Origin of the sequence: Synechococcus sp. H60.2 (assembly GCF_047462315.1) — a bacterium.
Classification (GTDB): Bacteria; Cyanobacteriota; Cyanobacteriia; order Thermostichales; family Thermostichaceae; genus Thermostichus.
This window is the reverse complement of the sequence record NZ_JANSIZ010000013.1, coordinates 1-48,101: the sequence shown is the minus strand read 5'-3', so window position 1 is coordinate 48,101 and position 48,101 is coordinate 1. Positions and strand designations below refer to the sequence as shown.

At 61.7% G+C, this 48,101-nt stretch carries 38 protein-coding genes and 2 tRNA genes; 14 read left to right on the top strand and 26 right to left on the bottom strand.

Annotation, left to right across the window (positions count from 1 at the left end):
• The first annotated feature begins 121 nt into the window (after positions 1–121).
• A complete protein-coding gene (locus NW845_RS03600; RefSeq protein ID WP_414376879.1) occupies positions 122–745 on the top strand; it encodes an OmpA family protein in 624 nt (207 codons plus the stop codon).
• A gap of 104 nt (positions 746–849) precedes the next feature.
• On the top strand, positions 850–1,320 hold the full coding sequence (locus tag NW845_RS03595) for an ATP-binding protein (protein ID WP_414364843.1): 471 nt from the start codon (positions 850–852) through the stop codon (positions 1,318–1,320).
• 5 nt (positions 1,321–1,325) lie between these two features.
• Here NW845_RS03595 and NW845_RS03590 read toward each other — a convergent pair whose 3' ends face one another.
• Positions 1,326–2,456 carry a geranylgeranyl reductase family protein gene (locus NW845_RS03590; protein ID WP_414376877.1) on the bottom strand — a complete coding sequence of 377 codons (1,131 nt, stop codon included), beginning with the start codon at positions 2,454–2,456 and terminating at the stop codon, positions 1,326–1,328.
• Between the two features lie 401 nt (positions 2,457–2,857).
• Positions 2,858–4,210 carry a UDP-N-acetylglucosamine 1-carboxyvinyltransferase gene (gene murA, locus NW845_RS03585; protein WP_414364855.1) on the bottom strand — a complete coding sequence of 451 codons (1,353 nt, stop codon included), beginning with the start codon at positions 4,208–4,210 and terminating at the stop codon, positions 2,858–2,860.
• Positions 4,211–4,648: 438 nt separating this feature from the next.
• Between murA and NW845_RS03580 the strand changes: the two genes are divergently transcribed.
• The 4 genes from NW845_RS03580 (at position 4,649) to NW845_RS03565 (ending at position 8,100) form a co-directional block, all read left to right on the top strand.
• Positions 4,649–5,329 (top strand): DUF3386 domain-containing protein, encoded by a 681-nt coding sequence (locus NW845_RS03580; protein WP_414370894.1) that lies wholly within the window; start codon positions 4,649–4,651, stop codon positions 5,327–5,329.
• Positions 5,330–5,381: 52 nt separating this feature from the next.
• Positions 5,382–6,674: a GNAT family N-acetyltransferase gene (locus NW845_RS03575; RefSeq protein ID WP_414370896.1), complete on the top strand. Its 1,293-nt coding sequence runs from the start codon at positions 5,382–5,384 to the stop codon at positions 6,672–6,674.
• Positions 6,675–6,697: 23 nt separating this feature from the next.
• On the top strand, positions 6,698–7,303 hold the full coding sequence (locus tag NW845_RS03570; protein WP_414376875.1) for an Npun_F5749 family FMN-dependent PPOX-type flavoprotein: 606 nt from the start codon (positions 6,698–6,700) through the stop codon (positions 7,301–7,303).
• Between the two features lie 227 nt (positions 7,304–7,530).
• Complete coding sequence (locus NW845_RS03565) at positions 7,531–8,100, top strand: hypothetical protein (RefSeq protein ID WP_414376873.1); 570 nt, start codon at positions 7,531–7,533, stop codon at positions 8,098–8,100.
• A gap of 188 nt (positions 8,101–8,288) precedes the next feature.
• Here the strand turns inward: NW845_RS03565 and mraY are convergent, their stop codons facing one another.
• The 5 genes from mraY to NW845_RS03540 form a co-directional block, all read right to left on the bottom strand.
• Positions 8,289–9,311, bottom strand: coding sequence for a phospho-N-acetylmuramoyl-pentapeptide-transferase (gene mraY / locus NW845_RS03560; RefSeq protein ID WP_414364857.1), 1,023 nt, complete (start codon positions 9,309–9,311; stop codon positions 8,289–8,291).
• A gap of 158 nt (positions 9,312–9,469) precedes the next feature.
• Positions 9,470–11,845: a phosphoketolase gene (locus NW845_RS03555; RefSeq protein WP_414376871.1), complete on the bottom strand. Its 2,376-nt coding sequence runs from the start codon at positions 11,843–11,845 to the stop codon at positions 9,470–9,472.
• A gap of 338 nt (positions 11,846–12,183) precedes the next feature.
• Positions 12,184–13,299, bottom strand: a complete 1,116-nt coding sequence (locus NW845_RS03550; protein ID WP_414376869.1) for a pentapeptide repeat-containing protein — start codon at positions 13,297–13,299, stop codon at positions 12,184–12,186.
• A 22-nt stretch (positions 13,300–13,321) separates the two neighbouring features.
• A complete protein-coding gene (locus NW845_RS03545; RefSeq protein WP_414376867.1) occupies positions 13,322–13,696 on the bottom strand; it encodes a DUF1257 domain-containing protein in 375 nt (124 codons plus the stop codon).
• Positions 13,697–13,815: 119 nt separating this feature from the next.
• Positions 13,816–14,952, bottom strand: a complete 1,137-nt coding sequence (locus NW845_RS03540) for an AI-2E family transporter (protein WP_414376865.1) — start codon at positions 14,950–14,952, stop codon at positions 13,816–13,818.
• 77 nt (positions 14,953–15,029) lie between these two features.
• Between NW845_RS03540 and xseA the strand changes: the two genes are divergently transcribed.
• The 4 genes from xseA to NW845_RS03520 all read left to right on the top strand — a co-directional run bounded on the left by xseA (position 15,030) and on the right by NW845_RS03520 (position 20,467).
• Positions 15,030–16,316 carry an exodeoxyribonuclease VII large subunit gene (xseA, locus tag NW845_RS03535; protein WP_414376863.1) on the top strand — a complete coding sequence of 429 codons (1,287 nt, stop codon included), beginning with the start codon at positions 15,030–15,032 and terminating at the stop codon, positions 16,314–16,316.
• Entirely contained in the window at positions 16,297–16,533 is a 237-nt protein-coding gene (gene xseB, locus NW845_RS03530) for an exodeoxyribonuclease VII small subunit (protein ID WP_414366634.1), read from the top strand. Before xseA ends, xseB begins: the two co-directional genes overlap by 20 nt.
• A 144-nt stretch (positions 16,534–16,677) precedes the next feature.
• The gene (folD, locus tag NW845_RS03525; RefSeq protein ID WP_414376862.1) at positions 16,678–17,547 is read left to right on the top strand and encodes a bifunctional methylenetetrahydrofolate dehydrogenase/methenyltetrahydrofolate cyclohydrolase FolD; all 870 of its coding nucleotides are present in this window, start codon (positions 16,678–16,680) and stop codon (positions 17,545–17,547) included.
• A gap of 334 nt (positions 17,548–17,881) precedes the next feature.
• A complete protein-coding gene (locus NW845_RS03520; protein ID WP_414376861.1) occupies positions 17,882–20,467 on the top strand; it encodes a DUF3536 domain-containing protein in 2,586 nt (861 codons plus the stop codon).
• Positions 20,468–20,480: 13 nt separating this feature from the next.
• On the opposite strand, the gene NW845_RS03515 is transcribed toward NW845_RS03520, so the two are convergent.
• Positions 20,481–20,554: transfer RNA gene (locus NW845_RS03515), tRNA-Pro, on the bottom strand.
• A gap of 132 nt (positions 20,555–20,686) precedes the next feature.
• Here NW845_RS03515 and NW845_RS03510 point away from each other — a divergent pair.
• A complete protein-coding gene (locus tag NW845_RS03510; protein ID WP_414364481.1) occupies positions 20,687–21,148 on the top strand; it encodes an HHL1-like protein in 462 nt (153 codons plus the stop codon).
• On the opposite strand, the gene NW845_RS03505 is transcribed toward NW845_RS03510, so the two are convergent.
• From NW845_RS03505 to NW845_RS03480, 6 genes are all read right to left on the bottom strand, one after another.
• Positions 21,145–22,056, bottom strand: coding sequence for an alpha/beta fold hydrolase (locus tag NW845_RS03505; protein ID WP_414376859.1), 912 nt, complete (start codon positions 22,054–22,056; stop codon positions 21,145–21,147). The genes NW845_RS03510 and NW845_RS03505 overlap by 4 nt on opposite strands.
• Positions 22,057–22,173: 117 nt before the next feature.
• Positions 22,174–23,805 carry an alpha-D-glucose phosphate-specific phosphoglucomutase gene (locus tag NW845_RS03500; RefSeq protein WP_414376858.1) on the bottom strand — a complete coding sequence of 544 codons (1,632 nt, stop codon included), beginning with the start codon at positions 23,803–23,805 and terminating at the stop codon, positions 22,174–22,176.
• A gap of 125 nt (positions 23,806–23,930) precedes the next feature.
• Complete coding sequence (locus tag NW845_RS03495; protein ID WP_414376856.1) at positions 23,931–28,655, bottom strand: alpha-2-macroglobulin family protein; 4,725 nt, start codon at positions 28,653–28,655, stop codon at positions 23,931–23,933.
• A gap of 50 nt (positions 28,656–28,705) precedes the next feature.
• A complete protein-coding gene (locus tag NW845_RS03490) occupies positions 28,706–29,932 on the bottom strand; it encodes a type II secretion system F family protein (RefSeq protein ID WP_414376854.1) in 1,227 nt (408 codons plus the stop codon).
• 171 nt (positions 29,933–30,103) lie between these two features.
• Positions 30,104–31,246 (bottom strand): type IV pilus twitching motility protein PilT, encoded by a 1,143-nt coding sequence (locus tag NW845_RS03485; RefSeq protein ID WP_414364470.1) that lies wholly within the window; start codon positions 31,244–31,246, stop codon positions 30,104–30,106.
• A 160-nt stretch (positions 31,247–31,406) separates the two neighbouring features.
• Complete coding sequence (locus tag NW845_RS03480; protein ID WP_414376852.1) at positions 31,407–33,461, bottom strand: GspE/PulE family protein; 2,055 nt, start codon at positions 33,459–33,461, stop codon at positions 31,407–31,409.
• A gap of 178 nt (positions 33,462–33,639) precedes the next feature.
• Between NW845_RS03480 and NW845_RS03475 the strand changes: the two genes are divergently transcribed.
• Together NW845_RS03475 and NW845_RS03470 are read left to right on the top strand one after the other, a co-directional pair.
• Positions 33,640–34,689 carry a dipeptide epimerase gene (locus NW845_RS03475; protein ID WP_414376850.1) on the top strand — a complete coding sequence of 350 codons (1,050 nt, stop codon included), beginning with the start codon at positions 33,640–33,642 and terminating at the stop codon, positions 34,687–34,689.
• A 14-nt stretch (positions 34,690–34,703) separates the two neighbouring features.
• Positions 34,704–35,756, top strand: coding sequence for a DUF1611 domain-containing protein (locus NW845_RS03470; protein WP_414364465.1), 1,053 nt, complete (start codon positions 34,704–34,706; stop codon positions 35,754–35,756).
• 22 nt (positions 35,757–35,778) lie between these two features.
• Here the strand turns inward: NW845_RS03470 and lpxB are convergent, their stop codons facing one another.
• From lpxB to NW845_RS03445, 5 genes are all read right to left on the bottom strand, one after another.
• The gene (gene lpxB, locus NW845_RS03465) at positions 35,779–36,984 is read right to left on the bottom strand and encodes a lipid-A-disaccharide synthase (protein ID WP_414376848.1); all 1,206 of its coding nucleotides are present in this window, start codon (positions 36,982–36,984) and stop codon (positions 35,779–35,781) included.
• A complete protein-coding gene (gene lpxA / locus NW845_RS03460) occupies positions 36,981–37,892 on the bottom strand; it encodes an acyl-ACP--UDP-N-acetylglucosamine O-acyltransferase (protein WP_414364462.1) in 912 nt (303 codons plus the stop codon). The genes lpxB and lpxA overlap by 4 nt, the downstream gene beginning before the upstream one ends.
• A gap of 272 nt (positions 37,893–38,164) precedes the next feature.
• A complete protein-coding gene (gene fabZ / locus NW845_RS03455) occupies positions 38,165–38,665 on the bottom strand; it encodes a 3-hydroxyacyl-ACP dehydratase FabZ (protein WP_414364460.1) in 501 nt (166 codons plus the stop codon).
• 133 nt (positions 38,666–38,798) lie between these two features.
• Entirely contained in the window at positions 38,799–39,716 is a 918-nt protein-coding gene (gene lpxC / locus NW845_RS03450) for a UDP-3-O-acyl-N-acetylglucosamine deacetylase (RefSeq protein WP_414364458.1), read from the bottom strand.
• A gap of 14 nt (positions 39,717–39,730) precedes the next feature.
• Entirely contained in the window at positions 39,731–40,291 is a 561-nt protein-coding gene (locus tag NW845_RS03445) for a hypothetical protein (protein WP_414364456.1), read from the bottom strand.
• A gap of 70 nt (positions 40,292–40,361) precedes the next feature.
• Between NW845_RS03445 and NW845_RS03440 the strand changes: the two genes are divergently transcribed.
• On the top strand, positions 40,362–41,168 hold the full coding sequence (locus NW845_RS03440; RefSeq protein ID WP_414376846.1) for an RNA methyltransferase: 807 nt from the start codon (positions 40,362–40,364) through the stop codon (positions 41,166–41,168).
• Positions 41,169–41,384: 216 nt separating this feature from the next.
• On the opposite strand, the gene NW845_RS03435 is transcribed toward NW845_RS03440, so the two are convergent.
• The 7 genes from NW845_RS03435 to NW845_RS03405 form a co-directional block, all read right to left on the bottom strand.
• Entirely contained in the window at positions 41,385–42,248 is an 864-nt protein-coding gene (locus tag NW845_RS03435; protein WP_414364452.1) for a hypothetical protein, read from the bottom strand.
• 551 nt (positions 42,249–42,799) lie between these two features.
• Positions 42,800–42,884 (bottom strand) — tRNA-Ser (locus NW845_RS03430).
• A 69-nt stretch (positions 42,885–42,953) separates the two neighbouring features.
• Positions 42,954–43,382 (bottom strand): DUF2358 domain-containing protein, encoded by a 429-nt coding sequence (locus NW845_RS03425; RefSeq protein WP_414376844.1) that lies wholly within the window; start codon positions 43,380–43,382, stop codon positions 42,954–42,956.
• Complete coding sequence (locus NW845_RS03420) at positions 43,379–44,176, bottom strand: MBL fold metallo-hydrolase (protein ID WP_414376842.1); 798 nt, start codon at positions 44,174–44,176, stop codon at positions 43,379–43,381. The genes NW845_RS03425 and NW845_RS03420 overlap by 4 nt, the downstream gene beginning before the upstream one ends.
• A 4-nt stretch (positions 44,177–44,180) precedes the next feature.
• Positions 44,181–45,521 carry a TldD/PmbA family protein gene (locus NW845_RS03415; protein WP_414376840.1) on the bottom strand — a complete coding sequence of 447 codons (1,341 nt, stop codon included), beginning with the start codon at positions 45,519–45,521 and terminating at the stop codon, positions 44,181–44,183.
• Positions 45,522–45,534: 13 nt separating this feature from the next.
• A complete protein-coding gene (locus NW845_RS03410) occupies positions 45,535–46,443 on the bottom strand; it encodes a DUF4351 domain-containing protein (RefSeq protein ID WP_414376838.1) in 909 nt (302 codons plus the stop codon).
• Between the two features lie 15 nt (positions 46,444–46,458).
• On the bottom strand, positions 46,459–47,919 hold the full coding sequence (locus NW845_RS03405; protein ID WP_414376836.1) for a TldD/PmbA family protein: 1,461 nt from the start codon (positions 47,917–47,919) through the stop codon (positions 46,459–46,461).
• Positions 47,920–48,101: the final 182 nt, after the last annotated feature.

Sequence of the window (48,101 nt, the reverse complement as noted above, 5' to 3'; positions counted from 1 at the left end):
CCCCCCCCCCCCCCCCCCCCCGATTTGATTAATGAAACCGGGACCACCGAGAACTACACAGAGTCGATCGGCGGCAGCGTCAGATGTCTATAAGCGACAGCCCCAGGCCAGGCCCGCAGCGGTGAGCCCGACAGCCGATGCAGCTTCACCAAGTGGGAATCCAAATCACGAGGGCCTCACGGAGCTGGAAAGGGAGATTCGAGAACTCCGCCAGCAGGTGATCCAGCTTTTGATCCGAATTGAAGAACTGGAGTCGCGGCTGCAACGGCTGTCTTCCCAAGCAGTGGCCCCTGAGCCGAGGTGGGAATCGGCCACCGCTGCCGAGATCGCCCCGGAGGGAGTGAGCGTCCCCGCCCCCAGCGCAACGCCGACCCCTACCTCTTTTCAGGTGGGAACTCGAACCATCAGCCTGCCGGGCGATCTGCTCTTCGACTTCGACAAGGCCGAGATTCGGCCTGAGGCGGCCTCGCTGCTGGCCCAGGTGGCGAAATCCTTGGAAGCCATGCCCGGCGCCCGCGTTCAAGTGAACGGTCACACCGACAACATTGGATCCCTAAACTACAACCTGGCTCTTTCCCTGCGCCGCGCCAACGCTGTTAAAGACTACCTAGCTAACCTGTTGCCGGAAGGCCATCCCATCAGTTGGACAACCTCTGGCTTTGGCCCCACCCTGCCGGTGGCCGATAACGACACAGAAGCCGGACGGCAGCGGAACCGCCGTGTGGATTTGATCATCGCTCCCTAGCTTCCCCCCCAAAATGGGGGATGACATGTTCTGGCAGGGCTCTGGTCTAGAATCTGGTAGGGCCAAATGGCTTCAGGTTCAATCCCTATCGTTGAGTTTCGATTTTGAACGCAGCAGGGATTCCGTCGGGGGAAAAGCAGACCTTTGCGCTGAGAGTAGACACAACCCTGGATGCTCTCGGCCAGGTTTTGACGTGGTTTGAGTCTTTCCGCAACGCCGGCATCCCGGGCCCCATCTGGTTGGAATGCCAGTTGGCCTTGGCGGAGGGCTTTACCAACGCCGTTCGCCATGCCCACCGCGCTTTGCCTCCCAGTACACCCATTGATATCGAGCTGGTTCTGATGCCCCAGGGGCTGGAGCTGCGCATCTGGGATCAAGGGCAGGAGTTCGACTTGGAGGGCTTTGCCCAAAACCTGGCAGCCAACAGGCTCCCCAACGCCGAGTCTGAGGGAGGACGGGGCATTTTGCTAATGAAGGCTCTCTCCACCCACTTGAGCTACACTCGCCAGGCGGATGGCCGCAACTGCCTGCTAATCAGCAGGCGCTTCGACGATCCCGCCCCTGTCTCCCAATGACCGGCCTAGGCTAACAGGCCAGCGCTCAACTTGCGAATGGCCGAGCTGGCCACATCGCTGTAGCGCAGCTCACCGGCTAAGATTTGGCCCATGCGCCGAGTGGCTCCCGGTCGCTTGACGCCTACCCTGTAGCCTACACCCGGAAAGCGGTAGAACAGCGCCGCGATCCGCTTGGCCCAACGCATCTCTGAGCCCCACTCCTGCTGCACGCGGGCGGAGTAGGTCGCCAGGGCTTCCGTATCTCCTGCCAGGGCTTGGTCGATGGCCTGCGCTGCCAGCATGCCGGTGAGGAGGGAGGGGCGGATCCCTTCGGCGGTAAACGGATCGACAACACAGGCGGCATCTCCCACCAAGAGGGCATTTTGGCTGTGCAGGGGTTGATCTCCCTCCCAGAGACAGATGGGATGGCCAAACTGCCTGACCGATTTCAAGTCCACACCAAAGCTTTGGGCGTACTCGGCGGCGATGTCCCGCAAGTTTTGTTTTTCGCCACCCCGAAAGGTGCCCGCCCCGATCGAGTAGCCATCGGCTTTGGGGAAGTTCCAAATGTAGCCGTTGCTCACGGCGCCAAAGTCGAAGTGGGCGGCTGCGGTTTGCGGCTCTGAGACGGGCACTTCTGCTTCCAGGGCGGCAGCCAGGCGGCGCTGCCGGTGTTGAAAGCCCAGCCACTTGGCCATCGAGCCTTTTGCCCCATCGGCCCCGATCACATACCGACCCCAGACCGGGCCGGTGGCTGTCATCACCTGCCAGCGGTCGCTCTGCCACTCAATACCGGAGACAGGACATTCCGTCTGAAGCGCTGCCCCCTGCTTTTGCGCCTGCTGAATCAAGTAATGGTCGAAGACCTCCCGCCGCACCATCCATACCGGCTCTTTCAGATCCAGGTCGACCACAACCGGATCCCCGCCCCGCCAGGTGTAGCGAATTTGCCGGATCTTCAGCGAAATGGCGGGGCTGAAATCGAAGTCAAACCAGGCCGCCACCATGGGAGAAACGCCGCCGCCACAGGGTTTGTAGCGGGGCCAAGGATCCTTCTCCAAAACCAACACTGAGCGCCCCCGCTTGGCCAGGTGATAGGCGGCCGAGCCGCCGGCAGGGCCAGCGCCGACGATGACACAGTCGTACACTTGGGACATGGCTCTCGATCCGTGAACGACTCCCGACACTCCCCTGCGTTGAGTCAACACAATATGGCTTATGCCACGCTGCGCGAACCGATAGAGTGCGGGCTTCACGCTTCCCAGACTTGTTGGTACAGAGGTCTCAGCGTGCGGCCACCGTGCGACCCACGGCGGGAAACTCTCCAGAGATTGAACTTGTTCTCCTCACTTGTAGCACGAACAGCTTTCATCCCGACACGGATTGGCTCTTGAGTAATTACAGTGCGGGTCTTCCCGCCGATTAAGCTAACCCCTTCTCCCTAGAATTTGGGCTGTCAGCTCCTAGCCTACCGCATCCTTTTTCCCTCCAGAAAACCAAGGGGATGACGCTTGGGGCCAGCGGATCCCCCCAACAGCGTAGGCTCAAGCCCTATTGCTCAAATGGGCCAATTTTGCGATGGGATCCCCTTTCCATCGGCTTGCTCAGGCTGAGGGGTGAGCGGGATCCCTGCCGGGTGGTTACAGCGATACACCTTGGCCCCGACATTGCGCAGCTTTTCATCGATGGCTTCGTAGCCGCGGTCGATGTAGTGGAGGCCGTGGATGGTAGAGCAGCCCTCAGCCGCCAGGCCGGCCAACACTAGAGCTGCCCCCGCCCGCAAGTCCGTAGCCACCACCGGCGCTCCCGACAGCGACGGCACTCCTCGGATGAGGGCGACCCGGTTCTTGAGGCGAATGTCTGCCCCCATGCGATTGAGCTCGGGGATGTGGTGCATCCGGTTTTCAAACACCGTCTCCTCGATGGTGCAACTGCCCTCGCTCAGGGCGGCCAAGGCCATGATCGGCGCCTGCACATCAGTGGGAAAACCCGGATAGGGCAAGGTCTGGATATCGGTTGCCTGGCAGAGCCAGCCCGAACTGAGTCGCGCCGGGGCAATGCGCAGCCGGTTGGGGCCTTCTTCCTCCACCCGCAGCCCCATGTCACGCAACTTGGCGATCACCGCCCGCAGATGATCCGGAATAACAGGGCCAACTGTGAGTTCGGAGCCGGTGATGGCCCCGGCAATGAGGTAGGTGCTGGCCTCGATGCGGTCGGGAATGACCGTGTACTCGGTGCCGTGCAGGCGCGGTACCCCTACCACCACAACCGTGTTAGTGCCTACACCGCGAATGCGGGCCCCCATTGCCTGACAGAAACGGGCCAAATCCGCCACTTCTGGCTCTTGGGCGGCATTTTCGATGACCGTCTCCCCATCCGCCAGCGTAGCGGCCATCATCAGAGTTTCAGTGGCGCCGACGCTGGGATAGTCCAGGTAGATGCGGGTTCCCACCAGCTTGCGGGCATAGGCATGAACCACGCCGTGCTCGATTTGAACCGTTGCCCCCAACGCTTGCAGGCCCCGCACATGCAGATCCACCGGACGGGAGCCGATGGCACAGCCGCCGGGCAGAGGAACTCTAGCCACTCCCAGCCGCGCCAACAGTGGCCCGATGATGAAAAAACTGGCCCGTAACTGGCTGACCAATTCATAGGGAGCTTGGGAAGTTTTGAGGGAGCTGGCATCCAGGTCGAGGGTATTGCCCACATGGGACACCTTAACCCCTAGGGTGGTCAGGATCTGCCCCATGCGTTCAATGTCCAGCAGGCGTGGCACGTTGTGAATTCGGCAAGCTGCAGGAGCCAAAAGGGATCCGGCCATGAGAGCCAAAGCCGAGTTTTTCGCGCCGCCGATGGGAATGTGGCCGCTCAAGGTCTGCTTGCCGACAATTTTCAGCACCGGCCCCATCATCTCCGGCGGGGCTGCCACTCTGGTCTGGGCCGGCGACAGGTTAGGCGCTAGGGATTCCGTCCTACCGACGCGATCGTCAAAAAAATCTCTCAATCTTCCTCCTCACCCACAAAAAGATAGAAAAGTTCTTTCCAGAGAATACTCTGGGGATCAAAGCAGCAACTAAGCTTGCAGGCCAAAACTTGGCGTGAGGCAGGAAGAGAAGCTCGAGTGGCTGTGCCTCTATCCTACAGCGGCGGATGGGGGATCAGCTATGCCAGCTCTTTGCGATGCGAAAACCCCTGTCTTAGCGCTGTGTGGAAGCAGGCTATAGCCGGTAGGGAGTATGTCAACAAATGCAGGTTCTTGCCGCAGGCGGCTGGGGGAGTAGCCTGGCAGCAAGGGGCAGTATGATGGATGGCTATGAGAAGCGCTTGCCAGTAAGACAGGAGACACCCGATGACCGCGACCCAAGTTTCTGCCGAAGAGTTGTTTCGGGCCGCCTACGAAAATCGCTACACCTGGGATCCCGACTTTCCGGGCTACAGCGCCGAAGTCACCTACTGGGATGGGGAGCGTACTTTTGTGGGGCAGGTGCGAGTGGGGGCAGACCTGAAAGCGACGGTTACGGGCGTGGAGGATGAGGAAGCCCGGAAAGCTATTCACAATCAACTTTGGGAGATTGCCATTCACCGGGTGCGCCGCAGCTTTGCCGAGACCCACGGGAACAATACTTTCCGCTATGGCCAGATCCTACCCGATGGCAGTGTGGAGATCCTGGTGGGTGGCAAAGCCGAAGGGGATCGCTACCACGTGCGCGACAACCAGGTAACCATGGTGCATCGGCATATTCATGGAGTAGTGGTGACCATCCACACCTTCAGCAGCCACGACACCGGCGAAGGCTACCTCTCCCACCGCTACGACTCTGTCTATCACGACGCCAAGACTGGCGAGCAAAAGGGTGGGCGCAGCCAATTTGAAGATCTCTACACCAAGGTGGGCAAGTACTACATTCTCTCGGAGCGGCGCATTCAAACAGAGACGGAAGCTGGCGTTGTTGAGAAGTGCTTTAGCTTCAGCAACTTTGCCTTGCTGGATGCTAGCGGCCAAGCGACTACAAAAAGCCCAACACCCTGAATTTTTGTGGCAGCAACGACCTCCGGAAGAGGGATCCTGAGCTATGCTTTGAATGTTCTCCCGCCCACACTTTGGCATGGACAACCCTGCGGCAAAGCCCAACCCGGATTCCAAAGCTCCTAGGGAGGCTCCCGAACTGATTCTCCGCCCCGCTCAACTGGGCGATCTGGAGGCGGTGGAGGAGATTTTGGCGCAAGCTTTTGATGAAGAGTACAGCAGCCGCTCGGTGGACATTCGTCGCCAAGTGCGGCGGTTACGGCAGTGGTATGGCCCCCTGAAAACCTTGAGCCTGTTTCCCAACCGTTTTCAGCACATGTTTACGGTGCATGTGGCGGAGCTGGAAGGCAAAATCCAGGGGGTCATTCAAGTTTCTCCCTTTAACCATTCCCGCAGCACCTGGCGGGTGGATCACATTGCTGTGGTGCCCTCTGCGCGGCGGCAGGGGGTGGGATCCCGGCTGCTCAAGCACTGCCTGGAGCACTTTCGCGAGGCTCGCACCTGGATCTTGGAGGTGAACATCCACAACAAGGAGGCGATGGCCCTCTACCGACACAATGGCTTCCAACCACTGGTTCAGATTACCTACTGGTCGATTCCACCCGAGATCCTTGCCGCTCTCAGCCAGCACGAGCCCAAGCTGCCCAACTTGGTGCCGGTGACCAACCGCGATGCCTACGCCATCTACCAACTGGATACGGGATCCATGCCGGCCACTGTGCGCCAGGTGTACGACCGCGACGTGAGCGATTTTCGCACCAGCCCACTGGAGTGGCTTTTGGAACGGGCCAAGTGTGCCATCAGCCAAACGGAACGGGTGGAGATGTGTGTCTATGAGCCCGAGCGGAAAACCGCCATTGGCTATTTCAACCTGAAGTTGGATCGGACGGGGCAGCAGCCGCATGTGGCCAAGCTCACGGTTCACCCCGCTTACACCTGGCTCTATCCTGAGCTCATGGCCAAGATGGCCCAGCTCACCCAAGCCTATCCCCCGCAGGCTTTGGCCTTGGCCTCCACCGATTACCAGCCGGAACGGGAGGAATTTTTGCTCAAGCTGGGAGCCCAGGACGTGGAGCGGACGCTGCTAATGTCGCGCTCGGTGTGGCATAAGGTGCGGGAAGTCCGCTTCCCTGGGTATACCGAGTATCTCGCTCTGGTGCTCCAAAAATTGCCGGTGAAGCAGCCGGTGCCAGAACGCTTTGAGGGGGCAACGGAGGGCTGGCTGGAACATCCCTTTCATTCTCTTCACCCAACTGTGCCGGATCCCAATGCCGTTCGCGCTACTCAGCCGGAGTCCTCACCGGGGTGCGCCAGAGACTCGCAATCAGAGGCTCCTCCCCCTCCCTAGTTGAAGTCTTGGCGGGCACCCCCATGAACCCGTTAGCCAGGGATCCCTCTTGGCGGATGTTGCTCCAGGCGGCCCTGCACCGCAACCGCAGCGATCCCGGTGTACGCTATTTGCAACTGGCTACAGTGGATCCCCAGGGGCATCCGCGTAACCGCACGGTGGTCTTCCGGGGATTTTTGCGGGATACCGACCGCATCCAGTTGGCGGTGGACAGCCGCAGCGAGAAGATCTGCCAGATTGCCCACTGCCCACTGGCCCAGATCTGCTGGTACTTCTGTAAAACTCGCGAGCAATTTCGCATTGCCGGCACTCTCGAGGCCATCGCCGCTGACCACCCGGATCCCCAGGCGCAGCAGCAGCGGCAACAGGTATGGCAGCAAATCTCGGAAAAAGGACGGCTGCTCTGGTTCTGGCCGGAACCCAAAGGCCCTCTTGCCCCACCAGAGGCTTTTGTTGGAGAGCTGCCCCCCGAAAAGGCTTCTTTGCCACCGCCGACATTTGTCCTATTGCTGTTGGATCCAACGGAGGTGGATCACCTCCAGCTCAAGGGGGATGCAACCTACCCCCAATTGCGAACCGTCTACGAGCGCAGTCCGCAAGGCTGGCAATGCCGAGCGGTCAACCCCTAGAAGGGATCCCAGCCGGCTCCGACCTGGGCAGGGGGCAGGGAAGCCGTTTTTCCCCTCGCTTTCCGGGAGAATATTGAAGAGAATAGATGTGCTAGCGCAAATGAACAATCTCCCACCCTCCGGAGCGACGCCGTCTGACGGCAGCTGGAGCTCCCCTCCTGGGGGGTAGGAGTCCCTCAGCTTCTGTCTCCAGCCGATACCTAGCCTTCCTGGTTGCGGTACCTCTGATGTCTATTTCCGCCCTCTCATTTGCTAAGCGCATTGCCCAAGCTGTTGCTCCTCTCTTTTTGACCGGCAAGCCCTTGTTGGCCAGAGCTTTGCAGGACAGGCTGCGCCAGGGATCCCTGGGGTTGGCTGTCGCTTTGGTTTGGGGTCTGGCTCCCGTTCAGGAGCTGACAGCCCAGCCGATGTTAAAATCCCCACAAGGCTCCCTTGAAGAGAATATAGCTCCTGCCCTGCCCTCAGAATCTGCCTTCCCCACCTCCACCCGCACAGGACTCTTTCGAGTCGGCAATCGCACCCCTCACCCGATTCGGCTGGTGATCTTGATGCGCAGCGGCGGACGGCTGCTCAACCCAGAAACGGCCCACTGGGACTTTGCGCCCGGAGAAGGGGGTAGTGAAGGATTGGTGCTGAGTTTGGGCGAGGAGCCACTGCAGATCGGCCCCGGAGATATTGTGGTGGCTTTTACCTTGGATGGAACCGCTCGCTACTGGGGGCCGAACGTGGTGGGAGAGTCGCTGGCGCCCTTTTGGAATGAAGAGAGCGGCTTTTGGTCGATGATCTTGCAGCCTTAGGCAGCCGGGCAGGCGGCCCGAAATACCCTTTCAAACTTTTCAAAATAGTCCAAAAAAGTTACAGCCATTGCACTCTGGCTCCTCAGAGGGCGCTGGAGAGTAGAGGAGAAGATAGTCCCAAACTCGGCTTGGGAGCTCGGCCCCTGCACGGGAAGTGGGAGCTGCAGTCCGCCGGGATCCTCTGCCTCTCAAGCTCCGGCCCAGTGCCACCAGGCCCAGCCCAGCCCCACCAATAGCGCCGTTAGCCCATAGAAGCACCCCACCACCTGCACCTCCGACCAGCCCCCCAGCTCCAGATGGTGGTGGAGGGGAGACATGCGCAGCAGCCGTTTGCCTTGGCCGGTTTTGCGTTTGGTGTACTGGAAGTAGCCCACCTGCAGGATGACTGACAGGGCTTCCACCACCAAGATCCCGCCCATCCAGGCCAGGGCCCAGAGCTGATCCCCCAGCAGGGCCAGCCCCGCCAGAGCGCCTCCCAAGCCCAGGGATCCGGTATCCCCCATAAACAGGCGGGCCCGGTGGTGGTTGTGCACCAGAAAGCCCAGACAGGCACCGCTCAAGGCAAAAGCCACGAGCGCCAAAACGGGATCCGCTGCCATCAGCCCCAGCCCTGCCAGGACGAGGGCCACCACCCCTGCCGCCAGACCGTCCATGCCGTCGGCGAGGTTGACGGCGTTGTTGGTTCCCACCAACACAAACAAAGCCAAAGGCCAGAACAGCCAGCCCAGGGAGAGGGCACCTATTCCCGGCAGGGTGAGAACGGTAGGGATCCCTTGCCAAGCTAGATAGCCGCAAAAAGCCAGGCCAACCCCAACTTGGAGCAACAGCTTCACCTTGGGGGACAACCCCTTGTTGGAGCGCTGCCGGATAACCAGCCAATCGTCCAGCCAGCCAACCAAGGTGTAGGCCAGAGTCAGCAGCGCCACCGCCAGCCACTGGGGATCCCAGCCGCTCCCGATGCCAGCTACCAGCAGCCCTACGGGCAAAAAGCTAAGGCCACCCATGGTTGGCGTGCCCGCTTTTTTGTAGTGGGACTGGGGCCCCTCTTCGCGGATGACCTGCCCTGCCTTCCAGCGCCGCAAGGCTGGGAGAAGCAGGGATCCCAACATAGCCGATCCCAGTACGCTCAATCCAAAGGGGACGGCCACCTGGGGCCGGATCCCGATGACCAACGCCGAGAGGGCCAGGCCCAGAACCCAGGAGAGGGCCATCCCTCCCCAGGCCGCCTCTTCCAGAGCGGGAAGCGTATCCGCATCCGCCCTTTCTGAACTCCTCACCCCCTTAACCTCCAGCCCAACTCCTCAAAAAACTCCGGCAGGAGAGCCTAAGAAAACTCTACCCTGCCGGAGGCCCAGAGGCGAAGGATCCCCTAGTAGGGCCACTTCCAGTTGCGCACCTCCGGCAGATCCTCGCCGTACTTGCAGATGTACTGCTTGTGCTCCACCAGCTTGTCCCGAATCAACTGCTGGACGTGATCCCGCCGGTACTTGAAGCGCTCCACCCGCTCCAACACGTCGTTGGCCAGGTTGAAGCGATCCACCTGGTTGAGGACGCACATGTCAAAGGGAGTGGTGGTGGTGCCTTCCTCCTTGTAGCCGCGCACGTGTAGGTTGTGGTGGTTGGGGCGGCGGTAGGTGAGGCGGTGAATCAGCCAAGGATAGCCGTGGAAGGCAAACACGATGGGCTTGTCGGGGGTGAAGATGCTGACAAACTCCTTGTCGCTGATGCCGTGGGGGTGTTCGCTGGGCGGCTGCAACTTCATCAGGTTCACCACGTTCACCACCCGGATCTTGATATCCGGCAGGTGCTGCCGCAAAAAGTCCGCCGCCGCCAGGGTTTCCATCGTCGGCACATCGCCGCAGCAGGCCATGACCACATCCGGCTCCGAGCCCTGGTCGTTGCTGGCCCACTCCCAGATCCCCAGGCCCTGGGTGCAGTGCTTGATGGCAGCATCCATGTCCAGATACTGCAGGGCCGGCTGTTTCCCCGCCACAATAACATTGACGTAGTGGCGGCTGCGCAGGCAGTGGTCGGCCACCGAGAGCAGGGTGTTGGCATCAGGGGGCAGGTAGACGCGGATGATTTCGGCTTTTTTGTTGACCACGTGATCCAAAAAGCCGGGATCCTGGTGGCTGAAGCCGTTGTGATCCTGCCGCCACACGTGGGAGGTGAGCAGGTAGTTGAGGGAGGGGATGGGCCGCCGCCAAGGGATGTGCCGGGTGGTTTTCAGCCACTTGGCATGTTGGTTGAACATCGAGTCCACCAGGTGGATGAAGGCCTCGTAGCAGGAGAACAAGCCGTGGCGGCCTGTCAACAGGTAGCCCTCCAGCCAGCCCTGACAGACGTGCTCGCTCAAGATCTCCATCACCCGTCCATCGGGGGAGAGGTGCTCGTCGTAGTCGTAGATAGGCGCCACCCAGGTGCGGTCGCTGGCCTCAAACACGGCGTTCAGGCGGTTGGAGGCAGTTTCGTCGGGGCCAAAGAGGCGGAAGTTGTGGGGGTTGAGCTTCATTACATCTCGCAAAAACTGTCCCAGCACCTTCGTGGCCTCGGCCTCCGTGGTGCCAGGGCGCGGGACGTCTACGGCGTAGTTGCGGAAGTCCGGCATTTTCAGCTCCCGCGTCAGCAGGCCGCCGTTGGCGTGGGGCAGGGCACCCATGCGTTTTTCCCCTTTGGGGGCCAGCTCTTGCAGCTCGGGCCGCAAACGGCCGTTTTCGTCGAAGAGCTCTTCTGGCTTGTAGCTGCGCATCCACTCTTCCAGGAGCTTGAGGTGCTCCGGGTTCTTGGCCAGATCCGCCAGTGGCACCTGGTGGGAGCGCCAGAAATCCTCTACTTTTTTGCCGTCCACCTCTTTGGGGCCCGTCCAGCCTTTGGGGGTGCGCAGGATGATCATCGGCCACTGCGGACGGGTAGGATCCCCTTTGCTGCGGGCGTGCTGCTGGATTTCTTGAATCTCGTGGATCACCGTGTCCAAAGTGGCGGCCATCAACTGGTGCATCTGGGCTGGCTCGGAGCCTTCGACAAAGTAGGGCTTGTAGCCATAGCCCACAAAGAGGCTTTGCAGCTCTTCACGGCTGAGGCGGGCCAGGATCGTCGGGTTGGCGATCTTGTAGCCATTGAGGTGCAGAATCGGCAGCACCGCCCCATCGTGGATGGGGTTGAGGAACTTGTTGGAGTGCCAAGAGGCAGCCAGAGGGCCAGTCTCGGCTTCTCCATCCCCGACTACACAGGCCACCAGCAGATCGGGGTTGTCGAAGGCTGCCCCAAAGGCGTGGGCTAGAGCATAGCCCAGCTCTCCCCCCTCATGGATGGAGCCGGGGGTTTCCGGGGCCACGTGGCTGGGCACGCCGCCGGGGAAGGAGAACTGCTTGAAGAGCTTGCGCATGCCCTCAGCGTCTTGGCTGATGTTGGGGTATACCTCGCTGTAGGTGCCCTCCAGGTACGTGTTGGCCACCAGAGCGGGGCCACCATGGCCGGGGCCGGTAATGTAGAGGATGTTGAGGTTTTCCCGCTTGATGATGCGGTTGAGATGCACGTAGATAAAATTCAGCCCCGGTGTGGTGCCCCAGTGCCCCAGCAGGCGCGGCTTCACATGCTCTAGCTTGAGGGGTTCCCGCAGCAGCGGGTTGTCCATCAGGTAAATCTGCCCCACCGACAGGTAGTTGGCGGCCCGCCAGTAGGCGTCCATTTTGCGCAGTTCGTCGTCGGTCAGCGGTTTTGTCGAGAGCTGTTCTGCCAAAACCATAGCCGTACCCCCTAGGTATCTCTACTCCCATGGTGAGCCAGGTTGGGGCGTAGGCTTGGGGATCTTGGGATTCCTTTGGATTTGGGAGATGGGGTGAGGGTTGACAAGGGCGGGCCTAGGTAGAGCTGCAGCATTTTGCCCATGACCATTAGATACTCTCCCTGAGGGGCACCCCTCACCCCCAACCCCTCTCCCTGAGGGAGAGGGGAGTTAGGGATCGATGTGACAAACCTGTTGTTGAATAAGCCCAGGGAGATTACCCAGCAGCGAGGAAGCGTTGAGCAAAAGTTGGCATCATCCGGCGTTGGGTTAGTCTTGCTCAAGCGGCAGGTATCTTGTTACCACCACCAGGGCTTGAGGGGGGTGCCGTCGGGGAAGATCAGGCCGGCAATCTGGGATCCGCTGTGCTTGAGGCCCTCGATCTGGGCGCCTTCCAGGTTGGCCTGGGCGAGGTTGGCGCGGCTGACATCGGCCCGGCGCAGGTTGGCCCCCTGGAACTGGGCCTGACGCAGCTCGGCGCCGCTGAGATTGGCTCCTTCCAGGTCGGCATTTTGCAAGTTGGCCTCCCGCAGATCCGCCCGCTGCAAGTTGGCTCCCCGCAAGTCTGCTCCCTCTAGGTTGGATCCGCGCAGATCCACGCGGCTGAGGTCGGCCCCCCGCAGCCGGATCTGGCGCAGCACCAGCCCCCTCAAGTCGGCCTTGCTCAGGTCTTGGCCACAGAGATCCTGCCCCTCTCCTCCCCAGTTCTGCAACTGCCAGATGTGGCGCAGCCGCTCCTCCAGCCGGGTTGTCTCAGAAAGCTGGGATCCCCGCAGGCTGGTGCCGCTGACTTTTACCCCCCTCAGGTCGGCTCCCCGCAGATCTGCCCCTTCGAGGACAGCGCCGCTTAGCTTGGCTCCCTGCAAATTGGCCTGGCGCAGATCCGCCTGGCGCAGGTGGGCGCCGTTGAAGTTGCAAAGGCGCAGGTTGGCCTTTCTCAAGTTAGCTTCGTAGAAGTTGGCACCTCCCAGCCGTGCCTCTTGCAGATCCCCTCCCTCCAGGTCGGCGTAGGCAAAATCCCGCTCCCCGCGCCGATAGGCCACGATGACCCCCTGCGCACCTCCCACTGGGCGAAAGGGGCTGTAGGTGCGACAGGCTTCCTCTGCCTCCGGCTGCTCGAGCTGGGAGAGGAGCCGCCACGCTGCCAGGCGCACCGCCCAGGAGGTGTTGCCAGCCAGTGCTTCGATGAGTTCGGCCAGACCTGCCGGCCCGTACTGCAGCAACTGGGGCAAGGTGGCCAGACGTACCACCTCGTCGCCCTGGGTGAGCCGTCGCCGCGCCCCCTCAAGCCCCCCCAAGACCAGGGCGTGGATCGGTGCACCGCCGGCTGCCACTTGTCCTCCCAGCACCAGATCCCAGGGGCGGGGCCGGGATCCCTCACCTGTGCCCACTGCAGGTCGGGAGTTGCCGAGCATGGGTGGAGGCCAATGGGCCTGGTTATACCCAGCGCCCCACCACTACGCGGATGGTGCCATCCTCTAGGCGCTCCTCCGCCTCGATGGCGAAGCCCTGCTGCCGGGCAGAGCGCAGCAAGCTCTTGTGGGCGTAGCGCTGCAAAATCGGCTCTAGGAAAGTCTGGGGATCGATGCCCGCCCCCCACAGATCCACCACAAGCTCGTAGTGATCCCCGTTGCGGCGAAAGCCGATGTCAAAGCCGTTCTTTTGCCGGATCACCAGATCGGCGCGAGTGCGGTTCCAGAGGTAGCCGCGCAGGCTGGCGTTCCGCTCCACGGTGTAGCCCAATTCCTTGAGGGTCTCTTCCAGCAGGTCGGCATCCTTGATTTGCACTTGCAAGGTGGTGAAGTGGGACATGGCGGTTCCGATCCTTGAACGGATGGAGACGGGATCCTCACTATAGAAGCGCCTCTGCAGTTGTGGAAGAAATGTGAAGGAGGATTACGTTTCCCGCGGCTCCCGCAACTTCTCTACCCTCACGGCAGCGGGATGGTGTTCTCGTTCCCTGGCTGCAGAGGCTTCGGCTTCTCCTGGGGAGTCGGGATCCCATCTCCCTTGGCCAGGGGCAAGGTGCGGGCCCGGGATCCCTGCCAAGGATCCAACACATCCCGAATCAGCACCTCCTGGATCCACACCTGCAGGATGGCCGCCAAGGGCACAGCCAAAAACAGGCCCAGTACTCCAAAGAAAAAGGCCGAGGTAACTTGGGCCACCAAAGTCAGAGCCGGCAAAAGCGACACCTGCCGCGACATGACGATGGGGGTGAAGACGCTGCTTTCCAACTGCTGGATGAAGATGTAGAGCCCCAGCACCGCCAGCGATTTCCAGGGGGCATCGGTGAGGGCCACCAGCATGGGGGCGACCACGCTCAAGGTGGGGCCGATGTTGGGGATGAAATTAAACAGTCCCGCCAGCACGGCATTGGCCAAGGTTAAAGGCACGCCCAAAATCCACAGCCCAATGCCGCTTAGCAGCATTACCAGACTGCTAGTGAAGAGGATCCCCACCAGCCACCCTCGCAGCGCCAGCTCGCAGCGCTTGAGGATATAGCGGACGCGGGGGCGGTAAAAGGCGGGGAAAACCGAGACAAAGGCGCGGCTGTAGGCTTGAGGATCCACCAACAATAGGATGGTGAGGATGATGACAAACAGCAAGTTGAGCAGGGTGGCAAAGAAGGCGGTGAAGGACTGGGAGAAAAAGTCCCGCACCTGGCGCACCAACTCAGTGGCCTGGGGCACAAGACTATTGGCCAACTCCCGCAGCGTCGGCAGCTCGATATCCGTCGGCAACGAGAGGATGAGGTTCTCAAATAGCCGCTGCGCCTGCACGATCCCAGCGGGCACCCCATCGGTAAACAGCCGCCGCAACTGATCCGCCAGGGGAGGCACTACGATCAGCCCCACCAGAATCGCCCCCACCAGAACCGTCAAGCCGGTGATGAGGAGCGAGGGGCCACGGCGAAAACCGTAGCGCTGCGGGATCTGAGCCAGGGTGTCCAAAGCTACTGCCAAGACGATGGCCGCAAACACCAATAGCAGGATCTGCCGGATCTGCCAGAGCAGAACCAACAGGCCCAGCAGCGCTGCCAGCCCCAGCCAATGGGCGAAGGTCACCGCAGCTCACCTCCTCTCTCGCCCCGTCGTCGCCTATTCTAGATGGGATCCCGAGCATTCCCATGGGGAAGCGCCGTATGCGCGATCTGGAGCCGCAAGCAATGGCTCTGGCCTTTGATGGCCTGGAATTCGGGACAGAATCCTTTCCTGCCGAGGAAGTCCCCCTGCTCTCGGTGGGGGGAGTGTCCGGCTACTTGAAGTCGCTGCTGGCCGGGGATCCCTACTTGGCCAGGCTGTGGGTGGTCGGAGAAATCTCCAGTTGCCAGCGCAACCGCAACGGCCACCTGTTTCTGACCTTGGTGGATCCGGAAAGCGGCGACATCCTCAAGGGGGTGATCTGGCGGAGCCAAACTTCCCGGCTCAGCTTCTGGCCAGAAGTGGGGCAACAGGTGCTTGCGCTGGGGCAAATCGGCATCTACAGCGGCGGCAGCTACTACCGCCTTGTTATCTGGCAACTGCTGCCGGCGGGCGAGGGGCTGTTGGCGTGGCGCTTGCAGCAGCTCAAGGCCCGCCTGGCTGCCGAGGGCCTGTTCGACAACCAGCGGCCTCTACCTACCCACCCTCAGTGCATTGCCGTCGTCAGCTCTCCCGACGCCGCCGGCTGGGGCGATATCCGCCGCACCCTCAACCAGCGCTACCCCGGGCTGCGGGTGCTGTTTTCGCCGGCCCAGGTGCAAGGGGAAGCGGCCCCGGAGTCGATCGTGCGGGCCATTCGCCGGGTGGCACGGGATGGGCGGGCGGAAGTGCTGCTGATTGCCCGGGGGGGTGGAGCTGGCGAGGATTTGGCTTGCTTTAACGATGAGCGGGTGGTGCGGGCCATTGCCGAGTGCCCTATTCCGGTGGTGACGGGGATCGGCCACCAGCGGGACGAGACCTTGGCGGACTACGCGGCCGACTACGCGGCCCACACCCCCACAGCGGCGGCCGAGCGGATCGTGCCCGATCTGCGGGAATTGCAGCGCCAGGGATCCCAGTTGCGCCAGAAGTTGATCGAACGCACGCTGCAGGCTTTGGAGAGGGCACAGCGGCGCTTCCAGCACACCCAGCGCCATCTCGCCCAAATCCATCCGGAGCGGCTGCTGCAACAGGCGCAGGAGCGCCTAGCCCAACGACAGCAGCACCTTGTCCAGGCCGTGCGCCATCACCTTCAGCAGCAGCAACAGCGCCAACAGGCCCTCCAGGAGCACCTGCAAGCCCTCGACCCTGCCGCCGTCCTCAGGCGGGGCTATGCCCTGGTGCGGGACGAACGGGGATCCCTGGTTCGCACCCACCACCTACCGCCGCAGACCCGGCTGAGGATACAACTGGCCTCGGGAAGCCTCTGGGCCCGAGTGGAGGAGAGCCATGAGCCGCCGCAAACGTGAGGATCCCTGGCGCTACGAAGCGGCCATTGCCGAAGTGGAAAGTTTGATTGCCCAGATTGAATCGGGGGAGCTGGATCTGGAGGAAGTGGTGGAGCGCTTCCAGCAGGCCGCCCAGACCCTAAAGCGCTGCGCCCAGTTTTTGGAGCAAAAACGGCAGCAGGTGGAGATCCTCATTGAGGAGTTAGGCCCTGGCGAAGAAGAGCTGCGCGAGTTCTAGAGCCGGGGGGAATGGGGCAGTCCAAGAAACTGGGCAAAGGCCCCAGGTGCCCCTGCTGCTGTTGCTCAACGGGGGCAAGGCTTGACGAAGGGGGCGGTGCCCCTGAAGATGGTCAAGTTGTCAAGATCCTTTGGGGCGCCCTCTATGTCCGCCAAGACCTTGGATGGCAAAGCCCTGGCTGCTCGCCTGCAAGCGGAGATGGCCGCCCAAGTGCAGGCTTGGCTGCCGCGGGTGGGGCGTCCGCCGGGATTGGCGGTGCTGCGGGTTGGAGAGGATCCCGCCAGTGCGGCTTACGTGCGCGGCAAAGAGCGGGCCTGTGAGCGGGTGGGCATCGCCTCCTTTGGCCGCCATTTTTCCGCCCAAGACTCCCCCGCCCATCTGCTCGACGCCATCGCCCAACTCAACCAGGACGAGCGGGTGGACGGCATCCTTGTGCAACTGCCCTTGCCCCCCGGCTGGGATCCCATCCCGCCCCTTCTGGCCATCGATCCTGCCAAAGATGTGGACGGGCTACACCCCCTCAACTTGGGCCGGCTAGTGCGCGGCGAGCCCGGCCTGCGCAGTTGTACCCCCCTGGGCGTGATGCGCCTGCTGGAGGCAGAAGGGATCCCGCTTGCCGGGCAAAAAGCCGTAGTGGTCGGTCGCAGCCTCCTGGTGGGCAAGCCCTTGAGCTTGATGTTGTTGGCTGCCGACGCCACGGTTACCATGGCCCACTCCCGTACACCCAACCTGGCCGAAGTAACCCGCAGTGCCGACATTGTAGTCATGGCCGTGGGGCGCCCTCGCTTGCTCAAGGCAGAAATGGTGAAGCCGGGGGCCGTGGTGGTCGATGTAGGCATCAACCGTATCCAAGGCCCTGACGGAGCTGAGCAGTTGGTGGGGGATGTGGACTACGAAGCGGTTAAAGAGCGGGCCGCTGCCATCACGCCTGTGCCGGGCGGCGTGGGGCCGATGACGGTGACGATGCTGCTGGCCAACACCCTGGAAAGCTACAAGCTTCGCAGCCACCTGTAGCTGGAGGCTGTCCTCAAAATCCATGTCCTTGAAAAACTTCCAACCGCTGGCCACCAGGATGGAACCTTGGAGACATCAGCGAGGCTCCTTGTATAGCTTGTTACTCCGAGTGGCAGTGAGATGAGTGATCTTCAGGCCTGCTCGAGAGTCCCCGCGGGGGGAGCGCAAGAAGATTGCTAAGCGATAGTTATTCGCTGTCAAATTTTTGTCCAAATCCTTTACGTTGACAGTCGCAGATCGGGGATCGCTGTAACGTATGGATATGAACTTAGGTTAACTAGCGGCCCGTTTCCCCAGAACTGAAGCTCCGAGGGCGGGCAAGGAGTAGGGTCTCATGCTGCCGAGTGGCTCCCAAAATCCCCCTGAGCCGGCGGCCCAATCAGGGCAAGGGGATCCGGCTCCCTTTCTAACCGATGCTAGCTCTCCGCCTCCGCGAGCTACCACCACCGTCCCCTACGTGGTGTTGCACGGTCATTTCTACCAGCCGCCGCGGGAGGATCCCTGGTTGAACCGCGTTGAACGTCAGCCCAGCGCCAGCCCCTTCCACGACTGGAACGAGCGCATTTTAGCGGAGTGTTATCGTCCCAACGCCTTTGCCCGCATCCTGGACGATCAGGGGCGGGTGGTGCGCATTGTCAATAACTACGAATTCTTGAGTTTTAACTTTGGCCCCACTCTCCTCTCCTGGTTGGAGGAGCACGACGTTGAAGTGTACCAACGCATCTTGACTGCCGACCGCCTCAGCGCCGAGCGGCTGGAGGGACATGGCAATGCCATTGCCCAGGTCTACAACCACGTCATCCTGCCCCTGGCCAACGAGCGGGACAAGTACACCCAGATCCGCTGGGGGATCGCCGATTTCCAGCATCGCTTTGGCCGCTTCCCCGAAGGCATGTGGCTGGCGGAAACTGCCATCGATGCAGCAACAGTTGCAGCCTTAGTCGACTGCGGGATCCGTTTCGTCATCCTCGCCCCCAGCCAGGCGCAGCGCATTCGTCCTTTGGGTCAAACGGAATGGATCGATGTCAGCCAGGGCCAGATCGATCCCAGCCGGCCCTACCGCTGCTTTACCCCGGATCGCAGCGGCTACCTGGACATTTTCTTTTTTGACGGCCCTATCTCCCGGGATCTCGGCTTTGGCGATATTGTCTACAGCACCCAGTCGCTGGCAGAGCGGCTCCGGCTGGCCATCCGCCCTGACAGAGAAGGGGAACCCTATCTGATTAACTGTGCTACCGATGGCGAGACCTTTGGCCACCACAAGCGCGGCGTGGAGCGCACGCTGGCCTATGCCTTTTGCGAAGAGTTTCCCCGGCGGGGCTGGCAGGTGGGCAACTACGGCCACTTCCTCAGCTACCATCCCCCCACTTGGGAGGTGCAACTCAAGCCAGTTACGGCCTGGAGCTGCGCCCACGGGGTGGGACGGTGGTCGCGCGACTGCGGCTGTGGGGCAGTTCCAGGCTGGCACCAGCGCTGGCGGCAACCGCTGCGGGAGGCCCTCAACTGGCTGCGGGATCAGTTGGCCGAGATCTACGAAACGGAGGCCAAGGCCTACCTGCGGGATCCCTGGCTGGCCCGGGATCGCTACATCGAGGTGATCTTGGATCGGGAGCGCTGCGAGGCGTTTTTGCAGGAGCACCAGAGCCACCGCCTCACTGCCGAAGACCGGGTGCAAGTGCTGCGCCTGTTGGAGATGCAGCGCTACGGCCAATTGATGTTTACCAGTTGCGGCTGGTTTTTTGAGGAGCTGTCCCGTCCTGAGGGAGTGCAGATCCTGCGCTACGCGGCGCGGGCCATCGAGCTGGCGGCAGCAGTGGCGGATGTGGATCTGGAAGAAGAATTTCTGCGCCGCTTGAGCAAAGCCCCCAGCAACCTCGAGCTCTACAAAGATGGCCGAGGCGTTTACCAGGCGCTGGTGCGCCCCTGCCTAGTTAGCCCGCAGCGGCTGGTGGCTCAGCACGCCATGCTTTCCCTGTTCAACAGCATGCCCCGAGCTCCCGGATATATGCTGGAGCCAGTGGATCAGGAGCGCCTGGCTATAGGGGGATCCACCCTGCTGGTTGGGCGAGTGAAGCTCTCTTTTCCCACCACCTTTGAGGAGCATGACCTCATCTACGCTCTCCTCCATCTGGGCGGCTGGGACTTTCAATGTGGCGTCAAGCCGTTTACGGGGCGGCGCAGCTATGAGCAGTTGAAAGCCCGCCTGCTGTCTGGAGCCCACAGCCGCATCCAGGTGATCCTGACCCTGCAGGAGCTGTTTGGCCCGGAAACCTTTGACCTCAACGCTTTGACGGAGGAAGACCGGCAGCAGATGCTGCGCTGGTTAACCCAGGATACCCTGGATCGCCTAGCCCAGCTCTACCGCCAAACCTACCTGGAAAACTACGGGGTTTTGATGGCTTTTCGGGCCGATGGCCTGCCACTCCCGGAAGAGCTGTTGGCTGCCGCGCAGATCACCCTCAACCAGCGCCTGTTGAGCGGCTTGCGGGCGATGGAAGTGGAAGAGGGCAAGCGGGATCACCTGCTGGAGTTGCGGGCCATTGCCCGCGAGGCGGAGCAGTTGGGGTGCCAGTTGCGGCGGGAAGAGGCGGCCCGGGTTTTGGATCGGCTCTTGCAGCGGGGGATGTGGCAGTTGGCCCAGGCAGCCGACTCGGAAACTCTCAGCGAACAGCTCCACAACCTAGAAGAGTGGCTGCGCCTAGCTGCCGATCTCAACCTGCCTATCCGCCTGGATCGCCTCCAAGAGCTCTACCTACTGCGGCTAGAGCGGCAGCGATTAGAGGTGCTCCGCAGTGGCCCTGGGATCCCTGGCGAAGTCCTCCACCGCTTGCTGCGGCTGGGGCAACAACTTCGCATCAATGGTGCTGCCTGTCTCCAGCACCTACTGCCTCCAGCACCTACTGCCTCCAGCAACTGCTGAGGGCTAACCCCCATCGGGATGACAGGATTCGAACCTGCGACCCCTTCGTCCCGAACGAAGTGCGCTACCAAGCTGCGCTACATCCCGAGGTCAATCCAAAGCTTTGTAAGTATAGCATGCCATGCATGCTGTCTTCCCGCGGGTGGGAGCAGGGATCCCCGGCCAAGCGGGAGTCGTTCTGCGCTAAGCTATGGGGATCCACCGTTGCCCTACCGGAGTATGAGTCAGACCAAGGGTTTCAGCCAATCCAAGCCAGAGAAAAAACCGGCCAAGGCCAACACGGCTAAGCGCAAGGAAGCCGCCAAACGCTACGATGAGCTGAAAGCCAAGGGGATGCCGGAGTTCGCCATTTTTGCCCGGCGCCGCCAAGCTGAGCCCGGCAAACCCAACCCCTGGCTACCCGTGGGATCCCTGGCGGTCAGTCGCTCCAGCGCCATCCATCAGGCCATCTTCCAAAACGAGGAAGAGCTCAAAAAAGCAGCCGTCCGCCTCTTTCCCCGTCTTAGCAAAGTCAAAGACGAGCTGGAGTTTGGCTTTCGCCTCAAGGACAAAGAGTTTCAAGACGAGCCCATTCAGGTGGCAGTCCGGCCCCAGCCTTCGCCCCTTCAGAGCTGGATAGACAGGGTGCGCAGGTGGCTGGGCCTGGGCAAAAGAACTACCCAAGCCTCCAAGAAAGGCTAAGCCGTGGCAAAGGCTTTGGGTAGCCAGCTCAAAATCAAGGGGTTGACAATCTCTGGGCGCTCGTCATGGGGACAATGGCCCGTCTCGGGAAGAGGGAAAAATTGGTAGTCGATCCCCTGCACATGGTTTTGAAAGCCGCGGCCCCGTTCAATAGGTGTCCAGGGATCCCGTTCGCCCCAGATCACCAGCAGCGGGCAGCGCACCTGGGGCAGCAGCGCTTCGGGGGTGGGGCCAGGGGGAGCGGTGAGAATCGCCGCAAACACCTGCTGCGCTCCCACGTCACAGGAAGGGGCGTAGAGGATCTCCACCAGCTCGTCAGTGATGGCCGCAGGGTTGCAGTACACCTGTTCTAAGGTGGCGCGGATCCGCTGCCGCTGCCGCAGCCAATTAAACAGCAGTGGCCCCGTGACTGGCGAGGCCACCAGAGCAGTGAAGGTGGCCATGAAAACGCGGGCCATCGGGCTGAGCTCGTGGGAGCGATGGTTCAGGCCGCCGGCACAGTTAAGCAGCACTGCCCCTGCAGTCAGTTGTGGGTGCTGGGCGGCCATGAGCAGGCTAAGTAGGGCGCCGATGGAATTGCCAATAAACACTGCCGGCTGCCGCACGTGCTGCTGCCAAAAATCTGCTAGCAGCTCGGCCCACAGTTCTAGGCTGTAGGCAAGAGCTGGCTTGGCCGAGCCGCCAAACCCCAGCAAATCCAAAGCATAGACCCGGTATCCCGCCGTTGCTAGCACGGGGATGTTGTGCCGCCAGTGGCCAATGGAGGCCCCAAAGCCATGCACCAAAACCAGCGGGGAGCCGGATCCCTGGACGACGTAGCGAATGGCGTGACCCCGCCAGCTCCAGGTTTGGGGAGCAAAAGGGGCAATGGAATCGGCTGCCAAACTAGCAGGAGGAGCAGTGAACACAGCCAGAAAAATGTGGGTCCCTACCTCCTCATCCTAGCGCGACTCTGAGTGTCCTTCTCTGCGGGCCATCGCCCCCAATCCCTTTCTCCGAGGAGATCTGGCTTCTCGGCAAGACTCTCAGGTAACCACATCCGGCTGCTGCCGACCGGTGCGAGCGCGGATCTGGGCGAAGTGATCCGCCAGTTGGATTAGCTCGGCTAGGGCCACCTGGGGATCCAGGCCATGCCGGCTGGGATCCGGCTCAAATCGCTCCAAGTACACCCGCAGAGTGGCCCCGTGGGTGCCGGTGCCGGAGAGGCGGTAGACGATGCGGGAGCCATCCTCAAAGCCAATGCGGATCCCTTGGTTGTGGCTGATGCTGCCGTCCACCGGATCCGTGTAGCTGAAGTCATCGGCATAGGCCACCGTCTGGGAGCCAAAGCGCTGCCCCACCCAGCTTGTCACGGAGCGCCGCAAGTGCTCCATCAGCTCCTCGGCCACCTCCACCGGCAGCCCCTCGTAGTCGTGGCGGGAGTAGAAGTTACGCCCGTAGGTGCGCCAGTGCTCTTCCACAATCTGCCGCACCGACTGCCGTCGCACAGCAAGGATGTTCAGCCAAAAGAGGACAGCCCAGAGGCCATCTTTTTCGCGGATATGGTTGGAGCCGGTGCCGAAGCTCTCCTCGCCGCAGAGGGTCACTTTGCCGGCATCCAGGAGGTTGCCGAAAAATTTCCAGCCGGTAGGAGTCTCATAGCAGGGGATCCCCAGCTTGGCTGCCACCCGGTCTGCTGCCTGGCTGGTGGGCATGGAGCGGGCGATCCCGGCCAGTCCCTCCCGGTAGCCGGGCACTCGCTGGGCGTTGGCCGCCAGCACGGCCAAACTGTCGCTGGGAGTTACGTAGAACTGGCGGCCCAGGATCATATTGCGATCCCCATCACCATCAGAGGCGGCGCCGAAATCCGGGCCATCCTCCCGAAACAGCAGCTCCACCAGGGCGCGGGCATGCACCAAGTTGGGATCGGGGTGGCTGCCGCCAAAGTCCGGCAGGGGCTGGCCGTTGAGGACGCTGCCCGGCGCCGCCCCCAGGCACTCTTCCAGGATGGTGCGGGCATAGGGGCCGGTGACGGCGTGCATGGCGTCGAAGGCGATGCGGATCCCAGAGGCCAGGTAATCGCGGATGGCGTCAAAATCAAACAGGCGCTGCATCAGGGCCAGATAGTCGGCCACCGGGTCGATGACGGAAAGCGTCAGGGATCCCAGCCGCTGCTCTCCCAAGCGGTCTAGATCCACATCTGGGGCTTCTAGGATGCGGTACTCCCGAATCTGCTGGGTGCGGGCGTAGATGGCCTCGGTCACCTTCTCCGGGGCAGGGCCGCCGTTGCCGATGTTGTACTTGATGCCAAAGTCTCCCTGGGGGCCGCCGGGGTTGTGGCTGGCCGAGAGGATAATGCCGCCGTAGGCCCCGTATTTGCGGATAAGGTGGGAGACTGCCGGCGTGGAGAGGATCCCGCCCTGGCCCAGCAGCACCCGCCCGATGCCGTTGGCTGCTGCCATCTTGAGCAGGATCTGGATGGCTTCCCGGTTGTAGTAGCGCCCGTCTCCGCCCACCACCAGGGTTTGGCCAGCGGATCCCTCGAGGACGTCAAAGATGGACTGGACAAAGTTCTCCAGGTAGTGGGGCTGCTGGAACACCTGCACCGGCTTGCGCAGGCCGGAGGTGCCCGGCTTTTGGTCAGGAAAAGGGATGGTGGCCACGGTGCGGAGGGTCATAAGCTGCCGAAACTCTGCTTGCCCCTCTACTATCTCATCCCCAGCCCTGCTCTTCTGCCCGCTCTTGGGGATTGGTTGTCGCCTCTTGCTGTAGCTTGCTGCCTCAGGATCCCTTGCCGCCAGGCTCAGGGCAGGACTTTGAGCGCCTGGCCGGCGCTGCGGCCATAGCGGCTGGGATCGTACATCTCCTGGACAAGGGCAGGGGCCACCTGGAACTGGCCGGGGATCTCTGGACGGAAGAGGTAGACGAACTCGTGGCGGCCCTGCCTGAGCTCGGTGCTGAAGAAGGCCACGCGGTCGTCTCGGTTTTCTTGATGGGTCCAAAACCAGTCCCACCAGTAGTCGGGGGCCGAGCCGGTGAGCAGCCGCGGATCCTGGGAGGTGATCTCGGCGCCGCTGGGCAAGGGATCCTCGATCACCACATAGTGGCTATCCCGCTCAGCTTCCACCGTCAACCGGGCCAGGAGCACCTCGCCGGCGCGCACCGCCTCGCCGGGGCGCAGGAGCTGTTCTCGGTAGCGGATCTCTCCGTTGGCTTGGGGTTGGGGCTGTAGGCGGAAGTAGCTGCGGCTAATGGCAAAGCCTTGGCTTTGAGAGGGCAGAGGGTTGGGAACAAAAGCTTCTCCCCTCAAGCTGTAGTAGAGGGGGCCGGGTCCGGATTTTTCTAAGCGCAGGCGGCGCAGGGTGCTCACTTCGGCGTCGTCCCAGTCCAGCACCTGGCGGGGATCCGCAGCGCCGGCCTGCCAACGTGCCAGTTCAGCTCCGCTCACCTCCTCCAACACCCGCACCTGGCCGGGGTCGGGCTGTTGCTGTTGCTGGGCTTGGTAGTAGGCCACCAGGCCCAGGAGGGCATCGGCGGTGGCTTTGGTGGTGCGCCAGCGGTTGTCCTGCCGCTGCTGGAGAAGGGCGGTGGCGATCTCGCCGGCGCGGCCATCCTGGAGGCGCACGGCCAGTTGCAAGAGGGGCCCGGCCACCTCCAGGTCGTCGTAGGTGGAGCGCTCCCCGGTCGGCGGGGCGGAGGCGGCAGGAAGAAACCAGCGCCCCTGGGGATCCCTTTGCCGCCGCTCTAGAACCTCATCCAGAGCCGCTTGGGCGGGATCCCGCTGGCCCTGTTGCAGGGCGGCCAGCCCGCGGTAGGCCAGGCCAAAGGTGGAAAGCTGCGGCGGCGGCGGCAGCTCAGCAGTCACCAGCGCCGGATCCCAGAGGGCCAGGCTGTAGGCCACAAAGGCCCGCAGATCGGGGGAGAGGGGTTGGAACTGCTGCCCAGCCAGGTACTCCAAAGCCCGCTGCACCCGCCACTCCTTGAGGGCATAGCCAGCGGCCTGGGCGAGATGATAGCCCTGCAGGATGTAGGCGGTCAGGTAGGGGTTGCTGGTGTCGTAGGCCCACCAGCCCCAGCCGCCGTCATAGTTCTGGGAGTCCTCCAGCCGCTGCAGGCCGGCTCGAACCACCCGCGGCAGCCGCTCCAGGGTGGGCGAGCGCAGGTTCAAGCCCAACTGCTTGCTGGCCTGGGCCACCGCCAAGGCGGGCAAAAAGCGGCTCAAGGTCTGCTCGGTGCATCCGTAGGGGAACTGGACGAGATAGTCCAACGGCCCCAAAAGCTCCGCTGCCGGGCTGGCGGCCAGTTCCAGATGCAGGTGTCGGGATCCCGGCACCCAAGTGGCCGGCCAATCCAAAGGCAGCTCAAGGCTGTTCGCCTGCAGCCGCCCCGTTTGGAAGAAGCGGTGTACTGCTCCCAAGGGCTGGCTGGGGATCCGCAGTTGCAGCGCATCCTGCAGCCCCTCCCCTTGCGCCCAAACCCGCACAGGGCTATCGCCGGCCCCCAGCACCTGCAGCGGCCATTCCACCCGCTCCGCCCCTTGGGCGGGCACGGTCAGGCGTTGCCGTTGGGGGCCCTGCACTTCTAGGTTTCCGGGCACTTCCAGCCCCACTTCCACTGCTTGGGCTTGACCGGTGCGGTTTTGCACGATGGCCGCCAAGGTGAGCCGATCCCCCACCCGGAAAAAGCGGGGGGTGGCCAGGCGCACCAAGAGGTCTTTGCTGACAGCGACGGTGGCTAGGGCGGAGCCCACCTGGGTGTCGGCGGTGGCGGCGCGGGCGGTCAAGCGCCAGGTAGTCAGGTTGTCCGGCCAGCGCACCTGGACCTGGGCTAAGCCATCGGCATCGGTCACCAAATCCGGGAACCAGGCGGCGGTATCGCGAAAGTCTTCCCGCACCTGGCCGGCCAGCTTGTCGGCACCACCGGGGTATTGCTGAGGGAAAGAGGTGGTGGTGGTAACTTGGTTGTCCTGGCGCCCGTAGAAGAAGCGGCGGATATCGGGGGTGAAGTCGGGTCGCAGCAGGTAGAGGGCGTTGTCCACGATCCCCAACCCCACCTCGGCGCTGACCGGCTGCCCTTGGGCGTTGCGGGTGCGGATTTGAATTTGGGCCGTCTCCCCTGGTTGATAAGTGGGCTTATCCGTCTGCAGCTCCACCTGCAAAAAGCGATCCAACGGCGAGACCCGCAGCAGAGCCTCGTTCTGGTACAGCCGCCGCTCCGGGCCGAGGACGGTGGCGGTGACGTAGAGGTTGGGGCGATACTCCTCCCGGATGGGCAGGCGCAGGGTGGCCGTATGCCCCTGCAGGCGCAGCACCTGTACCTGGTGCAGCCGGGATCCCTCCAGACCCACCAGCACCGGCAGATCCGGCAGCGGCGAGACGATCAGGAGCTGGGCCTCTTCCCCCACTTCGTAGATCTGGCGATCCGCCACCACCTCCAGGCTGGGCAGGGATCCCCAACTGGGCAGGGGGTTGCCCGGCTCCACCACCCAGAGATGGTCTACCTCCTGCACGCGGTAGCGACGAGGATCCTGGGCCGTCAGCCGCACCCGGTAGTCTCCCGGCTCCAGGTCGGCGGGCAGGCGCAGAACCAGGCTGCCCTCGCCGTTGACAACCTGAAAAGATTGCCGCAGCAGAGTGGCTTGCCGTCGGTAGACGCTGCTCTGGGGATCCCAGCGCCAGCGCTCCAGGCTCAGCTCCCCGGCGGTGCTGACCGGTTGGCCGTCGTAGTCGCGGGCTTGCAGCCGGTAGGTGATGACATCCCCTGGAGCGGGCAGGTGGCGATCGGCCTCGGCAAAGAGGGCAAATTGGCCGGCCGTCACCCAGGCCCGTGCCGTTCCGGTCACGCTGCGGCGGCTGATATCGCTCACCTCCACCTCGATGCGCAACTGCTGCACCTCCTGCGGGCCCCAGTAGCTGTCTTCCTCCCAGTCCAGATCCTGCAACAGGCGCTCCAGGCGAAACTCCGCCCGCCCCTGGGCATCCGTCACCCCTGCTCCTTCCGCCACCAGCCCCCCGTAGCCGCCGTAGTAGCCCTGCTCCTCTCCCAGGTCGCCGGCAAAATAGTCTTCTGCCCCCGAATGAGGCAACAGCCCGTAGCGCAGGCTCCAGTCGGGGCTGCTGTAAACCCAGTAGCGAAGCTGGGCAGCGGCCACCGGCGCCCCGAAAAGATACTCGGCCTCCACCTGTACCTTCAGGGATCCCCCCCGCACCAGCCAAGGCCGGTCGGGCACCACCCTCACCTCAAACTCCGGTTTGCGGTAGGCTCCCACCTCAAAGGCGGTGTACTCGCGGCTGGATCCCTGCGGCCCGGCCACCCGCCACTCCAGGCCGTAGCTGCCCAGGGGGGTTTCCTCCGGCAATTGAAACTGCCCGTGGACGCTGCCGAAAGCGTTGGTGGCCAGGGTTTGCTCGCCCAGCACATCGCCGTCGGGGGCGGTGAGGGTTACTTGCACCGGCTGGCCTGCCGAGGTGAGGCGGTCGTGCTCCCGCACCAGGGCGCGAAAATAGACCGTCTGGCCGGGGCGGTAGAGGGGACGATCCGTGTAGGCGTAGATGCGGTGGGGCTGGTTCCAGCCATAGGCATAGCTGCGGGACAAAGCCTGCAACGTGTTGTCGGCGCTGTGGCCATAGACCACCAGCGAGGATCTCTCCCCTGTCGGCAAGCTAAACCGGGCCAGCCCCTCCTCGTCGGTGGTGGCAATGAGGGGATCCCTCCACTCCCCGAAAACTTGGATCTGGATCCCCGGCAGAGGACGCAATTCCCGCAAATGCACCGCCTGCACCACCAACTGGCTGGCATCCTGTTTCTGGATGAGGCCCAGGTCACTCACCAAAAGCCACTCCCCCGACCAAGGCAGCGGTGCCGCCGCCTGCCGCGGCTGTTGGCCTTCCGCCTCCAGCCAGTAGGCCCCCGGCGGCAGGATCCCCAGCTCCAGGGTGCGGGTCAGCTCTTCTCCCCCCAGTGGCTGCTGCCAACGGCGCACCAGCTCTCCTCGCAGGATGGAATACAAATCCGGAGCCAGGGATCCATAGCCAGCATCGGCCAGATCCCGCAAGAAAGGGGATCCTTCCAAATCAGCCAGGGAAAAGCGGTAGAGGGCAAACTGCACCGCTCCCAGGCCACTGGCCCGCCACTGCAGCCGTGCCGGCTCTGCGGTCGTGAACACCGAGCTGGGGCTGTAGAGGTAGAGGCTGGGGGGCAGAAGCTGCGGGCGTAGGAGAGGAGCAGAAGCTATCGCCCCTTCCCGCACCTGCACGGGTCTCTCGCTGGAGACCGTCTCTAGGCCGGATCCCCGCACCGTCACCCGGTATTCCCCAACGGGCAGCCGCTCCAGGCGGTACTCGCCCTCCGCAGACGGGCTGATGCTGCGGCTCACCGGGCCAGCGGCAATCACCTGGACGTTCCCCGGCGCCACCCCTGCCGGCAGCTCCACCCGCCCCAGCAGGGATCCCGTCGGCTGTTCCGAAAGCAAGACCGCCAGCCCCACTCCCAAAAACACCACCAGGGCCACCAACCACCGCCGCAGCATGGATCCCTTCCTCCTCCCGATGGGTTCTGGTTGCCCTGGGGATTCAGTCGCTACTTCACCAGCTCAAACACGTTGAACATGGGCAGGTACATGGCCACGATGATGCAGCCCACCATCCCGCCCAAGATCACGATCATCAGCGGCTCCAGCAGGCTGGTGAGGGCACGCACCGCCTCCTCCACCTCCAGCTCGTAGAAGTCCGCCGTCTTCATCAACATGGCATCCAGCTCCCCCGTCTCTTCGCCCACGCTGATCATCTGGATGGCCATGATCGGGAAGACCTTGGCCTTATCCAGGGCCGGCGCGATCTGCCCCCCCTCTGAGATGGATTGACGGGCGGCGTCGATGGCGTTGGCCACCACCTGGTTGCCGGAAGTGTCGCGCACGATCTCCAAAGAAGTCAGCACCGGCACCCCGGAGCGGGTGAGGGCCCCAAAGGTGCGGCAAAAACGGGCCACCGCCGATTTCTGGATCAGGTCGCCGAAAATGGGGAGCTTGAGGGCCAGAGCATCAATGGTCTCCTTGCCGGCGGGGGTGCGGTAAAAGCGCTGGAAAGCAAAAAAGACCGCCGCCAAAAAGCCCACCAGGCCTAAGCTGTACTGGGGGGTGCGCAGGAACTTGCTGATGTTGATAAAAAACTGGGTAAAGGCGGGCAGCTCCCCCCCCAAGTCGTTGTAGATGCTCTCAAAAGTGGGCAAGATGAACAGCACCATGCCCAAAAAGATTAAGACGGCCAAAATGGTCACCACCGCCGGGTAGGTCATGGCCGATTTAATCTGCTTCTGCAGGCGATCCATGTCCTCCAGCAGCTTGGCCAGTCGGTTGAGCACCTCGTCGAGCACACCGCCCACCTCCCCCGCCTGCACCATGCTGCAGTAGAGGCCGTCAAAGGCATCCGGATAAGGGCGGATGGAATCGGACAGGTTCTTCCCCGCCTCCACTTCCGCTCGAATCGCCCGCAGGTATTTCTTGAGCTTGGGGTTGCCGGTCTGCTCCTCCATAATGGTTAGGGAGCGCACCATCGACACGCCGGCGTTGATCAGGGCAGCAAATTGCCGCGAGAACACCGCCTTGTCGCGAATGTCGATGGATCCCATCATCGAGAAATCAAAAGAGGTATCCAGGGAGAAGAAGGGCTTTTCTTCCTGGATGTCTTCCTGTTTGGCAAAAATGCCCTCGCGGCGCAGCCGTGCGCGGGCCTCGGTCAAGTTGTTGGCCACCACTGTCAGGCGCACCGGCTGACCGGCCTTTAGCCCCCGAACCTTGTAGCGCGGCATGGCTTACCCCTGCTTGGATCGTTAGTTCGACACGCCGGAATGGGATCCCTTGGCTCAGTCTCGCAACCTTAGACAAACCGACGCTCTCTTCAGCTAGAGCTTAGCTACAAATGGGGCCGGCGGCCAGAGGTTGGCGAGGAACTCTCAGCCAGGGATCCTTGGAGCCAGCGTTTAGCGACGGGCGGCAGCCGCTGCGGGCCGCTGGTGTTGAGCTGCCGCGGCTGGCGATGGCCCGGTGACGTTGCCCAAAAGTCGCTGCAACTCCTCAGGGCGAGAGGTCTTGGACATGGCCGTATCGAAGTCGATCTTGCCCTGCAGGTAGAGGTTGGCCAGATCCTGCTCCAGGGTCTTCATGCCCTGCTTACCGCCTGTCTGGATGGCCGAGTAGATCTGGGCGGTCTTGCCCTCCCGAATGAGGTTGGCGATGGCCGGCGTCACCACCATGATCTCCTGCACCAGCACCCGCCCCGGTTCTCCTGGCTTGGGGTTGAGGCGGCGGGCCAGAGTCTGGGAGAAGACGGCTTTGAGGGAGTTGGAGAGCTGCACGCGGATTTGTTGCTGCTGCTCCGGTGGGAACACGTCCACCAGGCGATCCACCGTCTGGGCAGCAGAGCTGGTGTGCACCGTGGCAAAGCAGAGGTGGCCGGTCTCGGCGGCGGTAATGGCCAACTGGATGGTTTCCAGATCCCGCATCTCCCCGATCAGGATCACATCCGGATCCTCCCGCATGGCCGCCCGCAGGGCATTGGCAAAGCTCTTGGTGTCTTCCCCCAACTGCCGCTGGTGGATGATGCTGCGGATGGGGGTGTAGATGTACTCAATGGGATCCTCGATGGTAAGGATATGCTCGGCTCGCTCGCGGTTAATGAAGTCGATGATAGCGGCCAAAGTGGTGGACTTGCCGGATCCGGTGGGGCCGGTCACCAGCACCAGACCCCGCGGCAGACGAGCCATCTCCTTACACACATCCGGCAGGCCTAGCTTGTCGATGTTGGGGATTTCCGAAGCCAACGCCCGCATCGCGCAGGCATAGGTGCCGCGATCCCGGTAGACGTTGACGCGGAAGCGACCGATCCCGCGCACGCCGTAGGAGCAGTCCAACTCCCAGTTTTGCTCCAGGTGTTTGCGCTGGGTGTTGTTCAACATGCTAAAGATGAGCCGCTGCACCTCCTCAGGGGTAAGGGGCTCGTGCTCCGTTGGCTGGAGTTCGCCGTTGATGCGGAAGTAGGGGGGCAAACCGGCGGAGATGTGGATGTCAGAACCGCCCCTGCGGACGATTTCTTCCATTAGGTCTTCGATCATTAGTTGTGGCATAGGGCTGGTGTCTCCAATCAGTAAGCTGGGTCAGTCTGTGTTCGACCTGGGAGTTGTCGATGAAAAACCGTTCTAAAGCTGGGCCAGAGGCAACCCTCTAGGACTCGTATAGGACTGTTATAATCAGCACCCTGGCGGCGTCAAGAGCTAGGCGGCTTGCCTAAAACTTCGGCGTCAGGCAGTAGGGACAATCCATCCACTCCACCTGCAGGGCGGCACCACAGTTGCGGCAGGTGCTAAGGGCCTTGGCACGAGCCTTTAACTCGGTTTCCAAGCCCTTGTCGGTGAGGATAACCCGATCGACCTCCTCCAACGTAGTCAGACCCTGCTTCACCAGCATCAAGCTGTAGGCCAGCAGCGTCTTCATGCCGCTTTCGACAGCCGCTTCCTTGATGACCTCGGTGGGAGCCCCCTTGTTGATCAACTCGGCCAGGCGGTCGTTCATGCGCATGAACTCGTACACCCCCACTCGGCCTTTGTAGCCTACGCCCCCGCATTTCTCGCAGATGGGCTTGCCGGTGGCTTTGCGCTGCTCTACTTCCTTGGGAGAGAGCTTGTTGGCCTTGTAGAAAGTCACCTGCTCGCTGTCGCCGCTGAGGCTGAGGCCATAGCGGGCCAGTTCTTCGGGGGTGGGGTGATACGGGATCCGACACTCGGTACATACTCGGCGCATCAAGCGCTGGGCCAGCACCCCCAACAGCGAGCTGGAGATCATGAACGGCTCGATCCCCATCTCCGTCAAGCGGGCGATAGCACCGGGGGCATCGTTGGTGTGCAGGGTGGTCAGCACCAGGTGGCCCGTGAGGGAGGCTTCGATAGCGGTTTTGGCCGTCTCGTGGTCGCGGGTCTCACCCACCAGGATCACGTCCGGGTCTTGCCGCAGGAAGGCGCGCAGGATCATGGCAAAGTCCATGCCCTTTTCGCGGATCACCTGTACCTGGGTGAGCCCCGGCAGGGAGTACTCGATGGGATCCTCGGCGGTGCTGATGTTGATGCCGGGATCGTTCACTTCCGCCAGAGCTGAGTAAAGGGTGGTGGTTTTCCCGGATCCGGTGGGCCCGGTTACCAAGATCAAACCAAAGGGTCGCTTGACAACCTCCTTGAAGCTGGCCAGGGTCTCCGGGTCGGTGATCAGCTTGTCCAGGCCGAGCTGGGTGGCGGAGTTGTCCAAGATGCGCAGCACGATCTTCTCCCCATAGCGGGAGGGCAGAGTGCTAACGCGAAAGTCCACCTTACGCCCCTTGAATACGCGCCGAATCCGCCCGTCCTGGGGCAAGCGCCGCTCGGCAATGTTGAGGTTGGACATGATTTTGAAGCGGGCGGTAAGGGCGGGGACAACCTTTTTGGGAAAGTTCTCAAAAGCCTGCCGCAGCACCCCGTCCTTGCGGAAGCGGATGCGCAGGTATTCTTCTTGCGGCTCGATGTGGATGTCCGACGCCCCGTCCTGCAGTGCCTTAATCAGGATTTGGTTGGCCAATTTGATAATTGGGGCATCGTCTGCCGACTTGAGCTGTTGCTCCAGGGATCCCTCGCCGGCCTCATCGACGGCGACGTCCTCGATGCTGTCCAGGTCGATCTCGGCGGTATTGACCACCACCTCTTCTTCCTCTTGGGCGGCAGCCGCGTCGTTGATGCCCTTGATGGCCAGCAGCTCCGCCTGCGCGTCCATGTAGCGGTTGATCAGAACCTCGAAATCCCGCTGGGTGAAGACCCGCCGCTGCAGCTTCAGCCCCTGGATACGGAAGCGCCGCTGGATATCATCGAGCGCCTGCAAGTTATCCGGCTTGACCATTGCCACCAGCACTTGGTTGTCTTGGCGGCGGATGGGCAAGAACTTGTAGCGGTTGCAAATATCAAGGGGCAAGAGCGAGTCGATGAGCCCGCTCATCTCCGAGATCTCCACCGGCTCCAGATCGATGTCGAGGGAGGGGATCCCGTAGATGATTTTTAGCTCAAAGAGCTGCTGCCGCTTGTAGGCCCGCTCCAGGTCGGGGGTGATCTCTCTGCCAACAATCTCTTTGACCACCAGAGCTAGGGCCTTGCTGCCCCCTTCGCGATTGGCTTTGAGGGCGTTTTGGATGTCCTGGATTTGCTTGTCGTCGGCAAAGCCCAGCTCTTTTAGCTTGCGGCCGAAGGGGGTGATGCTGGTATTGGCAACAGCTAGGGCTTTACTAGAGGCGCTGCGACGGGTTAGAGGAAGAGGAAGGTCGTTCATGCTACTGGGGCCACCTAAGCTGTGCTCATATGATAATGGCTGCAGTTAACCTCTAGGAGCAACGGTAAAGACACGCAGAGCTGCGCCTGTCCTCCACAGCCTGACTAGGGAGGCAGGGAAAACCTCAAAGGACAAAGTTGGCTCAACGTGCTCAGGATTGATCTCTTGGAAATCGCCCATGCGGCTCTACGTTGAATCTTTCACGGTTCACAAGCGCTATGCCCTCACCCTCAGCCGCGGCACTCATACAGAGGCCACTCTGGCCTGGGTGCGGATTGAGGAGGAAGGGATCGAGGGGTGGGGAGAGGCTTGCCCCTTCTCAGTGAGCGAGGACTACCACCAATCTTTGGAGGATATCTTGATGGGTTTGGAGGTAGCCAAAGGGCTCCTACGCCGCCACTCCCCCTGGGAGCGACAAGCCATTGAGGCGGAACTGCTGCGGGCCGGGATCCCCTCGGCGGCACGGGCGGCGGTGGACATGGCCCTGCACGATTGGATGGGCAAACGGCTGGGGATGCCGCTTTGGCAGTTGTGGGGACTGGATCGCTCCCGCATCCCACCCACCACTTTGACCATTGGCCTTTCTACTCCTCAGGCGGCCCGCCAGCGGGCCTTGGCCTGGATGGAACAGACCCAAGCGCGGGCCTTTAAGATCAAGCTGGGCAGCGACTTGGGGCTGATGGCCGATCAGAACATGCTGGTTGCTGTGCAGGAGGTGATCCCACTGGGATCCCTGATTACCGTGGATGCCAACGGCGCCTGGACGGTAGAACAGAGCTTGAGCATGAGCAATTGGCTGGCGGGGCAAGGGGTGAGCTACCTGGAGCAGCCCTTGGAGAGGGGACAGGAGGCGAAGCTGATCACCCTGTGGCACGAGTCGAAGCTGCCCATCTTTGTGGATGAAAGTTGTTTCGACAGCCGCGATATTCCTGCCCTAGCGGATCGCGTGCACGGCATTAACATCAAGCTGATGAAGTGCGGCGGCCTCAGCGAAGCCTGGCGCATGATCCACACCGCCAAAGCTTATGGGCTACAGGTAATGCTGGGCTGCTACAGCAACACCGCTCTGGGCAATACGGCGGCGGCTCACCTAGCGCCGCTGGTGGACTACCTGGACTTGGACAGCCACCTCAATCTCATCGACGATCCCTTTTCCGGAGCCCTGCTGCAGGAGGGCTGTCTTATCCCCACCGACCGACCGGGCTTAGGGGTAGAGCTGCGGGAGTAGGTACCGTGGAGCAGGTGGGATCCCTCTCCAGCCAAACTCGGGTGGCCATCCTGCTCCACGGCGGCCTGCTGGGGGAGCACGGCAAAACAGGGCTGGGGCTGCTGCGCTATGGGCCTTTTCCGGTGGCGGCGGTGATCGACCGGGAGCAGGCGGGGGGATCCCTGGCCCAGTTAACCGGCATTGCCCAGGATGTTCCCATCGTGGCCTCGGTGCAAGAGGCGCTGGTTTACAACCCCGAGGTGCTGGTGATTGGGATTGCCCCTTCCGGCGGCCAGTTGCCCCCAGCGTGGCGGGAGGAGCTCTGCCAAGCCCTGCAGGCCGGCCTATCTCTGGTGAATGGTCTCCACACGCCTCTGGCCGAGGATCCCCAATTGCGGCAGTGGCTGCAGCCGGGAGCCTGGATCTGGGACATTCGCCGCGAACCTCCTGGTCTTGGGGTAGGGAAAGGCCTGGCCCGTTCCCTCCCCTGCCGGCGGGTGCTGACCGTGGGTACCGACATGGCCGTGGGCAAAATGTCCACCAGCCTGGAACTGCACCGAGCCAGCCTGAAGCGCGGCCTACGCTCCCGCTTTCTCGCTACCGGGCAGACCGGGATCCTCATCAGTGGCGATGGGGTGCCCCTAGATGCGGTGCGGGTGGACTACGCCAGCGGTGCCGTGGAGCAACTGGTGCTGCGCCACGGCCTTGACCATGACATTCTGCACATTGAAGGCCAGGGATCCCTGCTCAACCCCGCCTCTACAGCAACCCTGCCCCTGTTGCGGGGATCCCAGCCCACCCACTTGATCTTGGTACACCGGGCTGGCCAGACCCACATCAAAGGGATGGACTACGTACCCATCCCTCCCCTGCCCAAGGTCATCGAGCTATACGAACAAGTGGCCAGAGCTGCCGGTGCCTTTGCCCCCGTGCCGGTGGTGGGGGTGGCCCTCAATACCTTTGGCTGGGAGGAGGAGGCTGCCCTGGCCCAGATCCGCCAGGTGGAAGCGGAGACCGGACGGCCCTGTACCGACGTGGTGCGCTTTGGGGCGGATCCCCTCTTGGACGCCATTCTGGCAGCCGGCTAACCCCACGGCTAATCCAGGCGTCTCAGAGAGAGCGGCGACGGGGATCCCCCCTGGCGGCGGTTTCGCTGTCGAGCACCTCCAGGATGGCCTTGGCGGCGCGGGCCAAAACTCCCGGCTCCCCCAGCGCTGCCCGCATGGCAGCATAGTCGGCCTGTAATTGGGCTCGGCGCTCCGGCTGAGTCAGCAGCTCCAGCGCCAGTTGGGCAATCCGCTCCGGCTGGGCCTCCTCCTGCAGCAGTTCCGGCACAATGGGGCGCATCAGCACCAAGTTGGGGGGAGACATAAAGGGCACCGACACCTTCAGCCAATGGCGGGCTAGCCAAAAGGTAATGGGGTTGAGGCGGTAGATCACCACCTGCGGGATCCCCAAAATGGCCGCTTCCAAGTTGACGGTGCCCGACTTCGCCAGCACCAGGTCAGCGGCGGCCAACAGCAGGTGATGCGCCTTTGGCGGGGAAGGGCGAGGCAAGACAAGGGTGAGATCGCCCAGTCCATAGCGGCGGGCAGCCTGAGCAACGGGGGCGGCAAAACGGGGCGAGGCCAGCGGCGCCCAAAACCGCACCTGGGGCAGGCGAGCCCGCAACAGCCGCGCTGCCTGGAGGAGGATGGGCAGAACGGAGCGCAGCTCTTGGCGACGGGAGGCGGGCAGCAGCGCCACCACCGTTGCCTCCTCAGGGATCCCTAGCTCAGCTCTGGCCTGAGCGCGACCGGGTACCCTCGCCAAAATATCCAGCAGGGGGTGGCCCACATAGCAAACCTGGGCGCCTGCTGCGGCGTAGTAGCGGGCTTCTTCTGGGAAGATGGCCACCATCAGTCGCATTTGCTGGGCTAGGCGGTAGGTGAGGCGGCTGTTGGGCGACCACACCCATTCCTGGGGGGCAATGTAGTAAACGGCAGGGATGCGCCACCGCTGCAGCAGGGGGACAAGGCGGCTGTTGACGCCGATGTAGTCCACCAAGATGGCCAAATCCGGCGGGTCCTGTGCCAGGAAGCGGCGGATCTTCCACTCTGTCCACAGGGCAGGGAGGACAAAGGGGAGGGCCTCGAGAATACCGATGGAGCTAATCTCCGTAGTGCGGTGCAGCAGCCGGGCTCCAGCAGCGGCCATTTCCTCTCCCCCAACGGCCGTGATGCGCAGATGCGGACGCTGGCGCAGCAGCTCACGAATGAGATGGCCAGCCTGCAGATCCCCGGAGACTTCTCCGGTGCAGATAAACAGATGACTCACAGGTCGTCCTCTTCTCTGCCACGGCGCAAGGCAGGCAGAGGACCGCGCCGTTGGGGTTGGGAAAGGGAATCTTCCAAAAATTGCAGCAGATGGAGCAGGGATCCCGTCTCGTCTACCAGCTCTTTCCCCTGCAAGGAGCAGATGCTACACCCACCCTCGGTGCGGATGCTGCTGCGCAGAGTTTGCAGCGCTTTTTCCAGAGGCAAACCGGAACGGTAGAGCAGCCGGTAGGCCTGGCGCAAAGCTGGCAGGGATCCCTCCATTCCCTTGGCTCGCCGCAACCCCACCAAGTTGAGGCCGCGAATGCGGGCTGGGTGCCCCTCCACCAACATGTAGGGCGGCACGTCGCGATCCACCCGGCTCATGGCCCCCACCATGGCCAAGCGACCCACTCGGGTAAACTGGTGGATCCCGACCATACCGCCGATGCGCGCCTGTGACTCGATGTGGATGTGGCCGGCCAAGGCAACCGCGTTGGTAATCACCACTTGATTTTCGATAACGCAGTTGTGGGCGACGTGGACGTAGGCCATTAGCAGGTTGTGGTCACCGACCACCGTCGCTTCCCCTTCGTTGGTGGCTCGGTTGATGGTGACGAACTCGCGGATGCGGTTGCCCCTGCCGATCACCACCTGGGAGGGCGCGCCGCTGTACTTCAGATCCTGAGGCTCTGTGCCCAGCACCGCCCCCGGAAAAATCTGGTTGTCCTCGCCAATATCTGTCCAGCCATCGATCACCACGTGGGCCCCCACCACCGTACGGGCGCCAATGCGCACATGCTCACCGATAACCGCATAGGGGCCAACTTGCACCGTCTCGTGCAACTCAGCCTTCGGATGGATCACCGCCGTGGGATGAATCCGAACAGAGGAGTTGGGAGTGGATCCCGCTGAAGCCAACGAACTCATTTCTAACCTAGCCAGCAAATGTGGTTACGCTCCCAACCCTGCAATTAAGGCTTGCTCGGGGAGGACACAATCCTCCACCGCTCTGCTGCAAAACTCCGACCGGGAGATGAAAGCAGCACCTAACATGCCCCTATCCCAACACTTTAGCAGGGTCTTTCCGCGCCAAGTTGCTGCCGCTGGGCTCCTCCTCGATGGGGAAAACAGATGGCCACCCTCCACCTGCCCCGTGGTTGCGGAGCGCCAAAGGCCCCCTCCTGGCCGCTGTTGTCCCATCAATCCACCAAGGAGAACATCAGCTCCCCTTCGGTCACCAGGTGTCCCCCCACCTGGGCCCGACAAAACATCTTGCCGATGCGTTTTTGCCGGATGGTGAGCAAATCGGCCGAGAGCAGCAACTGATCCCCTGGCAGCACGGGGCGGCGGAAGCGAACGCCATCGATACCAGCAAAGAGAGCCAGCCGCCCAGCCACATCGGGCAACTTGGTCAACACGATCCCTCCCAACTGCGCCATGGCCTCGACGATCAGAACGCCGGGCATGATCGGTCGGTTGGGGAAGTGCCCCTGGAAAAAGGGCTCGTTGAAGGTGACGTTTTTCAGTCCCACCGCCCGTTGCCCTGGTTGATACTCCACCACGCGATCCACCAGCAGAAAAGGATGGCGATGGGGCAAGATCTCCAGGATTTGATCCGTTGTGAAAACGGGGGGAGCTGTTGCCAACTGAGCGGCTGCTTCAGCCGAGAGGAGAGGAGGAGGAGAGACGTCAGAGGACATGGCAAACCCACAGAGCTGGAAGACAAACCTTAAATCCTGGATGGGAGGGCCTCAAAGCAGAACCAAGACAGCAAGGAGGAATGCCGGCAGGCCGCGAGGAGCCTCTCGCCCACCTCAGGAACCAGAAGCCCCGTCAAGACAGCGGGAGAGGTTCCACCCCACCGAGGCGCCTGGGATCCCTTTCTTGTTCTTGAGCTGGGTCCGCCTGCACCCGCAGGGATCCACTCCTGAGCAACTGCTCGGCCAAACGGTGATGCAGGGCATGGCCTGCCCTGTAGGCCACAATGTGCCCCTGCAAGCGGCAGCCCAACAGGCTGAGATCTCCTAGTAAATCTATCAGCTTATGGCGCACCGGCTCATCTGGGTAGCGCAAGGGCCTCAGCCACTCGGTGGTAGTACAGACAATGGCGTTCTCCAGGCTGCCGCCTTGGATCAGCCCCTGTTGGCGGGCCAGCTCCGCATCCTGTTGGCGGGCAAAAGTGCGGGCCGGAGCAATGGATTGGACAAAATCCGCCCTGTTCTCCTGCCAGCTCAGCCACTGTTGGCGGATAGGGCAGTTGGCAAAGTCGATGCCATAGGTGAAGCGAGAGCCGGGGTAGGGCAGGGCGCTGACAAAGGCTTCCCCCGCCCAGACCGTGACCGGCTCCTGGATCACTCCCAGCAGGGCCGGCTGCTCCTGAGCCAGGATCCCAGCTTGGGCAATAGCCTCCACAAAGGGCAGGGCGGAGCCATCCAGGATCGGCAGCTCCGGCCCCTCCACCTCGATGCGGCAGTTGTCGATGCCCAGCACGTAAAGGGCAGCCAACAGATGTTCCACTGTCTGCACTTGGACAGGGGGGGATCCCTGCTGCAGGCGGGTGCAGAGGGCAGCAGGAGTCAGGGATCCCAAGCGGGCCGGGATCTCAGGGGATCCCGGTTGATCCACCCGCACAAAGACCCGACCGCCGCCAGCAGGAGCCGGGTGGAGGCTACAGCGAACCGGTAGGCCAGTGTGCAGGCCGACCCCCTCTAGGGAGATAGAGCTGGCCAAGGTGTGCTGTTGGTCTCTCATCGTACTCCGCACCGCTACCGCAAACGCTCTTGGCCCTGGTCAAAAACACGGTAGTACAGCTCCCGATAGCCAACGCGCAGGCTGCTACTGGCGTCTGCCAGTTTGGCCTTGCGACTGCCGTAGGCGCTAAACACCTCGTAGGTGTCTCCCTCGAAGAAAAAGGAGGAGACATCGGAAACCTCTTCGCCCCCCAGCAACTGCCAACGCCCCCCACGAAATCGCAGCCGGTAGCGAGCCTTGTCCAAGCTGCCGGAGGGGCGGTCGATGGTGGCGTCGATCCTACCCTCGTACTCCGGCGGCTCGGCTCCTGCTATGGGCCGCACCTCAACGGAAATATCGCGGTAGCGGCAATTGGGGCGGTTGCACAGGCGAATTGAGCGCATTGCCTCGGCAATCCCTTCCAGCCGCTGTCGCGCCTCTACCAGGGAGTCAACTGGAGAGGACAGAGCCACCTGAGCTGCCTCTGCTGCTGGGGAGAGCAACGCAGAATGGGCAGCCAATGCCGGCGATCCCCAGCAGCACCCCAACAGCACCAGACACATCCAGCTCAGCCAACAGCGGTAGGCGGATCCCATAGGCGCAATCTATGACAAGATCTAACTCCTCTACTCTAGGGGATCCTTATCTGCGATTCTGTCCCAAGGGATGCCGGCATTGTCCAACTGGACTCAGGAGCGATTGGCGCAGGTACGCCTCGTGTTGGTGCGGCCAGCAGGGCCGCGCAATCTCGGGGCCATTGCCCGCGTGATGAAAAACATGGGCCTGCGGCAGTGGGTGTTGGTGGATCCCCAATGCGATCCCCTGGATGCAGAAGCAGTTACCATGGCCGTGCATGCGACGGACTTGCTCCACCAAGCCCGGCAGGTGCCAACCTTAGCCGAGGCCCTCCAGGGATGTGTGCAGGTATTCGGGACAGCAGGCCGCCGCGAGCCCTACCCGCCCGAATGGCAAATTCAGTCTCCCCGCCAGGCTTTCGCGGAGCTGCTGGCTGCCGGCCCTGCCGCTCTGGTGTTTGGCCCCGAAGATTGCGGCTTGAGCAACGAAGAGCTGGCCCTCTGCCATCGCCAGATCCAGATCCCCACCGATCCGGCCTACCCTTCCCTGAACTTGGCCCAGGCAGTGGGCATCTGTTGCTACGAACTGCGCACCCTCCTCTACCAAAATCCTCGCCCGCCGGTGGCTGGCTCTGGGAGCTCAAAGCCAGCTCCCTTCGAGCTGCTGGAGGGTTTTTTCAGCCACCTGGAGGCGCTGCTGCTGCACATTGGCTACCTGCACCCCCACACCGCTCGTCGCAAAATGCTCAAGTTTCGGGCCCTGTTTCACCGCGCCGGTCTGACAGTGGCTGAGGTGGCCCTGTTGCGCGGGATCCTGCGACAACTCCAGTGGAGCCAACAATCCTCTCATCGAGAACCCCCGAAAGAGGATCCTCATCTCACCGAGAGTGGATCTTAGCTGCCGCAGCCTCTAGCCGGCTGCCTCTGAAAACCAACCCCTGGGAACTGAGACAAGGGGATCCAGCTAGGTCTGGATGATCTCCCTGCGGCAAACTTGATTTGACGGAGAGAGTGACCATCGAATAGGGGCTGAGATTTCCTTGTCCTACAGCAGTTTGCGGGCTTGTAGGATAGGTCTCGTGTCCGTGGATATGTCCCGTTTTTAACGGAATCCTCACTCAACGAAGTCTCTCTCTTCATCAAGAGCGCTGAGAGAGTCCCACCTTCTATGGTCACTCGGCAGAGACAGAGATGGATCCCTAAATCCTGGCGTAAGTACAGCTTGAATAAGGTAGCAGACAAAGCTGGCACATTTTTCTGTTTCTATCGCTACTTGTCTTTCTGAAAACCTAACTACTATCCAGCCGCTTTCTGCAAAGAAATCGTCTCGCTGGCTATGTCTATTGTCATCTAGTGCATGATGTGGTACTCGCTGACCATTCTTCTGGTACCAAGGTTCGTCAACTTCAACATCGATAAGTAGAGTTCTATTGTTACTAGATACTTGTATTGCTATGTCGGGCGTATACGGAAAATCAAATTCTGGAACCTTTAGGGAGGATTGTTCAGGTAGAAACTTAACTGGAAGGTTTTCCATCTTTATTATCAAGGCTTCTCTCAGCCGGCGATCATACCTACCTGCGCGAGCACCCTGACCTAAGAAAGGTTGGCATAAATCTAGGGGTTGAAATATCAGACCATTTTCCCAGTTCCTTATGATTTGAGCTACCTTGTTTTGATATTCGCGACTATATTCTTCGACTTGTTGTTTGTAATCTGACTCTATGCGATCGCACTCTCTTCTCCAAAGGACAAGTCTCTCCTCATATCTTTTTTGTTCTTGAGGATAACTTCGCATTTTTCTCTCATATTCTTCCATTCTCTCTTCATAAGTCCAGGATTCGTATAAGAATTTGGCTAAGGTAGCCACGCCTGCAATCCCTGCCAAGATTAGAAAGAATGGCGCTTCAGCAATAATCAGCGCAATTAGGGTAGCAACTCCAGCTCCAGTTGACAGGGCAGCCTGGAGCTTGTCCATTACACGGGTTGGGATCTCTGGTAGTTGCGGCTTAACTGGTCGAGGGGGTAGTTGAGGCGGCTCAGGTTTTCTGGGGGGAGGGGGCAGTTCTGGCCCTCTCAGTTGCAGGCTGATAGGGGTAGGGAGAACTATATAGGGATAGCAGTCCCTCCGCTCATATTTGAGGATGGGGTGGGGCTTCCAGCTCGGCGTGTGCATTGTCTTGACCTGGCACGTTGTCCCGTAATATGCCAGAGGCCACTTTTCCAGTCAATTCTCCCTGACGGCTGTAACAGCCTAGCCGCAAGGAATCCCCTGTTAATGAACGGCTCTGAAGATCTGCAGGCTGCCGTCCGGCTTCACCACCACCTTCTTCTTGCTTTTGGCTGTCGCGTAAGAGAAGACAATCTGACGTGGATTTAGGTTAGGCTTAGGCGTATCCACGGCTGTGTCCCGTCTTGCCGTGGATTCTAGTGAATGTTGCAGGACTACCGTGGATATCAGAATGCCCAAAAACCTTGCCAGTTAAGGCTTTGAGGGATTTAGGTGGATGTTGGCAAACTAGGCTTTGACGGAGAGAGTGGGATTCGAACCCACGGTGAGTTGCCCCACACAGCATTTCCAGTGCTGCGCCTTCGACCACTCGGCCATCTCTCCAGCGCAGAAATCGATGACTTTCCCGCAGAGCTAAAAACTCGGCTTTGTGATCTTAGCAGAGGATGGAGGTCACTCAGAGGATCCTTTGGCATCCCCAGGCCGAAACATTTGCAGCATCACCTCCCAGCGGGAGCAGCGCCAGTGGTCGATGTGGGATTCGATGAGACCTGCGGGGTTAAGCCGCATCTCTGTCCAGCCGGGGATGCACAGGCGGGGACGCCAGGGCAAAAAAGACAGGGATCCCCTCAGCGTCCACTCGCTGCGGATGTGGTTGCCGCTCTGGTGGATGTCGTGCAGCTCAAGATGGATATCCTGCAGCCAGCGCTCTAGGCTAGCAATCATGGCCCGGTAGCGATCCAGGCCGCGAAACTCGTTGAGGGGATCCCGGAAATAAACCTGGGGATCGTAGAGGGAGTAGGTTTGATCCCGAGGAAAGCGGGCGTAATCGGCCCGCAGGATGGCCACCAGGTCGAGGCTGGGCTGAGAAGGGTGGCTCATGCTCTGACCTCAGCAGGAAGGGATACCGTTTCCCCCGGGGCAGGACAGCACAGCCGGATGGATTGACCGGTGGCGGCGTTCAGGGATCCCAGCTTTTCCCGGAACTCCTCTAGGCTCCCCAGAGGGCGGATCTGGGCGGCAAACCAGCCGTGGTAATCTACCTCTCCCATAGCGGTGGGAATCACCTGCTGTGGGCGCAGGGCGGCCACCACCTGCAGGGCCCGCTCCGGCCCCATGATCACCTCGCCCAAGAGGGGAAAGATCTGGCCTACCACCGGGATCAGCAGGGTGTGGATGGGGGCAAACTCCTGCTGCAGCCGCGGGCGGATATCCGCTTGGGAGAGGTGGGGCTCGTAGTAAAGCCGCGTCTGGGTCGGCAGCTCCTCCAGCAAAAAGCCCAGCTCCCGCACCGGCCCCAGGGGTGCTCCCGGAACCGCTGTGATGTGTAGATCTCCCCACTGCACTGACTGCCAGGGATCCAGGGCCTGCACCCTCTTAAAGCCAAGGCTCCGTGCCACGCGGGCGGCTGTTGGAGAAGCGAAAACCGGGATCTGCCGGTTCAGCCGCTGCAGGGTGGGGGGGTGGCAGTGATCCGGCTGGCCCTGGCTGAGGAGGATGGCGTCGAGTTTGGGCAGGGTTTCCGGTGTGAAGGGCGGCACCTGGCGGTGCTGCAGGCGGATGAACCAGGGCAGGCCAAAGAACACCAAGGGATCCACCAGCCACGGATCCAGCAGAAAAGTCTGGGTCTGGGTATGGATTAGCCAACTGTTGAGGTCGATGCGGGTGAGTTTCATGGTGCTACTGCCCGGTGATGGAGAGATCGGCTACCCAAATGCGGGGACACAGACCAGCAGGGGTGATTTGGGGCTCCGGCTCGACGTAGAAAATCGACTGCAAGAGTCCTAGAAAATCCCCCGCTACCGTTGCCGCCTCGATACTGATGCGCTCTCCCTGGCGCACCCACCAGCCCTGAAAGGGCAGGGAAAAGGATCCCTGCAGAGGCTTGACTCCGGCATGGAGAGCCTGCAGCTCGTCAATCCAGACCACATTCTCAGCCGTGGCCAGGTCGTAGGTGCTCTCTGGTGGAGCCCCGGCAAAGACGTGGTAGTAGTGGGCCGCCACCGTCACCTTAGCGCCGATATTGGCATGTCCCGTGGGCTGGGCCCCCAGGCGTTTGGCGGTGCCAGCGCTGTGCAAAAAGTGGGTCAGAACTCCATTGGTGATGAGGGGAACGCGGCGGGTGGGGGTGCCTTCACCGTCGAAGCTAATTGCGCTCACGTTGGTAGGGTGCAAGGCGTCATCACACACCGAGAGCAGCGGCGAGGCAATCTGCTTGCCCAGTGAGTCGGGAGTGGACAGGCTTTGGTTGTCCAGGATGTTTTGGGCGTTGAAGAGATTGGAGAAAGCGCCCAAGAGGCTTAAAAAAGCTTCCCCGGAAAAAACCACTGTGTATTTCCCCGAAGGGATCCGCTCGTACTCCAGGTGGCTGATGAGTTTCTCGGCTGCTTCCTTGACGCAGCCCTGGATATCCAACTCCTCCAGGCTGCGGGCTACCCGCATAGCGCCGGCGCTGCGGGGTTTGCGACCCTCCTGTTCTGCCTTGCCGTAGAGAAAGACCGAGGTCAGGGTGTGGCCCTCCTGTCGCAGAGCCTGGTCGCTGTTGAGGTAAAAGCGGTCGATCTGCCGCTGGGCCAGGCCGTTGTAGGGTACCCCCTGGATGGCGGGATGGGATCCCAGTAAAGCCTTCTCGGCGGCCAGCAGTTGCTCCAAAAGCTCACTGGCCAGCGCCAGCGGCCTTTTGTCGTTACAGGGCTGGAGAATGGGCAGCTTCGCTTCTGGACTCAATTGGGGTGCGTGTTCCCGCACGCCGAAGTGGCTGGCTTCAAAGGCCGTCTGCAGAGCCAGTTCCAGCCCTGCCTCGTCCACAGCAGTGGTGGAAGTCACCCCCACCTGGCCCTGGTCGTTCCAGGCCCGCACCGTCACACTGCAGCGGTGAGAGGCTTTTACCTGACGGGGCTCCCCCTGCTCAACCTGCACGCTGGTCTCGTCCACCTCGGCTCCATAGAGATCAAACTGGGGGATCCCCAAACGTTTGGCACAGCTTTGCGCCTGTTCGGCCAAGGCCTCAACTTGCAACATCCCTACTCCTTCCCTAGCGACGGGCCAGCCAGGCGGTCAAGTCCTCCACGCTGTGGAAATCCAACAAAGCTTCCCCTAGCGCCTCCAGCTGCGACGGCGGCAAGGCCCAAATCTGGTTTTCCAAGGCCGGGTCAAGGGATCCCAGCTTCCGCCGCAAAAGCCGCAAAACCAGTGTTGCTTCCCCGTGTTGCAAGCCCTGTTGCAAGCCCTGTTGCAAGCCCTGTTGCAAGCCCTGTTGCAAGCCCTGTTGCAGGCCTTCTTTGCGCCCTGCTTCCAACCCCTCCCGCAGAGCTTCTGCCCGCCATTCCTGGTAGATCACCGATTCCCTCATATCCAAGGACCTCATGATTTGCCGAATCAAGCCCCGATCCAATGCTAGTCCTGCCAAAACGGCTGTTGCCGCTGCCAATTCCCGCTGCTCGCTGGACTCTGGCAAGCGCTCCAGCTCAGCAACGACTTCTCGTAAGGTTTCTCCAGGATCCTCCACCTGGCTCAAGACTCGAAAAGGCAGCAGGGCTGGCCAATCGACCCTGGCCGGCAAGTTACACTCCCAGAGGCGAACGACCTCAAACTCATGGCTCAGCCTTTCTAGGCGAAAAAAGGTTTGGAAGACCCGCTGCGAGCGCGTTTTGCGAAGATAAATGACCACCTGCCGCACCGATAGCTGGGGATATTTCCGATAGAGGCGGAGCCGATAGTCGGCCATGCGAAAGGGGATTTCAGGATCCGGATCTGTTTGAAATTCCAGATGCAAAATGCCCTGCTGTAGCCCTAGCAGAATGACCGAATCGGCTCGCATGGGCTCCTCCGACAGTTCTGTGGGCAGCACCTGCACCGGCTCAGCCACTTCTCCCATCAGCCAACGGGCAAACTGCTCCGGAAAGCGCTCCGCCAGGTACTTGCAGATGTTGTCGTAGGCCATGGGGGATCCCTGAAACTAGCGCCCGCCCACGGTGATAGAGTCCACCTTGATGTGGGGCTGACCCACAGTAACGTAGATGCTGCCGCTGACAGAACCGCAGAAGCCAGGCGCCAGGCGGAGATCCTTGGAGCACATGGAGATCTTGGTCAAGATATCCTTGGCTTCTCCAATCAGCGTGGCTCCCTTGAGAGGCTTGGTGATTTTGCCATTTTGGATGAGATAGGCTTCTTCCACGGCAAAGTTAAATTGGCCAGTGGGGCCGACACTGCCGCCCCCCATGCGCTTGCAGTAGATGCCTTTGTCAATAGAGGCAAACAGGTCGTCCAGTTCGGCGTCGCCGGGGGCGATGTAGGTGTTGCGCATGCGGCTGGCAGGGGCAAAGGTGTAGTTTTGCCGGCGACCACTGCCGGTGCGGGGATGGCCGGTGCGCATGGAGCCGGCCCGATCGGCCAGGAAGTTTTTCAAAATGCCCTTTTCAATGAGCAGGGTGCGCTGGACGGGCATGCCCTCGTCGTCCACGTCCAGGCTGCCAAAGGCCCCCTCGGAAAGCCCCTCGTCCCAGGCGGTGAGGTTTTTGTGGGCAATTTTCTGGCCTTTTTTGTCGGCAAAGGGAGTGGTTTTGCGCTCGATCTGGGTCGTTTCCAAGAGATGCCCACAGGCCTCGTGGAAGATGACGCCGCCAAAGGCGTTGGACATTACAATCGGGTAGGTGCCCGATTCCACATAGTCGGCATAGAGCATCTGGCCAGCGGCTTCTGCCAGCTCCTGGCTGTGGGCTACGAGATCCCAGCGGCGCAAAAAGTCGGGATCCCTGGTGCCCCCTGCGCGCTGGCTAACGGAAGCGCGATGATCCCCATCGGCACAGAGCAGGGTAGAACTAACCGACTGGGTAAGGCGGATGTCGCGCACAAAGGTGCCGTCGCTGCAGGCCACCAGGATCTCCTGCCAGTCACGGAAGTAGTTGGTGCGGCGGGACTGAACATGGTGAGCTTGCCGCTTCAGCTCTGCGTTGGCCCGCAGCAGGATCTCCCCCATCTCGGCAAGGGAGCTGCATTCCTTGAGCCAGCCGTCTTTACCGCGGCGCTCGGCGTAGTCCTGGAGCAGCCCTAGGTTGACGGTGCAGACCAAAGCAGCAGGGCCAGGGGGGGTGAGGCCCATCAAGAGCAGGCCTTTTTCTAGAGCAGCTTTGAGGCCGGCAAAGGAGAGATCGTTGGTGCTGACGTAGCAGTCGGCCAGGCCGCGAAACACCCGCACCCCCGCGCCGGTGGAAAGTCGAGGGGTGATGCTGGTGAGGGTGTCGTCTTCTGCCAGGCAACTGATGGAGTTAGCCCGCTCCAGGAAGATCTCCACCAGATCGGCGCCGGCAGCCCGCCCCCACCCCAAGAGAGTTGAAAGGGGATCCCGCCAATCCTCGCCGAAGCGCTGCAGGGTGGGGCGGTAGTCGAGGTTGGGCAGTTCTTTGGATAAAAGCAGCATAGTAGGCCGAGAGCACTCAAAAGAGGGAAAGGGCAGGCTAGATGCCGCCATCTTTTGCTCCCTCAGTTTAACGTAAGGTGCGGAATTCCCCACCCGGGTGGGGATGGATAGCACCCTCTGACTGATTCTGGATGTATTGCTTCACAATTTCTAGGGAGCAAATCATGCCAAAGCCTAGCCCT

Bases quoted from the DNA above. Each gene is read 5' to 3' on its own strand.
- NW845_RS03590 (WP_414376877.1), bottom strand. From the start codon at position 2,456: ATGTCCCAAGTGTACGACTGTGTCATCGTCGGCGCTGGCCCTGCCGGC.
- murA (WP_414364855.1), bottom strand. From the start codon at position 4,210: ATGATGGGGCCGGTGCTGAAAATTGTCGGCAAGCAGACCTTGAGCGGC.
- NW845_RS03580 (WP_414370894.1), top strand. From the start codon at position 4,649: ATGACCGCGACCCAAGTTTCTGCCGAAGAGTTGTTTCGGGCCGCCTAC.
- NW845_RS03575 (WP_414370896.1), top strand. From the start codon at position 5,382: ATGTTCTCCCGCCCACACTTTGGCATGGACAACCCTGCGGCAAAGCCC.
- NW845_RS03570 (WP_414376875.1), top strand. From the start codon at position 6,698: ATGAACCCGTTAGCCAGGGATCCCTCTTGGCGGATGTTGCTCCAGGCG.
- NW845_RS03565 (WP_414376873.1), top strand. From the start codon at position 7,531: ATGTCTATTTCCGCCCTCTCATTTGCTAAGCGCATTGCCCAAGCTGTT.
- mraY (WP_414364857.1), bottom strand. From the start codon at position 9,311: ATGGCCCTCTCCTGGGTTCTGGGCCTGGCCCTCTCGGCGTTGGTCATC.
- NW845_RS03555 (WP_414376871.1), bottom strand. From the start codon at position 11,845: ATGGTTTTGGCAGAACAGCTCTCGACAAAACCGCTGACCGACGACGAA.
- NW845_RS03550 (WP_414376869.1), bottom strand. From the start codon at position 13,299: ATGCTCGGCAACTCCCGACCTGCAGTGGGCACAGGTGAGGGATCCCGG.
- NW845_RS03545 (WP_414376867.1), bottom strand. From the start codon at position 13,696: ATGTCCCACTTCACCACCTTGCAAGTGCAAATCAAGGATGCCGACCTG.
- xseA (WP_414376863.1), top strand. From the start codon at position 15,030: ATGCGCGATCTGGAGCCGCAAGCAATGGCTCTGGCCTTTGATGGCCTG.
- xseB (WP_414366634.1), top strand. From the start codon at position 16,297: ATGAGCCGCCGCAAACGTGAGGATCCCTGGCGCTACGAAGCGGCCATT.
- folD (WP_414376862.1), top strand. From the start codon at position 16,678: ATGTCCGCCAAGACCTTGGATGGCAAAGCCCTGGCTGCTCGCCTGCAA.
- NW845_RS03520 (WP_414376861.1), top strand. From the start codon at position 17,882: ATGCTGCCGAGTGGCTCCCAAAATCCCCCTGAGCCGGCGGCCCAATCA.
- NW845_RS03510 (WP_414364481.1), top strand. From the start codon at position 20,687: ATGAGTCAGACCAAGGGTTTCAGCCAATCCAAGCCAGAGAAAAAACCG.
- NW845_RS03500 (WP_414376858.1), bottom strand. From the start codon at position 23,805: ATGACCCTCCGCACCGTGGCCACCATCCCTTTTCCTGACCAAAAGCCG.
- NW845_RS03495 (WP_414376856.1), bottom strand. From the start codon at position 28,655: ATGCTGCGGCGGTGGTTGGTGGCCCTGGTGGTGTTTTTGGGAGTGGGG.
- NW845_RS03490 (WP_414376854.1), bottom strand. From the start codon at position 29,932: ATGCCGCGCTACAAGGTTCGGGGGCTAAAGGCCGGTCAGCCGGTGCGC.
- NW845_RS03485 (WP_414364470.1), bottom strand. From the start codon at position 31,246: ATGCCACAACTAATGATCGAAGACCTAATGGAAGAAATCGTCCGCAGG.
- NW845_RS03480 (WP_414376852.1), bottom strand. From the start codon at position 33,461: ATGAACGACCTTCCTCTTCCTCTAACCCGTCGCAGCGCCTCTAGTAAA.
- NW845_RS03475 (WP_414376850.1), top strand. From the start codon at position 33,640: ATGCGGCTCTACGTTGAATCTTTCACGGTTCACAAGCGCTATGCCCTC.
- lpxA (WP_414364462.1), bottom strand. From the start codon at position 37,892: ATGAGTTCGTTGGCTTCAGCGGGATCCACTCCCAACTCCTCTGTTCGG.
- fabZ (WP_414364460.1), bottom strand. From the start codon at position 38,665: ATGTCCTCTGACGTCTCTCCTCCTCCTCTCCTCTCGGCTGAAGCAGCC.
- lpxC (WP_414364458.1), bottom strand. From the start codon at position 39,716: ATGAGAGACCAACAGCACACCTTGGCCAGCTCTATCTCCCTAGAGGGG.
- NW845_RS03445 (WP_414364456.1), bottom strand. From the start codon at position 40,291: ATGGGATCCGCCTACCGCTGTTGGCTGAGCTGGATGTGTCTGGTGCTG.
- NW845_RS03440 (WP_414376846.1), top strand. From the start codon at position 40,362: ATGCCGGCATTGTCCAACTGGACTCAGGAGCGATTGGCGCAGGTACGC.
- NW845_RS03435 (WP_414364452.1), bottom strand. From the start codon at position 42,248: ATGGACAAGCTCCAGGCTGCCCTGTCAACTGGAGCTGGAGTTGCTACC.
- NW845_RS03425 (WP_414376844.1), bottom strand. From the start codon at position 43,382: ATGAGCCACCCTTCTCAGCCCAGCCTCGACCTGGTGGCCATCCTGCGG.
- NW845_RS03420 (WP_414376842.1), bottom strand. From the start codon at position 44,176: ATGAAACTCACCCGCATCGACCTCAACAGTTGGCTAATCCATACCCAG.
- NW845_RS03415 (WP_414376840.1), bottom strand. From the start codon at position 45,521: ATGTTGCAAGTTGAGGCCTTGGCCGAACAGGCGCAAAGCTGTGCCAAA.
- NW845_RS03410 (WP_414376838.1), bottom strand. From the start codon at position 46,443: ATGGCCTACGACAACATCTGCAAGTACCTGGCGGAGCGCTTTCCGGAG.
- NW845_RS03405 (WP_414376836.1), bottom strand. From the start codon at position 47,919: ATGCTGCTTTTATCCAAAGAACTGCCCAACCTCGACTACCGCCCCACC.